The sequence below is a fragment of the Paraburkholderia caledonica NBRC 102488 genome, assembly GCF_000685095.1.
Lineage (GTDB): Bacteria > Pseudomonadota > Gammaproteobacteria > Burkholderiales > Burkholderiaceae > Paraburkholderia > Paraburkholderia caledonica.
On record NZ_BAYE01000024.1, the window covers coordinates 1 to 57671 of the forward strand.

The following is a 57671-nucleotide window of genomic DNA, read 5'->3' on the forward strand; positions in this document are numbered from 1 at the left end:
GAAGATGTTCCCCAACCTGGACTGGTTCAGCGCCGTGTCGTATCACATGATGGGCGTGCCCACGGCGATGTTCACGCCGCTATTCGTCATTGCACGCACGGCGGGCTGGAGCGCGCACATCATCGAGCAGCGGCTCGACAACAAGATCATTCGCCCGAGCGCGAATTACACCGGACCTGAGAATTTGAAGTACGTGCCGCTAAATAGGAGAAAATAGCGGTCGCTGTGCGCTTCCAAGGCGCGTGCAGTTCAACCCCGCGGCCGCCAGGACCGGTAGCCCGCGCAATGTTTAACTGAAATTAGATAGAAAGGTTTTCTCCATGAACAAGCTGTTGATCGCCGCCGTCGTCGGCGCCCTGTCCACCACAATGTTGACCGTCGCGACCGACGCCGCCGCAGAAACGGCGACTGCCGCAACGCCGGCTGCCAAGAAGGCCGTTGCAAAGCGCCCGCAACCGCGCCGCCTCATCAAGCGCAAGGAAAACCCTGCCAAGGAAGCCAAGGTCGATCCGGTACCGGAAGGCGCGGAAAAGTGGTCGTGCAAGGAAGGTCTGGCCTTCGAACTGAAGGGCGACATGAAGCGTGACCAGATCGTCACGGTTCACTGGGCGAACAAAAACTATAACCTGCCGCGCGAAGCGACCACCACGGGCGCAGACCGTTTCCACGACGCCGCAACCGGCATGGATCTGGTCGTGATCCCGACCAAGGCCATGCTGTTCCAGGACAAGGACAGCTCGCGTCTGGCCGACGAATGCCAAACGGCGGCAATGGCGCAAGGCGCACCGGCGCCGACGCAGTCGAACGCAATCAACAAGCTCGGCAACTAATCACGTCGTCAGGAAAGCTCCCCGATGTCCGCTCCGATTTCCAACGTGCGACCCGATCCGGACAAAGTCCTGGTCGATATCGTCGACTACGTTCTGGATTGTCAGATCGACGGCGCGCTCGCCCTGGAAACCGCGCGTCATTGTCTGATCGATACGCTCGGCTGCGGACTCGAGGCGCTTACCTACCCCGCCTGCACCAAGCTGTTGGGACCCATCGTGCCGGGCACAATCGTCCCCAACGGTGCAAAGGTGCCGGGCACGTCGTTTCAGCTCGATCCCGTTCAGGCCGCCTTCAACATCGGGGCCATGATCCGCTGGCTCGACTTCAACGACACCTGGCTCGCCGCCGAATGGGGTCATCCGTCGGATAATCTGGGCGGAATTCTCGCGACAGCCGACTGGCTCTCGCGCACTGCCATCGCAGCCGGCAAAACGCCGCTTACGATGAAAGACGTGTTGATCGCGATGATCAAGGCGCACGAAATTCAAGGCTGTATCGCGCTCGAAAACTCCTTCAACAAGGTCGGGCTCGATCATGTATTGCTGGTAAAGCTCGCGTCGACGGCGGTAGTCGGTCAAATGACCGGCCTCACGCGCGACGAGCTGATCAATGCGGTCTCGCAGGCGCTCGTCGACGGGCAAGCGCTGCGCACGTACCGCCACGCGCCGAACACTGGCTCGCGCAAATCGTGGGCCGCGGGCGACGCGACCTCGCGCGCAGTCCGTCTCGCGCTCATTTCGAAGACGGGCGAGATGGGCTATCCGTCGGTGTTGACCGCGAAAACGTGGGGCTTTTACGACGTGCTCTTCAAGGGCAACGAGTTCAAGTTCCAGCGCCAGTACGGTTCCTATGTGATGGAAAACGTGCTGTTCAAGATATCGTTTCCGGCCGAGTTCCACGCGCAAACCGCTGTGGAAGCGGCGATGTCGTTGCATGCGCAGCTTCAGCTGCACGGCAGGCGGGTCGAAGACATCCGCAAGGTCACGATCCGCACGCACGAAGCTGCGCTACGCATCATCGATAAAAAAGGTCCGCTCGACAATCCGGCCGACCGCGATCATTGCATTCAGTACATGATTGCTGTGCCGCTGATCTTCGGCCGACTGACGGCTGCGGATTACGAAGACTCGGTCGCGCAAGACCCGCGTATCGATGTGCTGCGCGCAAAGATGGCATGTGTGGAAGACCCGCAGTTCACAAATGATTACCACGATCCCGAAAAGCGTTCGATCGCCAATGCACTGACGATCGAATTCAACGACGGATCACAGTTCGACGAAGTCGTAGTCGAATACCCGATCGGTCACAAGCGTCGTCGCGAAGACGGAATTCCGTTGCTGGTGGAGAAGTTCAAGACCAACCTCTCGCGCCGCTTCCCGGTCAAGCAACAACTGGCGATTCTCGACGTGTCGCTGAATCAGGCACGGCTTGAAGCCATGCCGGTCAATGAGTACGTCGATTTGTACGTCATCTAGTCAAGTTAAGTACTGTAGTTCCGCGATCAAACCAAGGAAAACACCATGGCCCACAACCTCCACAAAACGCTCAAGGAATTCGACAGCGGTTCCGGCAAAGGCAAGTTCTACTCCCTGCCGCAACTCGGCAAGGCACTGAACATCAAGATCGACCGCCTGCCGGTCTCGATCCGAATCGTGCTGGAATCGGTGCTGCGAAACTACGACGGCAAGAAAATCGCCGAAGAACACATCACGCAACTGGCGAACTGGAAGCCGACCGCTCCGCGCGTCGACGAAATCCCGTTCGTCGTGTCGCGTGTCGTGCTGCAGGACTTCACCGGCGTGCCGCTGCTCGCCGACATCGCGGCCATGCGCGGCGTGGCGCAACGCGTGGGCAAGAATCCGAAGTCGATCGAACCGCTGGTCCCGGTCGATCTGGTGGTTGACCACTCGGTGCAGATCGATCACTTCCGCGAAAAGAATGCACTCGACCTGAACATGAAACTGGAATTCCAGCGCAACAACGAGCGCTACCAGTTCATGAAGTGGGGCATGCAGGCATTCGACACGTTCAAGGTCGTGCCGCCGGGCGTCGGCATCGTTCACCAGGTGAACCTCGAATACCTCGCACGCGGCGTGCACAAGAAGGCCGAAGGCGCGGACACCGTGTACTACCCGGATTCGCTGGTCGGCACCGACAGCCACACCACGATGATCAACGGTATCGGCGTGGTGGGCTGGGGCGTGGGCGGTATCGAAGCTGAAGCCGGCATGCTCGGCCAGCCGGTGTACTTCCTGACGCCGGACGTGGTTGGCGTGAACCTGAAGGGCAAGCTGCGCGAAGGCGTGACGGCGACCGACCTGGTGCTGACCATCACCGAACTGCTGCGCAAGGAAAAGGTTGTCGGCAAGTTCGTCGAGTTTTTCGGCGAAGGCACGCGCTCGCTGTCGCTGCCGGACCGCGCGACGATCGGCAACATGGCGCCGGAATACGGCGCGACCATGGGCTTCTTCCCGGTCGACGAAAAAACCATCGACTACTTCAAGGGCACGGGCCGCACGGACGCTGAAATCTCGGCGTTCGAGAACTACTTCAAGGCTCAGAACCTGTTCGGTATTCCGAAGGAAGGCGACATCGACTTCACGAAGGTCGTGACGCTGGATCTCGGCACCGTCGCGCCGTCGCTGGCTGGCCCGAAGCGCCCGCAAGACCGCATCGAAATCGGCAATGTGAAGTCGACCTTCAGCGACCTGTTTTCGAAGCCGGTGGCAGAAAACGGCTTTGCCAAGAAGGAAGCCGATCTGGACGCGCAGTACACCACGAGCAACGGCGTCAACGTGAAGAACGGCGACGTGCTGATCGCCGCGATCACGTCGTGCACGAACACGTCGAACCCAAGCGTGCTGCTGGCCGCCGGCCTGCTCGCGAAGAAAGCTGTCGAAGCCGGCCTCACGGTCGCTCCGCACATCAAGACGTCGCTGGCTCCGGGATCGCGTATCGTCACCGAGTACCTGACGAAAACCGGCCTGCTGCCGTATCTGGACAAACTGGGCTTCACGCTGGCTGCGTACGGCTGCACGACCTGTATCGGCAACGCGGGCGACCTGACGCCGGAATTGAACGAAGCCATCACGAAGAACGACATCGTCGCGGCAGCGGTTCTGTCGGGCAACCGTAACTTCGAAGCGCGTATTCACCCGAACATTCGCGCAAACTTCCTGGCCTCGCCGCCGCTGGTCGTGGCTTACGCTATCGCCGGCAACATCACGCGCGACCTGATGACCGAACCGGTCGGCAAGGGCAAGGGCGGGAAAGACGTGTACCTCGGCGACATCTGGCCGACCAGCGACGAAGTCAACGACCTGCTCAAGTTTGCGCTGGACGCGGACGCGTTCCGTAAGAACTACGCGTCGCTGACCAAGAAGGGCGATCTGTGGAGCAAGATCGAAGGCGAAGAAGGTCAGGTCTACGACTGGCCGAAGTCGACGTACATCGCCGAGCCGCCGTTCTTCGGCAAAGATTTCTCGATGACGCCGGCCGACAGCATCGCGGCAGTCAAAAACGCGCGCGCATTGGGCATTTTCGGTGACTCGGTCACGACCGACCACATCAGCCCGGCTGGCTCGATCAAGGAAGACTCGCCGGCAGGCAAGTGGCTGAAGGAGAACGGCGTGCAGAAGGCCGACTTCAACAGCTACGGCTCGCGCCGCGGCAACCACGACGTGATGATGCGCGGCACGTTCGCGAACGTCCGGATCAAGAACCTGATGATCCCGGCGAAGGCAGACGGCTCGCGCGTGGAAGGCGGCCTGACGATTCATCAGCCGAGCGGCGAACAACTGTCGATCTACGACGCAGCGATGAAGTACATCGACGCCGGCACGCCGACCATCGTGTTTGCAGGTGAAGAGTACGGCACCGGTTCGTCGCGTGACTGGGCTGCAAAGGGCACGCAATTGCTGGGCGTGAAGGCTGTGGTCGCACGCAGCTTCGAGCGGATCCACCGTTCGAACCTGGTCGGCATGGGCGTTCTGCCGCTGCAGTTCAAGGGCTCGGATAGCGTGCAGTCGCTCGGCATCACCGGCGAAGAAACGTATGACATCGAAGGCCTCGGCGCGGACTTCAAGCCGCAGCAGGAAGTGACGCTCGTGATTCGCGGCAAGGACGGCAGCGAGAAACGCGTTCCGGTGCTGCTGCGTATCGACACGCCGATCGAAGTGGACTACTACAAGCACGGCGGTATTCTGCCGTTCGTACTGCGTTCGCTGCTGGCCGCTTAAGCATCGCGGCAACGCAAACAGCTCGGCTGTTTTGCAGGGGCTGCGTCCTGTGGAGGGCGCAGCCGACTTTCAAAGCCCGACCTTGGTCGGGCTTTTTTTTCGTCGATTATTGCTGTGCGCGGCCGGTCTGGAAGGCGGCCGGGTTGTCGGTGATCCGGCGCTGCGTCATGTGCGCGTTCCAGTCGATGTCGCCCGGCGCAGGCACGCTTGCACGCACACTGACATTCGCGCGCCGCTGCTGCACAGCCCAATCGCGCAACGCGGCGCGCTCCACAAAATCGTTCGCAGACGATTGCGATGCAGCTGTTTCCGGTTGTCTCGACTGCGAAAGGCGCACCGGCGATTCGATAGGATGACTCAACCGTGCAGTCGATTGACGAGGCTTCGCGACACGGTCAGCCACGACGGTATGGCGGGAACTGTTCGTCGACCGTTGCGACTCCGCGCGCTGCGACAAGCTTGGCGCTTCGACAGGATGCGCTGCGGCCGGCAACGGAGCCTTTACCGACGACGACGCTTGCGTAATCGTTGACTGCGTTTCTACTGCCTTTGACGCGGTTTTGGCCAACTCAGGCCGAAGATTCGCTAACGGATTCACTATGACGGGGCCGGCTTGTATCGCCGCCGTAGACGGTCTCGCCACTGTTCCGAAGCTGCCGGCGAGTTCGTGCGTGGAACATGTCGCGAGTAGCCAGGCGAGCGCTATGCTGCAACTCACGAAAATGGCCGCGCCCAGAATATGGTCCGACCGTGACGAACTCGGCCGCGTGTGATCTGCCTGGAGGTAACGTTTCGCTTCAGCCAATTGTTCATCGAACCGATGCGGATCGTCTCGCCGCTGCGGCAGCTTGTAGAAGAACAAAATCTTTGCGTTCTGCGGAATTCGACCGCGACGGTTCGCAGAGACTGCATATCGCGGCACGCCTGGAACCGCCGGTTGAGGGGCGCGTTGCTGTGTGTGCGACGTCGACCGCCGCCACGAGCCGAAAGGCGGTGGCAGACCCGACAGCGGGCGTGCACTGGGAAGCGCCAGAGCGCCCTGTATCAACTCCAGCGGCCTATTCATGATGATGTGTTCCGGTGTGGATAAGACGCTGCTTCCAGTTGCGCGATCAAAATTTGTCCACGCGCGATGAGTGCGTCAATGGAGCCGGCATTGTGCTCAGACGGCGAGGTACTCGCGTGCCGCAGTGCGTGCATTAAGTGCTGTGCACCCACGAGACCCACTGCGCCGCTCACTCTATGCAACAAGGCCGGCAATTGCGCCGATTCGAGTTCGCAACGTAGGTCGCCGAGGCGGCCGAGATCGTCACGCATCGCTCGACACCAGCCGCTCAGAAACGCGTCGAGGTCGATGCCTTCCTTTACGAGCGCGTCGAGATAGAGGGGATCGAAAGGCTCGGAGGGCTCAGAAGGCTCGATGGGCTCGAAAGCACGGCTGAAATTCGTCTTATCCATACCGCAACATCTAGTCGACCAACTTGTGCAACGAAGCGAACTCGATCAATGCCGCCAGCGACGACAGCCCAAGCTTCTCCTGAATGCGGCCCTTGTAAGTGCTCACTGTCTTGTCGCTCATGAACAGCGCGTCGCCGATCGCCTTATTCGACATGCCCTTCGAAAGCATCTGCAAAATGACGAGCTCCTTATCGGAGAGCAACATGATTCTGCCCTCGTCACCGGTCGGCGACACTCCCGGCGTGATGGTCGCGCCGTCAGGCGCGACCGGAAATACGGTGTAGCCTGCGAGCACCGCTTCCACGCCGCGCATGATCTCCTTCATCTCCTGCGACTTGCCGACAAAACCATGGACGCCCAAGCGCATTGCACGCGGCGCGAAAGTGGCCGGGTCGTGCCCCGACAGCACCATCACGCGGATCGACGGATGCGCGAGTTTGAGTCGCGGAATGACGTCAAGTCCGCTGATACGCGGAATGTCGAGGTCCAGTATGACGAGGTCGGGCTTGTGCTGGCGGGCCATTTCGACGGCGGTCTGACCGTTGTCCGCCTCGATCACTTGTTCGACGCTCAGCAATTGCATTAGCTGCAACCTGACGACCATCCGAAACGCCGGGTGGTCGTCGATAATCAGAATAGTTAACATGTGTTGCGTTCCTCCTGAAAAACATCCATTGCCGGTTGCGGTCCATCACGGCCCTTGCAGCTCATTGCGGCCGTCTGCTGCTCATGCGCCACATGCGTGGTGGACTACGACGTCCGGCGGCGATACAAAGGCACGTTAGGGAGCGGCAACGACGAGCTCGATCTCCACGCGGCGATTCGGCGCGAGACATCGCACCAGATCATCACGCCTGGTTTGTCGGCACTCGACCAGTTGATTTGCGCTGGCCAGGCCGCGAGTCGCAATCGGCGAGGTAACACCGCGAGTGCGCAAATATCGCGCTACCGTTTCTGCACGTTGCAGCGACAAGCTCTGGTTACGCGCGTTGTCGCCAAGACGGTCGCTGTAGCCGGTGATTGTCAGACCGCCAGGCGTCGCATCCGTCTTCAACCCGCGTGCCACCGTGTCCAGCGCGCGCCTTCCGGCGGGCAGCATTGCGACGTCGTTGCCGCCGTTGAAACGGAACAAGGCATCGGCGCGTAACGTGACTGTTCTGGGCGACTTCGCATTCGGCGTCGTGGCGTTCGCGGCGACGTCCCGCTTGCATTGCAACACCCTTTCAGCCGACTTACGCAGATTGTCCTGAATATCTGACAGACGCTTTTCGGCATTGGAGAAGCTTCGCATCCATGCGTCGTGTCCAGCTTGCATGAGTTCTACTTCGGCGCACGCCAGCGGCGGTTGCGCCTCGTGACATGACGCGATGGCAGGATCCGACTTGATGGTATTGGCGATCTGCCAAAGATCGGGACGCACAGCGGATACGGTGCGCAGCGCAGGATTAGCAGCGGATACCAGTGTGCCGCTTTCCAGGCCCATGGTAATGACCGCCGCCTCGCCGATGGCTTCTTCCGCGAAACCCCAATGGTCGCCAGCCTGCCGCGTTTGTTGAGCGGCATTGATCCAGCATTGCGCCTTTGCGCGAAAGTAACCGTTTGGTTGCGGCGGCATGCGGTCGAGCCGCGCCTGCAACGAGGCCAGCGCCGCAGCGCCGTTATGGACAATTGCGTATGTTTGGACCCATTGCGGGTTGGCGGCGCCTGCGGCCTCGTCTTGCGAAGCGCCAACGCCGGATCTGAGCAGAGTGGAATCCTGGATACCGAGCCGTGCGCGCGCGGCGTGGTCCGCGCAAGCTGTCAGCGTCAACGCGCACACAAGCACGGTTAGCGGGGTTTTCATTAAATGTCTGCGTCTCGCGCATCTTCTTATCGAGGGATGAAAGTATGACGAGACGGGCAAGCCCGCGGAATGGGATGAATCTTAGAACAATGTCGAGAGTTGTCGAATGGCGTGCTGCCTCAATGAACCTGGCGATACACGCCGGCCCGCGCTTATGCCCTGATCGCCCGCGCCGCGTTGCGGCCACGAAGCCACTCCAGCGCCAGCAACAGGCAGGTCGAAAAGACAATCAGGATGGTGGCGAGCGCCGCAATAGTCGGGCTGATATTTTCGCGGATGCCGGTGAACATCTGTCGCGGCAGCGTCGTCTGATCGGCGCCGGCGAGAAATAGTGTGACGACGACTTCATCGAACGATGTCGCGAACGCGAACAGCGCGCCGGAGATCACACCCGGCGCGATCACAGGCAGCGTAATGCGGAAGAACGTCTTCACCGGATTCGCACCGAGCGACAGGCTCGCGCGCACGAGGTTGTAGTTGAAACCCTGCAGCGTCGCGGCCACCGTCGTCACTACGAACGGCACACCGAGCGACGCGTGCGCGAGAATCAGGCCGATATAGGTATTGGCGAGACCGAGCGGCGCAAAGAACAGATACATGCCCACGCCCACTACGACCACCGGCACGATCATCGGCGAAATGAGGATTGCCATGAGCAAACCCTTGCCGCGGAAATTCGCTTTGGTGAGCCCGATTGCTGCAAGCGTGCCCAGCACGGTCGCGACTACCGTCGCGGACGGCGCGACGATGAAGCTATTCTTAGCCGCCATGCGCCACTCATCGGACGCAATCAGATTCTGATACCATCGCAGCGACCAGCCCGGAATCGGATATACCAGAAACGTACTCGATGAAAACGACAGCGGCACAATCGCCAGCACGGGCAGAATCAGGTACAGCAGCGTGAGCACGGCGAGTGCGCGCAACGCGAAATACCATACGCGCTCAATCAGCGACGTATGTGGCGCAAAGAGGGGCTTGGCGAGTTTCATGGCGGTAGGCTCCGTTCAGCCAAGGCTCAGCGATGAGCGCGTGAAGCGTCCGTAGATCGCATACAGCACGAGCGTGGCGGCAAGCAGCAGCCCGCCGAGCGCACATGCCATGCCCCAGTTGATCGTCACGTTGGTGAAGTATGCGACGTAGTAGCTGACCATCTGGTCGTTCGGTCCACCAAGCAGCGCCGGTGTAATGTAGTAGCCAATTGCCAGAATGAAAACCAGCAACGCGCCCGCGCCGATGCCCGGATAAGTCTGCGGCACATACACACGCCAGAATGCGGCGAACGGATGACTGCCGAGCGAGACCGCCGCGCGTTGATAGGTGGGCGGAATGGACTTCATCACGCTATAAAGCGGCAGGATCATGAATGGCAGCAGGATGTGCGTCATCGAGATGTACACACCCGTGCGGTTAAACAGCAGCGCCAGCGGATCGTGCAGTAAGCCGCTACCGATCAGCGCCTTGTTCACGAGCCCTTCGCTCTGCAAGATCACGATCCATGCGGCGACGCGGACCAGGATCGATGTCCAGAACGGAATCAGCACGAGAATCATCACGAGGTTCGCGCGACGCTCGGGCAGCGTTGAAATCCAGTATGCAAGCGGGTAACCGAGCAGCAGCGCAAAAAGCGTGACGGCCGCGCCGATCACGAAAGTGCGGCTGAAAACGGCGAGATAGATCTGCTGGTCGGGATCGGTCGGGATGATGTGGCCGAACGCGTCCTGCTTGTGGTCGAGCGAAGCAAGCAGATAAAACGGCGAATACGGGCTGCCGTTCTTCGCGATGGCTTGCCAGTACGCGATGTTGCTCCAGCGTTCGTCCAGTTCGGCGAACTTCGCGTGGAACTGGGCGGGAGATAGTTGCAACGGCTTGTTGTTGTCGTCGACGAACGGCATGGCGCGTGCCGACTTGGCGACGAGCGACCGGTAACCGGGAATCTCCACGTTGAGCCGTCGCGCGAGCGCGCCCATGCCGTCGCTGTCGGCGATCGCGGTGAGGTCGGTCGCCAACGCGGCGTATGCGGCGTCGGGCGGCGGCGTCTTGCGGTCCCACGTGCTCAATGCGCTGAGCGTATGCGGCAACGCGGTCACGACTTCCGGATTCTGCGCAGCGCGTGTCAGCAATGCGCCGATCGGCACGACGAAGATCAGCAGCAGAAAAATCGCAAGCGGCGCAATGAGCAGCAACGCTGTAGCGCGCTTTTTCGCTTCCGCGGCCTTCAGTTCACGCTTGAACCGGCCGGTCGATTCCGGCGTCGAATCGGCGGCGATCGTCATCGTAGTCACACCCGTTCTCCTGTCGACGGCAGTTATCGCTTTAGCGCTTACTGCCGTCCCATGCAGAGCTGTCGACGGCAGTTAGCGCTTTAGCGCTTACTGCCGTCCCACGCATTGAAACCCACGCGCGCCGAACTCACCCCTGCGCGCGCTTCTTCACATGACCCGCTCCCTACTTCGAAGCCCACGACGAAAAACGCTGCTCCAACTCGTCGCCATGATCCGTCCAGAACGACAAATTCTGCAGAACCGCGTTCTTGCCGTTGGCCGGCGAGTTCGGCAGGTTCGCAAGCGTCTTCGCGTCGAGCGCCTTGATCGCCGCCACGTTCACCGGACCATAGGCGATGTGGTGCGCGTAGTCCTGCTGCGGCTTCGACGAAAGCGTATAGGCAATGTACTTCTCGGCAAGCGCCTTGTTCGGCGAGCCCTTCGGAATCGCCCAATAGTCGAGGTCGTAAATGCTGCCGTTCCACACGACCTTCAGGTTCTTGCCTTCTTTCTGCGCGGCATCGATCCGGCCGTTGTACGCCGTCGACATCACCACGTCGCCGGCCACGAGGAATTGCGGCGGCTGCGCGCCCGCTTCCCACCACTGGATGTTCGGCTTCAACTCGTCGAGCTTCTTGAATGCGCGGTCCTGGCCTTCCTTGGTCGCGAGCACCTTGTAGACGTCTTTCGGTGCAACGCCGTCGGCCATCAACGCAAATTCGAGGTTGTAACGCGCGCCCTTGCGCATCGCGCGCTTGCCGGGGATCTTCTTCACGTCCCAGAAGTCGGCCCAGCCCGACGGCGCGGTCTTCAATTTGTCGGCGTTATAGGCGAGCGCCGTCGACCACACGAAAAAGCCGACGCCACAAGCTTGCGGCGATTCCGGAATCAGATCCGATTTCTTGCCGATCTTCGACCAGTCGAGCTTCTCGTACAGACCTTCGTCACAACCCCGGCCGATGTCGCCCGATTCGACCTCCACCACGTCCCAGTTCACGTGCTTGGCCTCGACCATCGCCTTGACCTTGGCCTGCTCACCGTTGTATTCGACAGCGGTCACCTTGCTGCCGCTCTGCGACTCGAACGGCTGGTTGAAGGCCGCCTTTTGTGCGTCCCCGTTCGCGCCGCCGAAATTCACGACCGTCAGTTCGGCCGCATTGACCTGCGCCGCGCCGAGCGCGAGCGCCACAGCACCGACAGCGACGGCGCAGCGCGATTTCCCGATCTTGTTCATGGTGTGTTGCTCTCCTTTGGTGGTGGTTTCAAGCATCATTCATGCAACTTTTTTATGTGCTGCTGACCGCTCTTCTCATGCAATCATGCGCGCGTTTCACGCAATCACGCCCCCGCGAATACCCGCAGATGCTCGGGCGCAAACTCGAGCGCGACGGGCGAGCCAGGTGCGAAGGTATTGAGCGCATCGGTGCCGAGCGGCACCTTGACGAAGCACTCGTCCTGTTGCGGCAAGCCGCAACGCATGCGCACGTGGTCGCCAAAATAGATGAGTCCACGCGCTTCGCCGCTGAGCGCATTGGCGCCCGCCCGCGCCACGCCGTTGCCGTGACTCGCGAGCTTCATGCGTTCGGGACGGATGCACGCAACGGCCGGCGTGCCCGCCCGTGCGCCGCCGATGTTGCGGCCGGTCAGCCGCGTACCGTCGACGAGGTGAAACTCGCAATACTCGCCGTCCACGTTTGCGATCGTGCCGCGCAGCTTGTTGCTGTCGCCGATGAAGTTCGCGACGAACTCGTTGCACGGCGATTCGTACAGACGGTCCACAGTGTCGAGCTGCTGCACGATGCCTTTGTCGAACACGGCGACGCGATCGGACATGGTCAGCGCCTCGCCCTGATCGTGTGTGACATACACGAACGTCACGCCGAGCTTCTCGTGCAGCGACTTCAGTTCGTACTGCATGTGTTCGCGCAACTGCTTGTCGAGCGCGCCGAGCGGTTCATCCATCAGCACGAGCTTGGGCTCGAACACGAGCGCCCGCGCGAGCGCGATGCGCTGCTGTTGTCCGCCGGAAAGCTGCGCCGGATACCGCTTCGCGAAGCTCTCCATGCGCACCATCTTCAGCGCGTTGTTGGTGCGATGAGCACGCTCTTCGGCCGATAGCTTGCGCACCGTCAGCGGATACGCAACGTTCTGCTCGACTGTCAGATGCGGGAACAACGCATAGTTCTGAAACACCATGCCGATGTTGCGCTTGTGGGGCGGCACGGTGTTGAGCAACGTGCCGTCGAGCCAGATCTCGCCGCCGGTGGGAAATTCGAAACCCGCGAGCATCATCAGGCAGGTTGTTTTGCCGGAACCCGACGGCCCGAGCAGCGTCAGGAATTCACCCTGATAGATGTCCAGATCCAGTTGTTTGACGACCAGCGTTTCGCCGTCGTACGTCTTGCGCACGCCTCGAAAGCTGACGATCACCTCATCCGTTTTCATCGCCGTAGTCTCCTCTGCCTGTCCGGCCGGCTGCCTTCGATAAGCAGCGGGCTTGCATCGATTGCGTGGCCCACTATAGACCGTTACGGTTCTACAATATGGAACCATTTCATTATTCCGGATAGAACCACTTGGATACGATCATCTTGTCGGATTGGCTCGCCGCCAGGCTTGATCGCGCGGCCGCCGAGCCGATCTACCGGCAGACTTTGCGGTTGATGCAGCAGGCGATCCTCGCCGGCCAGTTACCGCCGGGCACCAAGCTGCCAAGCTCGCGCACGCTCGCCGAAGACCTCGGTATCGCGCGCAATACGGTGCTGCACGTGTACGACCAGCTGACCGCCGAAGGCTATGTGATCTCGACCACGGGCAGCGGGACGTATGTCGCCGACACGCAGCCGGACACAGCCGCGGTCAACGCGCGGCGCAAGCCAGCGGTCACGGCGGTGGACGCGGAAGGCAAGCCGGTCGCGGTTCCGGGCAAGACGGCAAAGCGCGATCTGAACGATCTGTCCAATCGCGGCCGGCGCCTGATCGGTCAGGCGGGCGTGTCTGCAAAACAGTGGGGCGCGTTCATGCCCGGCGTGCCCGACGTCGCCGAATTCCCGGCGCGAACCTGGAGCCGCCTGCAAGCGCGCTTGTGGAAAGAAGCCAATCCCGATCTGCTGACCTATGCGCCGGGCGGCGGCTACCGGCCGCTGCGCCGCGCGTTGTCCGACTATTTGCGGGTCGCGCGTTCGGTGAATTGCACGCCGGATCAGATCATCATCACTACGGGTATTCACCAATCCATCGATCTCGCGGTTCGATTGCTGACCGACGTCGGCGACCGCGCGTGGGTCGAGGAGCCGTGCTATTGGGGCGCGCGCAGCGTGCTGCAGTCGTCGGGGATCACACTCGTTCCAGTGCCGGTCGACGAAGAAGGCCTCAATCCGCGCGAGCAGGATTTGCAGCAACCGCCGCGTCTCGCGCTCGTCACGCCGTCGCATCAATATCCGCTTGGAATGGTGATGAGCCTCGCGCGCCGCCGCACGCTGCTCGAATACGCGCGCCAGCACAACGTGTGGATCATCGAAGACGACTATGACAGCGAGTTTCGCTACGGCAGCCGGCCGCTAGCGTCGCTGCAAGGTCTCGACGACGCAGGTCAGGTGATCTACGTCGGCAGTCTCGGCAAGATGCTGTTTCCCGGCTTGCGCATGGGCTACATGATCGCGCCGGAGCATCTCGTCGACACATTCCGTATGGGCATCGCCGAGCTTTATCGCGAAGGTCAGTTGATGCAGCAGGCGGTAATGACAGACTTCATCATGGACGGCCATCTCACTTCGCATGTCCGGCGAATGCGAGCGTTATACGGTGAGCGCCGGCAGATTCTGATCGATGCGATTACCGCGCGGTTTGGCACCGAACTGCCCGTCATGGGCGACGAGGCCGGTTTGCATCTCGTGTTGGGACTGCCCGATCATGCCGACGATCGCGCGGTCACGGCGGCAGCGTTCGACGCCGGCGTGATCGTGCGGCCGCTCGCGAGCTACTACAGCAGCGATCCGCCCGCCATGCGCGGACTGCTGCTCGGTTACGCGTGCGTGCCGAACGAAAAGATCGGACCGGCGTTCGACACGCTCGCGCGCGTGATCGAGCAGACGGCGCTGAAGAAGCCGACGCGCGCGGCCTGAGGGCGATGCAGGAGGAGCGCGCGAGGGCGTCGCTCACTTCAGCCCAAAATCGACTCGCGTAGTCGCACCTTTATCGTTGATGCCGTCTGCGTCCAGCTTCGGTGCGACGATAAACACCCGGCTGCTGTCGATCTTGCCGTCCAGATACTGCTGCACGCTCTGCGCCCGCTGTTGCGCGAGCTGTCGCAAGCTGGCCTCGTCGATGGGCGCGTTGGCCGCGAGCGCGCTTTTCATGTCGTCGTCGGGCATGCTCTTCGTCAGGCCGACGAAATTGCGCGGCTTCTTGAAGTCCGCGGATTTATACGCCTTGGTCAGGTACTTCTCGTATTCCTTCGGATCGACGGTGACGCTCGACAAGTCCACGCTCTGGCCGTTGCCCACTACGTCCTTGATTTTCTGCTGTTTGACGAGGCGGTCCACGTAGCGTGCGCGCAATGCGGGCTCGTCGAGTTTCGGATCCACGCGGCCGATCAGGTCCATTTTGATCGACGGTTTGGAGCCGAGCGCCTTCACAATCGTGTCGAGCTTCTTGTTGTCGTCTTCCGTGAGCTGCGCCGAGCCCGGTTCGAATTCCACATAGCCTAACTCTTCGCCACTTCCGCCAAACGCGTGGGCAATCAGTGAGAACGGCGCGGTGACCGCCTTTTGCAGCAGATTGAGCACCGCATGCCAGATCAGCCCGCCAATGCTGAACTCAGGATTCGACAACGAGCCTGACACGGGCAGATTCACGTCGATTTCGCCCCGCGAATTCTTCAGCAGCGAAATGGCGAGCCGCACCGGCAGTTTGGTCGCCGTGTCGTTTTCGACGTGATCGCCGAACGTCAGCTGATCAATGAACAGATGGTTGTCTGCATTCAGCTGATCGTTCTCGAGCTTGTAATGCAGGTCGACGTTCAACTTGCCCTTGGTGATCGGATATCCGGCATATTTCGCGGAATACGGCGTGAGATTGGTCAGTTCGATGTCGTGCGCGCTTGCGGTCAGATCGAGCGCCGGCTTCGCAATCAGCGGATTGACGGTGCCGCGAATGGACAGCGGGCCGTTGGCCGCCAGCTTCGCCGCGATCTCCACAGGCGCAGACGTGGTCGACTGCGTACCGAACGCGCCTACCGTGCCTTGAATGCCGACCAGGTTCGCCGTGTAGTTCGGCTTGATGAAGTTATCGGTGTACGTTACACGGCCTTGCTGCAAGACGAGTTGGCCGAAATGCAGCTTGACCGGGTTTTGCGGCGGTGTTGCGGCCGTCACTGTCGCGGGCGCGGCGGAAGACGCCGGCGCAGACGCGGAGGCCACCACGGGCGCCGACGAGTTGACGACCGCCGACGCCGTGGGCGGCGTCAACGGCACCGGTTCGGCACCGCCCTTGTTGTTCTTGTCGCGCGTGAGCGACTGCGCTGCGCCGCTTTCGTGCGCGACCACGTCGGTGAGATTCAGCTTGCCTTGTGCGTCGAGCAGCACGCGTCCATAGAACTTCGTGAAGGTGACGCGCTCCGCGTCCACTGACGTGCCGTGCTCGTCGTAATCCGCTTTCAGCTTTGACAGCGCGAGGGACCGCCATCCCGCGAACGGGTCCGACGTTGCCTTGTCAAGCATCCGAACGTCGACAAGCGCAACGTCACCGCGATAGCTCGCCTTCAACGACTTCGCCTGGCTCAACGCAAGATCGCCGCTGGCATTGAGCAGCGCGCTCGCGATCGCAGCATTCAACCTGCTGCCGAAATACGGTTCGAAAGCCGCGGCGTCGAGCCGGTTCGCGTTCACCTTGACGGCGACCTTCAGCGGCGTTGCCGTAACGTCGCCCTTGAGGTCGAGCGTGCCTTTCCCGTTCAGCGTGGCTTGCAGTTCGACCGGCAACGGACGGCCGAGGTCGTTGCTGATCTGCTTCACTTTCAACTGCAGCGGCGTGATGCCCAGTTTCACCGGCTGCGGCGTGGTGTTGTCGGTGAAATTGGCTGTGGCGTCTTTGACATTCAGTTCGCCGATCTTGTAGCGCCACGCCGGTCCTTCGGCTTGTGCCTTCTTCGCCGCATGAATCGCCGTGCGCGTCGGTTCAGCTTCGTGAGCCGCCCCGAGCGACGCAAGGTTGATGCTGCCGTCTTTCAGGCGTTGCACGTCGACTGCGAGGCCTGTGGTGTCAACGCTCGTGACGTCGGCCGTGCGGGCATTCAGGTCCACCTGCTTGACCTTCACGCTGCCTTGGGCGAGCGCGATGAGCGGCTCCCTACCGCCGCGCGCCGCCACTTTCAACGAACGCATGTCAAGTTGCGTATCCGCGATCATTACGGCAGCCGGCGACTTTGACCAGTTCGCGCCGATATTCGCCGTCGTGGAAAGCACGCCGTCCGTCACCTGCGCAGTGGTCGCGGCGTCGAGATACGGTTGCAGCAGCGGCAAATTCAGTGACTTGACGTCGAGCTTCGCGCTCGCGGTCTTAGCGGCGAGGCTCAATGCCCCGGCCAGGCCGAGCGAACCACCGCTGCGCTTCAAGTCGGTATTCAGCGTGTAATGCGCGGGTGCGGTGGCCAGCGTGGAAAAATCGGTCAGCGTGACAGCGAGTTTTTCCAGACCGACGTCGACGGGGCGCGACGCGGCTTCGTCTTGCACGTTCACCGTACCGTCATTGAGCACAAAACGTTTGATCGAAAGATCGAGCGGCGGCACAGGCTTCGCGGCGTCTTTTGCGGCGTCGGTCTTTGCAGCACTTTTCGTATCACTTGTGCTCGATGCCGCCGCCGGCGCGCTCGCCGATCCAGCTACCGCCTTTGCAGTGGCCGGCGCGGGCGCGAACATCCGCTCCACGCTCAGCACGCCGCTTCTGTCACGCGCGAGATTCGCGCTTGGCGCGTCGATACGAATATCGTCGAAATGGTAGAGGCTTTTCAGTGGCTCGAGCGTGCGCGCGGCGACATGCACGGCGCGCGCAGCAAAAAACGGCGCCTTGCCCAGGTCCTGCACGTTCAGGTCGTTCAGATCGACGGTGCCGGCAACGCGCAGCGTCGGCGCGTCGTTCGACATGATGAAGTTCAGTTTCAGGTCGGTAGACAGCTTGCCCGACTGCACGATCACAGGCAGCTTTGTCGGCACATACGAGATCAGGCGCGGCACGTCTAGCCCGTCGAAGCGCAACGACACTTCCGACTCACGCGACGCAGCGAACGGCTTCGTTTTGCCGTCGATGGCAAGCGGACTGCCGTCGATCCGCGCGCGCAGCAACGGCTCGACGAAGATATCGGTTTTGGAAGGCAACGTGGCGATAAACGGAATGCCGAGCTTCCATTGGTCGATTACGTGAGTGGCGCCGAGCAGTTTGTCGTCGAATGTGATCTGGCCGTTCTCGAGTCGAATATTCGATACGGAAAAGGGCGTCGGCTTGGTATCTGGCGTGCTCGGCTGCTTGGAAAATTTTTCGATCAGATCGGTGAAATTAAAGCGCTGCGCGTCATAGCGAACCACATGGAAGCGCGGCGAGTCGAGCTGAACTTCGTCGATAATCGGCGCTGCACGAAACAGCGAACTCCACGACGGCTGCACGATGAGCCGCTCGATATCCACGAAATTGCCAGCACCGCCGCGTTCGCCAATATGTACGCGGTCGGCTTCCAGTTTGAGCGTGTAGGGATTAAGCGCAATGCGGCCGATAGTTGCGGGCCGGTCGAGCTGCTTGCTGAGTTGCTGTTCGGCGATGTGGCGAATCAGCGGCGGCGCCGCGAAAAAGCCCAGCAGACCGAAAAATACGATGAAGATGAGCAGACCTGTAATGACGCGCCTTGTGCGCCGCGATTGCGCGACGTCGCGCACGGTCCGCATGGAAGAGGCGAATGATGCTTTATTAATGCTTGCCATGCTCGGTTTTGGGTAATGCGGCGGCAAGCCCGCCGCTGAACGAAAATCCCGCAAGCGGCAGTATAAGTCGTGAATCTTTCGTGGGATATAAATGTAAGCTGAGCTTACACAATTGCTCGCGCGATAAAGCCGCGCGTCCGTCACTCATATGCTGCCGTGACGGACGCGCTGATCGGCCTTCGAATCTCCCGGGCCAGTGTGCAGCAGACTCGTGCGAATTACTGACGCACGACGGCCGGCGGTTGCCAGGTGCCGTCGGTGGCTTGAGGCTTCGGCGCGTACAAACGCAGCACCAGTTGCAGATCCGCGCGCGGCGCCGGCAGCCAGTTACCGCCCTTGCCGCGCGTGGACGACACGGTCACGTCGAGCGATCCATCGCGATTGCGGCGCGCGCCGTTGCGATCGCCCACCGCAATACGCGCCGGCGCACTTTCGCCGAGCGCGCCGTCTTTCGTGTAAGCGGTGATCGACCAGAAGCCGCGCACCGGGGGCAACTGATTCGGCGCAAAGTGAATCACATAGCGATTCGCGCCGTTGAGTGCGTGACCGTCGCTGTCCTGAGTGACGACCGCTCGCACTTCGTCGTCTTTCGTGCCGATGCCGGGCTGCGCGTACGCGGCGTATGCGCGCAGTGCGTAGTCGGGGCCGTAGTTGCCCACGCCATCGCCGAACCAGCTCCAGCCATTGCCGGTCAGCAAGTTCGACGGTGGCGTCACCACACGTTCGTGACCATCGGCGAGCCCGGCTGCAATCGCCTCCGATGCGCCAGGCAGCTTGACGGGCTGGTCCGGCTCCACACCAAGGTCAGCGAGGATTTTCAGCGCATGCGGATCGGCGGGCTCCGGCGGGTTGTCGGCCAGCGCCTGCGCGAGTCGGTTGAAGAAGCCGTTCGCGTCGAGCGCTGCGACTTGCGCGGCAGGCGTGCCCGATGCGTTCGCGGAAGCGGCGGCATCGGCACTGCTGCGCGGCGGCACAATCGACGCCGAACGCGCGTCGCCCACATAGACGGAAAGCGGTGCGACGCGGATCGCCCGTTGCAGCTTGCGAACCGCGGTCAGATCACGCGTGCCGTTCGACTGAATGCGCACGCTCACCCACGCGTTGCGGGTCGGCACATCGACGCGCTTCACGTTTTTCGGCAGATCGCCCTGCCAACCCGGTCCGACGAAGGCGATGGCTTGAGCCTTGATGCCAGCCGCGCGGGTGGCGAGCTGATCGCTCGTCGACCAGACCACGTTGGTCCACATGTCGAGCACGCGAGCGTCGACGTAACGGCCATGCGAATCCGGCAGCGCAATGATCACGGGTTCCGCGCCGACGTCCAGCCAGCCGGTCGAATCCAGCGTGTCGAGGCTCGGCTGCATTGGATTGGCCGCGCCGATGGGCGGCAGCGCCTGCGCATGGCGCAGCGTGTTGAGCGGCGCGCGGCCGGGGTCGGTGCCGACTGCCGCGTCGCGCGCGACGCGCATCAGTACCAACGGATAGCCGAACACGTATGAATCGGCGACTTCGTCCTTGATCCAGCCAGTGGATTTTTGCGTCGTGGAAGGCGTCGACGCACAACCGGTGAGGAATGCGAGGCCCGCGACGGATGCGCAGGTCCAGTAATTCGAAAACAGTGCTCGGCGATTTTTTATCATTCGTTCAGTGGGCGGAACATGCTGTCCAAAGGGAGACGCCGGCGCGAGCGCAACGGTGCTCGCGCGGTCTCCCAAAACCCAGCGCAGCCAGTCCGCGTCGCATCGCCGACAACATCGCGTTGTATCGTATCCGCGCTTCTCAGGCAAGCGCAAAGGCGTGAATAGCATTCTGTTTCCGAAGCGCGGCGCGATTTCCGGTAACGGCGGCTCGCCGCCTGTTCCGGAACGTCTCACAGTCGCGTTGCACGCATGAGCTTGACCTTCCCATCATGGGAAGGTCAATACTAGACTTCATCATGCCGCTCAATGCCGTCGCCAGCCTGACCCACCATGACCGAACTTGCCACTGCTTCACACGACACCGACGCCACCCCGACTCGTACCGCCGAACTCGAAATCGGCGGGATGACCTGCGCCTCTTGCGCGATGCGCGTTGAGAAGGCGCTGGCGAAGGTGCCGGGCGTCGCCTCCGCGTCCGTGAATCTGGCCACCGAGACCGCGAGCGTCAATCTGACTGCAGCCGCAGCAGCCGCCGCGTCGGACGCGCTGATCGCCGCCGTCAAGAAAGCAGGCTATGAAGCGGCGCTGCTCGCGCCGCCGGATGCAGCGCCGGAGTTGGCCGATGCCGACGTTGCCAGCGCTCCCGAAACGGCCTCTGGCGCCGCCGTCCCTACCGCCGCCGAGCGCAAACGCAGCCAGACGCGTCGCGAACTGATAGCCGTGCTCGTCTGCGCGTTGCTGACGTTGCCGCTCATCGTGCCGATGCTGGGCGAATGGTTCGGCGTGCACGCGATGCTTCCGCCGTGGCTGCAATTCGGCCTGGCGTCGATCGTGCAGTTCGTGTTCGGCGCGCGCTTCTATCGCGCGGCTTACCGCGCCGTGCGCGCCGGCGCCGGCAATATGGACTTGCTGGTGGCGCTCGGCACGTCGGCGGCCTATGGCATCAGCGTGTATCAATTGGCCACTCATCCGGACGACGCGATGCATCTTTACTTCGAAGCCTCGGCTGTCGTCATCACGCTGGTGCGCTTCGGCAAATGGCTCGAAGCGCGCGCCAAGCGCCAAACCACCGACGCAATCCGCGCGCTGCAGGCGCTGCGTCCCGACCGGGCCCGCATTCGCGTCGGCGCGGACGAGCGCGACGTGCCGCTCGCGCAAGTCAAGGTGGGGACCGTCGTGATCGTGCGGCCGGGCGAACGGGTTCCGGTAGATGGCGCGGTGCTGGAAGGCCGCACTCACATCGACGAATCGCTGATTACCGGCGAAAGCATGCCCGTGGCCAAACAGACGGGCGACGCGGTGACCGCCGGCTCCATCAACGGCGAAGGTGCCATTGCCGTCACGACCACCGCGATCGGCGCCGAAACGACACTCGCGCGGATCATTCGCCTCGTCGAGAGTGCGCAGGCGGAGAAGGCGCCGATCCAGCGGCTCGTCGACCGCGTCAGCGAAATCTTCGTGCCGGCGATCCTGGGCATTGCCGCGCTCACTCTGATCGGCTGGCTGCTGGCCGGCGCCGGTGGCGAAACAGCGATCCTGAACGCGGTCGCCGTGCTGGTGATCGCCTGCCCCTGTGCGCTCGGACTCGCGACGCCCGCGGCGATCATGGCCGGAACCGGCGTCGCGGCGCGGCACGGCGTGCTCATCAAGGACGCCGAGGCGCTGGAAACCGCGCATCGCGTGAATATTGTTGCGTTCGACAAAACCGGCACGCTGACGATCGGCCAACCGTCGGTGACAGCGTTCGAACCGGTCGGCAGCATGGGCCGCGACGAAGCGCTGGCCCTCGCCGCCGCCGTGCAGCGCCAAAGCGATCATCCGTTGGCGCGAGCCGTCGTCAGGGCGCATGAAGCGGCGGGGTCCAGTGCGCGCGTGCTTAATGCGAGCGCCGCAAAGGCCGTTGCCGGTCGTGGCGTCGAAGCGGACGTCGAAGGCCGCGCGCTCGCGCTCGGCAGCGCGCGCTGGCTTCGCGAACTTGGCATCGGCCTGTCGCCGGAAGCCGACGCGCGCGCCCGCGAACTCGAAGCCGCGGGCAATACCGTGTCCTGGCTCATGCAGCGCGATTCACAATCCGGTGTCGCGCTCGCGCTGATCGCATTCGGCGACACGGTGAAGCCGACGGCGCGCGCCGCTATCGACAGGCTCCGGGCAATGGGCGTCAAAAGCGTACTCGTCACCGGCGACAACCGGGGCAGTGCGGCGAGCGTTGCAGAAGCGCTCGGCATCGACGAATTTCATGCGGAAGTGCTGCCGGACGACAAGGCCCGCGTGATCCGCGACCTGAAAATGCGCAGCGCGGGCATCGTCGCGATGGCCGGCGACGGCATCAACGACGCGCCCGCACTGGCCGCCGCCGACATCGGCATCGCCATGGCAACCGGAACCGACGTCGCCATGCACGCAGCGGGCATCACACTGATGCGTGGCGACCCGGCGCTCGTCGCCGACGCGATCGATATTTCTCGCAAAACCTGGCGCAAGATCCAGCAGAATCTGTTCTGGGCGTTCGTGTACAACCTGATCGGCATTCCACTCGCCGCTTTCGGCTTGTTGAACCCGATGCTGGCCGGCGCGGCGATGGCGTTCTCCAGTGTCAGCGTCGTCACAAATGCGCTGTTGTTGCGCACGTGGCGAGCAAAGGTGTGACGCCATGGCGCTCGCAACGAGCGCCTCACTATTACAGAAGGCTTCCACTTTCCTAAAGAAAGCGTCGATTGCGGCCGTAAACAAGTCACGTTGCCGGAGAGTGCCTCCGCACTAGCCGTGCCTCGTTTGTCCCTTTTACTCCGCATACGCCCATGGAATTTCTCTCTTTGCGCCGCGCCAGCGTCGGCGCCCGGCTCGCCGCTCTGTCATGCGTGCTGGTGGCGTTGATTTTCGCCTCCTTCACGTGGGCGCTCACGCGCAGCGCCGGCACGCAGGTCAGCGACCAGGTGCTCGAGCGCATCGCCGAAAAGGACCGCTCGATCGCCGCGATGATCACCTTGTTCGACAAGGCGTTGTCCACCGAAGTCGACCGCTCGACATCGATGTTCGCGAGCTTCCTGCCCACTACCTACACGCTCGACGAAACGCAGAAGATCGACGTAAACGGCGTGGCCACGCCCACGTTCAAGGCCGGCGACAAAGTCCTGAACATGGATTTCAGCATTCCCGACCAGTTTCTCGAACGCAGCGGCGCAGTGGCGACCATCTTCGCGCGCACCGGCGACGACTTCGTGCGCGTGACTACATCGTTGAAGAAGCAGGACGGCTCGCGCGCAATCGGCACGCTGCTCGACCGCAAAGGGCCGGCCTACGCGCTCCTCGTCGCGAACAAGCCTTATACGGGGCTCGCGGCGCTATTCGGCAAGCGCTGGATCACGCAATACCGGCCGGTTACCGATGCAAGCGGCCGCGTCATCGGCGCGCTCTTTGTCGGTGTGAACGTCGACCAGGAAATCCAGCAGGTCGAAGACGGCATTCGCAAGCTGAAGATCGGCGACAGCGGGTATTACTTCGTGCTCAACGCGTCGAAGGGCCCGGATCAGGGCAAGCTGATCGTGCATCCGGCCGCCGCCGGCCAGGCCGCGGACAATGCGAACGCGCCGTATCAGCAGATGCTCGACATGAAGGAAGGCCGGCTGGAATACAGTTCCGCCGACGCCACGCTCGGCGAGAAAGGCACGCGCAGCAAGTTCGTTTCGTTCATCACGGTGCCGGAATGGCAATGGCTGGTGGGCGGCATCGCGCCGCGCGACGAAGTAATGGCCGATATCACCGCCACGCGCAATCGCTTCCTGGTACTCGGCTTTGTGCTGGTCGGCGTGTTCGCGGTCGTGTTCCTGTTTGCGGTGCGGCGCCTCGTCAGCCGGCCGCTCGATGAAGCCGCGAAGGCATCTGAGCGCTTCGCCTCGGGCGATCTGAGCGTGCGCGTCGCGAAAAGCGCGAGTAGCCGCGCCGACGAGATTGGCCGCCTGATGCGCTCGATCGACGGCATCGGCGAAGGGCTTGCACGCATTGTTTCGCAAGTGCGCAGCGCGTCCACCGATATGTCGCATGGCACCGAGAAGATCGCCACGGGTAGCGGCAACATTGCGTCGCGCATCGCCACGCAAGCAAGCAGCCTTGAAGAAACGGCAGCGAGCATGGAGCAGATCACATCGACGGTGCAGCAGAACGCCGACCACGCGGCACAAGCGAACAACCTCGTCACGCGCGCAGCGGACGCAGCGCTCGAAGGTGGCCGTGCAGTGGAACGCGTTGTGTCGACAATGGGCGAGATCAGCCGCTCGTCGCAAAAGATTGCGGAGATCACGAGCGTGATCGAAGGCATTGCGTTCCAGACCAATATCCTTGCGCTGAACGCAGCCGTTGAAGCGGCCCGCGCGGGCGAGCACGGCAAAGGCTTTGCGGTGGTCGCCTCGGAAGTACGCGCGCTCGCTCAGCGCAGCGCGGCTTCGGTCAAGGAGATCGAAGGTCTGATCGCCGAATCGACGGCGACCGTGCAAAGCGGCTTCCAGATTGCCGAGCAGGCCAGCACGACGATGCAAGGCATTGTTCAGCAGGTCGGCCAGGTCCGCGCGATCATGGGCGAGATCAGCGTTGCGTCGCGCGAACAATCGGGCGGAATCGAGCAGGTAAACCTCGCAGTCACGCAGATCGGCGAAGCCACACAGCAGAACGCGACGATTGTCGGCGAAGCGGAAGACGCGGCCGCCGAACTGCGCGATCACGCCGCGCGTCTTGCGCAAGTGGTCAGCGTCTTCAAACTGGAAAGCGGGCGGGACTGAGCGCCGCGGGATCGCGGCCAGGTTGCAGAAGCGTCGGCCGTCAGAATTCGACATCCAGTTCGTCGATCTCGTCGGCTTCCTGCTGCGCGTCCGCAAGCCATTGCTGCATGTCGGGCAGAGCCATGATGCGCTGCCCGTATTCCGCGATATGCGGTTCGAGCTTCACGTCGTATGTCACAAAACGCGTCACGACCGGTGCATACATGGCATCCGCCGCAGTGCGCTCGCCGAACAGGAACGGACCGCCGTACTGTTCCAGACACTCGTTCCAGATTGTCACGATCCGGTCGATATCCGACTGCGCGCGCGCCCAGACCTTGAAGTCGGGGAAGTGCGCCTTGAGGTTCATCGGCAGCGCGGAACGCAGCGAAGCAAAACCCGAATGCATCTCGCCGCAAATCGAGCGGCAATGCGCACGCGCGCGAATGTCTTCCGGCAGCAATGCTGCTTTAGGCCTGACTTCGTTCAGATATTCGGCAATGGCGAGCGTGTCCCAGATCTTGATGCCGTCGTGAGACAGACAAGGCACGAGAATCGACGGCGACAGAAGTAGCAGTTCGGCGCGCGCCGCCGGATCGTCGATGGGCATCACGATTTCTTCGAACGGCAAGCCGCTAAACCGCGTCAGCAGCCAGCCGCGTAGCGACCACGACGAATAATTCTTGCTGCTGATGGTGAGCGTGGTATTCGCCATACGTATCCCCTCCTGATGAGGCGTTAGGCCGACGCCCGACGGCACACATGCACGTTGCCGTGCGCCGTTGCACCAAAGCGCGGCAAATCCGGACCGCTTTCACGACGCGCGCAAATGCTATGCCAATGTGCCGACGCGGCTGTTGCGTGCAAACGCAATGGCATGTGACTTGCCTTCTATTCGGGCTCCTTCATTTCAACGCTTGCGCGCGGATGCATGAACCTGTTCGCCTATCCAACCTATCAAGCGTTCGCGGACTTGATGCTCCCCATGCGTCACGGCGCGACGCTGACGAACCGTTCGCTCGACACGTGGCGCGCGTTCGGCGCGACTTCGCATGGACGGTCGCTTCGCGCGGCTTGCGATCTGCTGACGCTCGCGGGCCTCACGCCCGTGCGGCCGCCGTTCGAAATCGACAACGTGATGATGGACGGCAAGCCTGTTCCGGTCGTCGAGGAAGTCGCGGCACGTACCGCGTTCTGCTCACTGCTGCACTTTCGCAAACAGACGACGGTGCCAGCGCCACAGCCGCGCGTGCTCGTGATCGCGCCGATGTCCGGCCATTTCGCCACGCTGCTGCGCGGCACCGTGCGCACCATGCTCGCCGAGCACGACGTCTACATCACCGACTGGCATAACCCGCGCGACGTGCCGCTAAGTCAGGGCCGCTTCGGGTTCGACGAATTCGTGCAGCACGTGATCGACTTCACCGAGACGATTGGACCCGGCGCGCATCTGCTCGCCGTTTGTCAACCGACCGTTGCGGCATTAGCCGCCGTCGCGCTAATGGCCGCTGACGACAATCCCGCACAACCCGCCAGCATGACGTTGATGGCAGGTCCGATCGACACGCGCATCAATCCGACGCGGGTCAACGAACTGGCAAAAAGCAAACCGATCGAGTGGTTCGAGAAGAACCTGATTAGCGCCGTACCGTTCGGCTTTGCAGGCGCGCATCGGCGCGTCTATCCGGGATTCGTGCAGCTGAGCGCGTTCATGTCGATGAATCTGAGCCGACATCTCGACTCGTTCGAAACCCTGTATTACGAACGGGCCAAAGGAGATCCGGCGAAAGCCGACACGATCTTCTCGTTCTACGAAGAATACTTCGCGACAATGGACCTGACCGCCGATTTTTATCTGGAAACTGTCGATACGGTTTTTCAGCGGCACGCGCTGCCGTTAGGCGAACTCACAGTCATGGGCCGGCTGGTCGATCCGTCAGCAATACGCCGTACTGCGTTGCTTACCGTTGAAGGCGAAAAGGACGACATTTGCGCGGTTGGGCAGACGCTCGCCGCACAGGACATGTGCGACAAGTTGCGCCCTTACCTGAAGACACATCATGTGCAGACCGGTGTCGGGCATTACGGCGTGTTCAACGGACAGCGATGGGCGCGACAGATTTATCCGCGAGTGCGGGCCGTGATTTACGACAATGAACCTCGCGCCGTGCTGGTGAGTTCGCATGCGCGTACGATCCGGCCGGTGCCCGCCGCCGCGGCCGTTGCCGCCGAACTCATGGCCGCGGCGCCAGTTGCGTCCGCGGTGGATTCCGTGGAACAGTTGGATGCGAAAGCGGTGGTTGTATCGAATGCGCAAGATTCGGGGGAAAGCAGCGCTGCCGATTCGGATGCGAAGCCGCGGGCATCGCGCCCATCGCGTCGACGGCCGCCAGCAACGGGGTGAAAGCCCGCTCGCGCGCGCTGTCTGGACGCGGCGCCGTTTATGCGGTCGGGCGGAACATCTGAAACATGTTGCCTATTTCGGCGTAGTCCCCGCGATAGCCGGCGCGCATGATCGGCTGCGCGGCGTGCGTATCGAACAGACCGTCTTTCAGATACGCCTCGTTGATGTGCACGCCGACCACCTGGCCGAGCGACAGGTAGTTGTCCATCGGCTTGCCGTCGAGACTATGCAGCCGCACCACCTGCAGCAATTTGCATTCGAGCGCGGCCGGCGATTCGGCGACATGCGGCACCTCCACGTTGCGCCCAGGCGCAGGCGTGAGCCCGGCGAGTTCGAATTCGTCGACGTGCGGCGGAACGGGCGCTGACGAACGATTCATCTGCTCGGCGAGCGGTTTCGTTGCCAGGTTCCAGACGAACTCGCCGGTCGCTTCGATATTGGCGACGCTGTCTTTGCGACCCTCGCTGCAAAAACCGATGATCGGGGGGAAGCTCGCGAACGCGCCGAAGAAGCTGTAAGGCGCGAGGTTCAGCATGCCTTCAGTGTCGCGTGAGGAGATCCAGCCAATCAGCCGTGGCGCGACGATGGCTTTGAACGGGTCATGCGCAAGATTGTGGCCGGCGGCGGGGTCGTAAAAGTAATGGGACATGGAGCGGAGCGTGAAGAAGGCGACGGGTATTTATACAGCAGACTGACGGGCGGCACATTGGGCCGGCCCGAAAACTCGCGATGACTGCCTTACGACGCCACGGCAGCTACCCGCCTCCTCGCGGAGTTTGCTCAAGTGCCGAGCCCGGGTTTGCTACCCTTGAGCAATGACGCGCTTGCGCCCTGCCTTGACTTGCGCAAGGTGTGCGTCGTCCCAGTCATAGAAGCCCGCGCCGCTGCGCACGCCGACACGCCCCGCCTGCACCTGTTGACGCAACAGGTCGAGCACGTTTTCGTCCTTCGCCAGTTCGGGCATCAGATGCGTGGAGATGTCGAGGAAAGTATCCAGCCCGCCCATGTCCGCGGCTTCCAGCGGCCCGACGATTCCCCACCGGCGGCCCAGCGACGCTTTCATGACGCGATCCACCACGTCCGGCGTTGCGGCGCCCGAGCGCACGATATTGAGCGCCTCGCGCAACACCGCGAACTGCAAGCGGTTGCCGACGAATCCAGGAATCGCTTTCGTGAGAATCACCGGCTCCATGCCGATTGCGCTCATCAATTCTGCGGTCCTGGCCGTGACGTCGGGTGCGGTCGCGCTTCCGGGCACCACTTCGACGAGCGGAATCATGTGCGGCGGATTCCAGAAATGCGCGATCACGAAACGCTCTTTTGCAACCAGCGGAGCGACGAGCTGATCGGGCGGGAAGCCGCTCGTATTGCTGGCAAGAATAGCGTTTGGGGCGAGAATCGCAGTCAGCTTTTCATACAGACGGTGCTTCAACTCGAGCACCTCAGGGATCGCTTCGATGACGAAATCCGCCGACCGCATTACGTCCAGTTCCGCGTGAGTCTCGATGAGGGCGAGCGCGGCCTCTTTCGCCTTCGAGTCGATGCGGCCGGCGTCGATCAGTTCGTCGAGCACCGCTTCCGCCTTCGGCGCGACGCTCGCAAGACGCCCCGCGTCCACGTCGTGCACGACAGTCCGATATCCGTGCAATGCACTTTGCGTGGCGATGCCGACGCCCATCAACCCCGTCCCGACGACCCCTATTACTGCCTTCGCTGCCTTGCTCACGACCGCTCCCTTTGCTGACATCGACGAAAGCGTTAGAGGATAGCGCAGTACGCAAGTGGACAATGCCGAATGCGACAAAGCCGGCCTTCCGCGAGGAAGAGCCGGCTTTGCCGGGTCACGCCGCAAGAAGCGGCGCGGTCATGTGCGAATTAGTAGCGCGGAGGCGGACGGTGTTCGTCGCGACCGTGGTGACGCGGATCATAGTCGCGCGGATGGTGGCGCATCCAGTCGTCGTGATCCCAATAGCGGTGACCGTCGTAATAGCGGTCGCCATGCCAGCCGATGTTGATCGACACGCCCACCGGCATCATGTGCGGCTCGCCATACACGACCGGTCCCGGACCGCGTTCCACGATCACGCGTTCTTGCGCAGACGCGCTGCCGGCTGCCAGCAAGGCGCCGCCCGCGAGCAAAGCCGCAATGATCGAACGCGATGTTTTGTTGAAGGCTTTCATAGTTCTCTCCCGTCAAGGTTGAATCGAGCCAGCGCCTTGCAGATCGGGCTTCGAAGTTCTGGCCCGTCAAGGACGCCCTGCGCTTGAAACCAACTTTAGCGACACAACTGGCATGAAGACGTGAGCACTTGTAAGCGCACATTTCAAAGAAAGGGACGGATTGGGGAACCGTTATTTCCGCTCCGACGTCCGTCCGCATAAGACTTTCGCGGCGATTTGTCCGGCTTGCGGGTTGACGCTACGTGAGGCGCCGTTACATTCATTTCGGTCGGGAAATATTTGACGACGAAAAAAGCGTCGACGAAGAACGAACGATGCCGGAACGAATGCTGAGATGAAACAAAGCCACGGCGCGCTTTCGCAGACCGCGGCTTGAATGACGCACGCGCATTGACATGCGCACCCGGCGCGACGACCGCGCCCGGGCTTACAGACTGGCTATTAGTCGGACAGCTTGATGCCGAACAGCGTAGCTTGCGCCTTGCGCTGACGCTCAGCTTCCCGCGAACGCGCTGCGTACGAATAGTCTGAGTCAAGCGGCAAGTGGGGCGACGCAAAGAGGTCGCTGACCTTTTGGAACAATGCAAAGATGAAGCTCATGGCGACTCCCGGTTGATTACTGCATTTGCTAGGGTTTTCCCTTAAAAAGAATTATAGGGTTTTCCCTAGTCAAAAGCTAGTGCAACGCAGCATTAATTCGATGCGACGCGCTGTCGCGGCCCATGGGCCGTGATATTGCGTTGCAGCATTACAACGTCCCTGTTTTCGATTGACCGCTTCGGTGCGCGGCGATGGACATGGAAGCGCATCGGCTTGGGCTTCGTAATGGCTACGTGGCGCCTGGTTGGCGCGCTCTTGCACCGACTACCGAGGCGCTCGGACGCCTTGCACTGCAGAACGCGTGGGGCGAGGGATGGAGGCTGCCGTGGCGCCAGGCGTTTTCGCCGGCGCGGCAGGCAGCCGTTCGCAGGCTGTCAGTGCGAATTCGCCGTTTTCGGCTTTCTGATGTGCCGCGCGTGCACGGCGCGCTGGCCGTTCGCGGATTCCGGAACCATGAGCGCCTGCTGCGGTGCGGGCGCCGGTGCGACCGTGGCCGGGGCGGCATGGGCGGCTGCATTGGCCATTGCTATTTGTGTGTCGAGCACGCTGGCCATCGCGGTCTGCTGGCTTTGCAACATCTGTTCGATCCGATGCTGTTGCGCGGTGGTTTCGCGGGTGAGGCGCATAAGCAGCATGGTCTGCGTAAGGCCGATCGCCACCGTCATGAGCAGCGCGCCGACCACGATCGACAGCATCCATTTCATGCGGCGCGAATGGTCCGTCGCTGCACGGCGCTGGTCGGCGATCACGCCGTACAGCGCGTCGACGGTGTCGGCAAAGGCCGTTGCCCGCGCACGGTCGAGTTCCGGGGCTGCGCGCTGCACGGCAGCGGCAGCCGCAGCGGCTTCCGCTGGTCGCGCTTCTTGCCAGGGCGCGGCGAACGCTGCGCCCGTGCCGGCGGATGGGGCTGTGGCCGCCGTCTCACGCGTTGACCGGTCGGCCTCGGCCGGTTGGTTCGCGTTGCGCGCCGATGCCGATGCCGCATGCCTCGCACCAGTTCCGCCCTGTGGGCTAGCGGCGAACCCTTCAGCGAAGTCCGCCTGATCTGCAACCGTCACTCCGATCTGCCTGCCCGAAGCCGAACGTTGCGAAGATTTGCCGCCTGCCTCCGACCGGTTGCCCACCGCGGATTCCACCGTCTCGACATCGCGCTCGGCTGCCTGACGCAGCGCGGTGACACTGCGCGCCACCGTCGCGGCGGCCATGGCGGGGGACAGCGGAGGAGTCGCTTCCCGCGGCGATACTACCGCCTCATTCTGGTCAGCCAGATCCGCAGCCGACATCGGATGCGCGGCGTCTGACCCGGTCACCGTCGAGAGCTCGACTTCGAGACCGCTCAATTGCAGGTCTACTCGGGCGGGCTCATCGTCCTTGGCTGCTCGAGGTGCACGGCGCGCCGCTTTTGCGTCGGCTGACATGCTGTCGCTCGGCGTATCGAGCGCGCCCACGGCGGCCAGCACGACATCGGGCAGTTCGAAACCGTGCAGCGTGCCCTGGCGAACGTCGATGTTCATCGCTTCCAGCGTGGCACGCGTCGGATCGTCGGGGAACAGGTCGAGCGTGCTGTCGTCGCGCGAGACGTCGCTCAGTTGTGCAAGGCGTTGTGCCGAGCGCGCGGCGCGCGCCAGCTTTTTTTCGGTTTCGGTCGAGACCGTGGCTTCGCGCCGCTTCTTCGTGGAAGCGTCGCGCCGAGGCCGGGATTGCGTGGATACTGCGGAATCTGCCATAGAGAAAAGAGCGGTCGTCGCGGGGAGCGGGCGCCGGCACCGCTCGTCAATGCCATTGGAATTTTTCGAGACCGCATTGTCGCATGGCGCCCACCGCCATCGAAGCCATTCGCCGACGTTTTTCCGGTTTCAAGACGACGCGTCGTCATGCCTGAACTCGCTGACACCGCGCAGTTGGCGCAAGCGCGTGCAGATCGCCTCGTACTCCACGTTCGACACGCGATTCAGCGTAATCATGACCTCGTCGCATTCGGGAGTTTCGTCGCTTTGCTGCATGACGAACGGTTTGACGCGCGGGCTCACTGCGCCAAGCTCGTCATGCAGCAGTGAAACGTCATGGTGCCGCGCTCGACAAGCATGGTCACCTGACGGCGCTGTTTGACCGTGATGAACCGCCGCTCAAGGGCCTTGATGCCCGCGAGGATGATCACAAAGATGATGGTCGCCGCGAAGCAGGATCGAACCTGCGCCGAGAAAGCCAATGCCCGAAACAACCTGAGCCGCCATCCGCGAGGGATCCAGCACGACATGCTCGCCTGTGAGCACTTCGGCAAAACCATACGCCGACACGATCATGATCAGCGCCGAACCCACGCATACCAGCATATGCGTGCGCAATCCCGCCGCCCACGAAAGACGTTCGCGCTCGAAGCCGATGACGCTGCCGAGGGCCGCGGCCAACACCAGCCGGGAGATGAGTTCGAGGTTACCCAGCATCGCGTTCCCTCCTTCTTGAAATTATTTGAGTGTTTTCCTCGTCGATTTTGGGCGCCGGCTGCGTTCGGTTTCCATTATGCTAAGCCGCAGGCCGCCGCTGCCCCACGCTTGCCGCATGCTCGCTGACACGGGCGCTTTGAAACACCGCGTTTGAAACACCGCGTTTGAAACATGACTATGCCCAGCAAGAACCCTGACGCCGCCCCGACCATCGCGCTCGCCGCGGGACTGCGTGAACACTTCGACAATGTGATCCTGCCGATGTGGCGCGGGCCCGGTTTCAACGGAGCGCTCAAACTGCCGTACGAAGCGCTCAGCGCGGAACATCACCTTCCGGAGCCCGCGCAACGTTATCGGGCAATGGCCTGCGCGCGCCAACTCTTTGTGTTCTCCGAAGCCGGCGACGCAGCCCACGCGCAAGTTCTGTTCGATTCCCTTACGCACACTTTTCAGGATACGGAACACGGCGGTTGGTTCTATAGCGTCGATGCGCAAGGCGCTCCGCTCGACACCGCGAAAGACCTGTACACACATGCGTTCGTCGTCTTCGCCTGTGCGGAATATGGCCGCCGCTCCGGCAATCGCGACGCGCTGGAAATCGTGCATCGCACGTCCGCGCTGATTCAGTCGAAGTTTGCCGCTGAAGACAATCTCTTCAATGCCGCGCTCACGGCCGACTTCACCGCAGTAACCGGCACACCGGTTCAGAATCCTTTGATGCATTTAACGGAGGCTTGGCTCGCAGCCCGCGAAGCTACGCGCGACAACGCTTTCGACGCCGCACTAAGCCGCCTGGCCGGCGCGGTCGCTCGTCACTTCGTGCATGCGCCGTCGGGCTGCATCGCGGAATTGCCGATTGGCACCCACGACAATCGCCTCGAGCCGGGGCATCAGTTCGAATGGTTCTGGCTTGCCAAGCGGGCAGGCGCCCTATTCGAGGGAACAGATCTTATGGAAGCACTGACGCGCGCGTTCGATTTCGCGCAACGCAATGGTGTAGATCAGGAAACGGGCGGCGTCTGTGCGTCACTCGATGAAAACGGGCGGATCAAAGATCCGACTCAGCGCATCTGGGCACAAACGGAATATCTGCGAGCACTCGCGAGCCACGACGAAGCCGTCGTGCGGGCCGATCTGCCGCGGCAAATCGAACTGTTCCAGCAACGTTTCTTGCGGCCGCAAGGCTGGTTCGAATGCAAAACTTCAACAGGTGAAGTAGCGCGCGCCGACATGCCGTCGACCACGCCTTATCACCTCGCAACGGCGTTTAATGCGTTGCCGGCCTGACACCGCAGGCCGACGTACAAGCGAGGCGAACACTCTTTTGCAGCGGCCTCGCCCTCTGGCGAGATCCGCCAAACATTCGCCGCGGCGCGACTCGCTCACGCCGCCCGGTCGCTCAATACTCTTCGCGCTGCCAAGGGCCCCAATCGCTGCCGTCCGATCTGGTTCGCATATACGTTGCGCTTTGGCCAGTAGGCGTGTCGGACGTGCCGCCTTGCGGCTTACGGTCGGTGGTGTGGAGGGCAAAAGCCTGGCGGTCGTCGGCGTCCACGGTGATTCGGCCGACGGGGTCCGGTGCGTCGTCTTGAGGTGATTTAGACTCCAATACCGCGAGATAGGGGGTCAAACGGCTCCAGAACGACGTAAGTTCTTCTTGCAAATAATGTGTCAATGTTTTTCCTGGAAGAGTAATACAAGCAGTTTACCCTACCCGGAGGCACGTCCTTTTTTGTGCCCTCGACGCCTCGAAAAGGCCGAAGCCGGGGAATACCCGAATACTGGTTGATTGGCGTCCGTCATAAAGACGTGATACAACTCGTACTTCGCGCTCGATCTCGATTTGAGAAATAGCGGTCGCGAATGCAATACACAACATTTACTGGATCAAAAATGGCAACAGGTACTGTGAAGTGGTTTAACGATGCAAAGGGCTTTGGTTTCATCACGCCGGACGACGGTGGCGAAGACCTGTTTGCACACTTTTCGGAAGTTCAAGGCAGCGGCTTTAAGTCCCTGCAGGAAAACCAGAAAGTGTCGTTCGAAGTGAAGCAGGGCCCGAAGGGCAAGCAAGCTGCGAACATCACGCCGGCCTAAGTACCAACGGTACGTTGAGGCACGCGTAGGCGCTTGCGCCTAATACAAGAATGGCCCGCTTCCGCGGGCCATTTTTCTTTTCTGGCTGCCCGATTTTTGAGCGCGAACCGTTTAAATCGCGCGCATTCCCGACACCGAAAATTGCCCGAATTCCGCCGGCGTTTCGTCGATCTGTTGTGTGCGCAACACAGCCGCCGAAATTTCGAACACGGAAACAGCCTGCTTCAATTGCTGAGTCTGTTGATGCAACGAAGCCGCCGCTGCCGCAGCCTGCTCGACGAGCGCCGCGTTTTGCTGCGTCATCTCGTCCATTTGCACAACCGCCTGGTTCACCTGCTCGATGCCCGTGCTTTGCTCGAGCGACGACGCACTGATTTCAGCCATCATCTGCGTCACGCGCGAGATCGAGGCGGACACGTTGCTCATCGCTTCGCCGGCATGCTCGACGAGTGCCGATCCGCCCTGAATCTCGGCGACCGATTCGCTGATCAACGTCTTGATTTCCTTGGCCGACTGCGCGCTGCGCTGGGCCAGTCCGCGAACCTCGCCTGCCACGACCGCAAAGCCGCGGCCCTGTTCGCCTGCGCGCGCCGCCTCGACGGCCGCATTCAGCGCGAGAATATTGGTCTGGAACGCAATGCCGTCGATCACCGAAATAATCTCGGCGATCTTGTCCGAGCTTTGCGCAATGCCCCGCATCTTGTCCACCACCTTGTCGACTACTTCGCTGCCGCGCGAGGTCGCCTCGAGGGCCGTTTCGGCGAGCGCGTTTGCTTCGCGCGCATGATCGGCGTTCTGACGCACTGTGGCGGTCAATTCTTCCATGCTCGACGCCGTTTCTTCGAGCGAGGCGGCCTGATTTTCAGTGCGTGCGGAAAGATCGGCGTTGCCGGTCGCGATTTCATCGGCGCCGAGATGAATGGAGTCGGCCGACTCGCGCACGGTCTGCACGGTGCGCGCGACGCTCGCCTGCATCTTCGCAAGGCCTGAGAACAGCCGGCCGATTTCGTTGGTGCCCCGGGCGGCGATCGGCTGATCGAGACGCCCTTGTGCGATCCGGTCGAAGTGACGGCCCGCTTCCTCCAGCGGTGCGACTACGCCACGGCGCAACGCCATATGCACCGCAAACGTCCCCCCGACCAGCGCCAGCAGAATCACAATGCTGACGACCCGGAATGCGGCCATACGCGCGTCGATGGAATCGAGCGACGCGCGGCTCGCCGCATTGCCGAACTGCGTGAAGTTATGCAACTCGGTCAGATAGCCGTCCTGGAACGATTGCGTCGGCTGGTCGAGAAACGCCTGAATGTTGTTTGCGTCCAGAAACTGCGCCAGTTCCGTGAGCGCGCCGTGCAGCTTCTTGTAGCGCTCGGCGAGGGCTGCGGCACGGGCGCCGTTTTCGTCGCTCGTTTTCGGGGCGCTCATGAAGGCGTTGAACGATTGCTCGGCGGCCGTCAGCTGCTCGCGCGCATGCTGAACGATATCGGTCGGCTCCGCGCCGCCGCGCACCATGCGCGTACCGGCACGCGACAGGTTGATGCGGGCGTCCATCAGATGCTGCGTGGTTTCGTTGACGGCATCCACCTGCTTGAGCGCGATGTTTGAAAGGTCGCCAACGTCGTCATGGGTTCGCGTGAGCGACCAGAAACCGAGACCTACCGTGACAAGCTGGAAAACGCAGAACGCGGCCAGGACACACAACAGGCCGGATGCGACCTTGATCTTGCTGAACATCGGGAACACCTGAAGGCAGAGAATGACTGGGAACTACCTCAGGGTTAACGGCAGCACCGTTCTTTGCTTAAGGTCAAAAACTTCAAAGATCGTCTTACGTCGTGTTTACGTCGGCCAACGTCTGAATTCCTACCGTCGCAAGCAACAATGCCGGGCAGATATTTCCGATTCATCTTGACGGCGCGCGTTGGCGCTTCCTAGAGTGGGTAGGGACTGACGCGCGTACGCCAGTGCGCACTGCCACCGCAGGCCTTCCTCGAAGGAATCACAATGACCGACCTACTCGACCGGGCGCGCGGCGCATTGCACGCCCAGCCGTTCAGCATGCTGCTAGGCGCAGAGCTGATGCACACGGGCACCGACGAACTGACGTTGAGCCTGCCGATCCGCGACGAGTTGCGGCAGCAGCACGGCTTCGTGCATGGCGGCGTAATCAGCTATCTCGCCGACAACGCGATGACCTTTGCCGGCGCACTATCGCTCGGACCCAAGGTCGTGACGGGGGAATACAAGATCAATTACTTGCGCCCTGCGATGAACGGCACGCTGATCGCGCGGGCGAAGGTGGTGTATGCGGGCCGCCATCAGGCGACCTGCCAATGCAACATCTTTGTGATGGACGGCAACCGCGAAAGACTCGTCGCGGTTGCGCAAGGCACGGTCAACCGGATCGGCGAGAACGGCGATCACGAACCGGCGAATTAACGCTCAGGCTTCAAACGCTCGCCGCCGGCTCCTAGTGGCTTACTCCGCTGCGTAAGTCTTCTGCGTTTGTTCGCCGAGACCTTCAATGCCGAGACGAATCGTCTGACCGGGCTTCAGATACACCGGATTCGGCTTGACGCCCATGCCGACGCCCGGCGGCGTTCCCGTGGAAATAACGTCGCCCGGTTGCAGGCTCATGCACTGCGACACATACGAGACCAGCTTGGCAACACCGAACACCATCGTCTTCGTGCTGCCGTTCTGATAGCGGTGTCCGTCCACTTCGAGCCACAGGCTGAGGTTCTGTGGATCGGCGACTTCGTCGCGCGTGACCATCCACGGGCCGATCGGGCCGAACGTGTCGAAGCCCTTGCCCTTGTCCCAGGTGCCACCGCGTTCGATCTGCCATTCGCGTTCCGACACGTCGTTGATCACGCAATAGCCTGCGACGTAATCGAGCGCGTTCGCTTCGTCCACATATTTGGCCGGTTTGCCGATCACCACGCCGAGTTCCACTTCCCAATCGGTCTTCTTCGAGCCGCGCGGAATTTCGACGTCGTCATTCGGACCGGAGATCGCGCTAGTCCACTTGTTGAAGATGACCGGCTCAGCGGGCACGGGCAAGTTCGACTCGGCCGCGTGATCCGCGTAATTCAAACCGATGCAGATGAACTTGCCGATCTTGCCGACGCACGGGCCCATGCGCGGATTGCCCTCCACGACCGGCAGCGAAGCCGGGTCCAGCGCGCGCAGCCGGGCGAGGCCCTCGTCGGTCAGCGCCGCGCCGTCGATGTCGGCAACTACGCCGGACAGATCGCGGATCTTGCCTTGCGCGTCGAGCAAGCCCGGCTTTTCCTGGCCTTTCGGCCCATAACGAAGCAGTTTCATCGTTGCACTTTCCTCTGGGTTCAGTGGTGTTCGGTTGTTACGTCAGTGCGCCGGCTTGCGACGCCCTGTGTCTATGCGTCAGTTCGACCAGCCGCCGTCGATCACATGTGCGTGGCCCGTGGTGAACGCCGATTCGTCCGACGCGAGATAGAGCGCCAGCGCAGCAATCTCTTCGGCCTTGCCGATGCGGCCCATGGGCTGGCGCGCGACGAACGCCGCCTGCACGGCTTCGAGCGTTGCACCTTGCGCCGCGGCCTGCGCCGCGATCCGCTGTTCGAGCGACGGCGATGACACTGTGCCCGGGCAGATCGCGTTACAGCGTACACCACGCGTGACGAAATCAGCGGCAACCGACTTGGTCAGCCCGATCACCGCCGCCTTCGACGCGCTGTACGCGAAGCGATTCGGCACGCCCTTCACGCTCGACGCCGCCGACGACATATTGATGATCGAGCCGCCGCCGCGCTCCAGCATGGCGGGCAGGAATGCGCGGATCATCCGGTACATTGCCTTCGCGTTCAGGTCGAACGCAAAGTCCCAGTCTTCCTCGCTGCATTCCAGGATCGAGCCCGCGTGCACGAAGCCTGCGCAATTGAACAGCACGTCGATCGGACCGACTTCTGCGGCCAACGCCTTGATGGCCTCGCCATCGAGCACGTCCAGCTTGCGCGCTTCGACGGGCTTCCCCGCGAGCCCGTCAATGCGGATGTCGGTGGCGATCACGCGCGCGCCTTCGCGCGCGAACATTTCGGCGGTCGCGAGGCCGATGCCCTGTCCCGCCGCGGTGATCAATGCTGTCTTTCCGGCCAGTCTTTGTGTCATCTACGACTCCAGTTGAATGGGCTAAACGTGTTCGTCACGTCACAGTCGATAAAACGCGGCGGCGTTGCCGCCGAAAACCGCTTCGCGCTCGCCGTCGTCAAGCGACGCAAGCAGCGTGTTGGCCACCGAATGCCACAGCAGATAATCGCCGTTCAGTTCGAGCACCGGCCAGTCGCTGCCCCACATCAGCCGCGCGGCGCCAAACGTAGCGAGCAGGTGCTCGACGTATGGCCGTAGTGTCTCTTCGGTCCAGCCCGGCGACGCCTCGGTTGCGAGCCCCGACAGCTTGCAGTGCACGCCCGGCAGCTTCGCGAGCCGCGCGATCGCATCGGCCCATGTTTGCCAGCCGGCCTGACCGTAGCGGATGGGCGGCTTAGCGCCGTGATCGACCACGATGCGCAGCGACGGAAAACGCCGCGCGAAAGTTTCCACATGGTCGACATGCCGTGCATAAATCAGCGCGTCGAAGGCGAGGTCATGCGCGATCAGCGCTTCGATTGCAGGCGCGAGATCGGGATTCGCAATCCACGTATCGTCGGGCAGGTCTTGCAGCATGGGCCGCACGCCTTTGAACTTGGGCTCTTGCGCGAGCGCTCCGATCAAAGCCGGAGCCGTAGGCAGCAGGAGCGGCACCCAGCCGACCACGCCGGCAATGGACGGCTCCTCGCGCGCAATGTCGAGCAGATAACGCGTTTCGTCGATGGTCGGCGCCGCCTGAACCACGACCGTTCTTTCGATGCCCGCCCTCTCTCGCAACGGTTTCAGATCCGCCGGGCCGAAAGGGCGGTACAGAATTTCGAGCTCCGGCGTAAGCCATTCATAGTCGCCGCGAGCGGGGTCCCAATAGTGCTGGTGAGCGTCGATATGCATCTTCACGTTCAGTTCTGTGGCGCGGGCGCGCGAGGGTCGAGCAAGCCTTCCTCGCGCAACGCGGACCACAAGGCCCCGGGAATCGGCAACTCGAACGACGCAGCGTTCTCACGCAATTCGTCGGCACTGCGCGCGCCGGTCAGCACGGTGGCGACCGCCGGATGCGCATACGGAAACTGCAAGGCTGCGGCGGCGAGCGGCACGCCGTGGTTGCGGCAGACTGTCTCCAGTTGCGCGACTCGCTCGATGACTTCGCGCGGCGCCTCGCCGTAATTGAATTTCAGATCGCCTTCGATGCCGCGCGCCAGGATGCCCGAGTTGAACGCGCCGCCTAACAGGATGCTAACGCCGCGCTGTTCGCACGCCGGCAAGAGGTCGTCGAGAGTCGCCTGTTCGAGAAGCGTATAACGGCCCGCAAGCAACGCGCAATCGATATCGAACTCGGCCATCGCGTCGAGTATTACAGCGCCTTCATTGACGCCGAGTCCCACGGCCTTAACCGCGCCGGCCGAGCGCAGTTCGTCGAGCGCGCGAAAACCACCGCCTTCGGTCAGTTGCCGCCAGTAGTGAGGATTGTTCTCGCCGTGCGTGACCCGCCCAATGTCGTGGACCAGCAGAATGTCTATATCGACGATGCCGAGGCGCTGCTGGCTGTCTTCGAACGAACGCAGAATACCGTCGTGCGTGTAGTCGTAGATCGCTTCGAAGGGCAGCGGATCCTGCCAGCCTTCGCTGCCGTCGTAGGGGTTGGTACGCGGTACGAAACGGCGGCCCACTTTCGTTGACAACACATATTCGCTGCGTGGATAGCGGCGCAAAGCGTCGCCAAGACGATGCTCCGCTTTGGTGTGGCCGTAATGCGGCGCGGTGTCGAAATAGCGCACGCCGGCGTTCCAGGCGGCCGCGACGGTGGCGTGTGCTTCTTCTTCGGACAGATCGCGGTAGAGGCCGCCGAGGGGCGCGGTGCCGAGACTCAATCCGGTTACTTGCAATGCGCTGCGGCCAACACGGCGGCGCTGCTCGATTTTCGAACCGTTCGTTGCAGTCATTGAGCGTGTCTCCTTCTTGCTCCGGTCGCATGCAAGCGGTTGCTGTTGCATGCCCTTTTTATCACACGGCAAGGCAACGCTCAGTGCGACGCCACAGTAACCACGCGTCGAGGCGCGGCGGTGCTCGACGGCAAGCATGCCGGCCCGACCGGCTCGAACGTCTTGTACGTAAGAATGAATTCCTGATGACCCAGCTTTTCCGACTTGGAAGGCGCGCCCTGCGAAACCGCCACCGTCTGCTCGAACACTTCGCGTCCCACTTCGTCGAGCGTGCCGCGGCCTTCAAGGATACGGCCCGCGTCCACGTCCATGTCGCCAGCCAGGTTGCGATACGTGGCGGGATTCGCGCATATCTTGATGACCGGCGAGATTGCCGAGCCGACCACCGAACCGCGTCCGGTCGTGAACAGAATGACATGCGCACCGCACGCGATCAGTTCGCCGATTTCCGCGTTGTCGCTAATGTTCGGAAAGCCGAAACGCGGCTCGCCGTCCGGCACCACATCGAGCAGGTAAAGGCCGCCGGTCGGCGGAATATCGCCCGGCTTCACGATGCCCGCAATCGGCGACGCGCCGCTCTTCGCATAGGCGCCTAGCGATTTCTCTTCCTGCGTGGTGAGGCCGCCGTCCGCGTTGCCGACCGCAAAACTACCGTGGCCGAGAATCGAGTAATAGCGCGCTGCTTTCGCGACGCACGCGACAATCGCGTCGCCCAGTTCCGGTCGCGCCGCGCGGGTCTTCATATGAAATTCGCAGCCTACCAACTCGCCGGTTTCTTCGAAGATGCAAGTCGCGCCCGCGTCGATCAGATGATCGAACGCGCGGCCAACCGCCGGATTCGCGGTGATGCCGCTCGTGCCGTCCGAGCCTCCGCAGATCGTACCGATCATCAGTTCGCTGAGCGCCATCGGCACTTTCTCTTGCGCGGCGAGTTGCTTGCGCGCGCCGCGAATCCAGTCGACGCCATATTGGATCGTGCTGCGCGTGCCGCCCTTTTCCTGAATCGTCAGCACTTCGACGGGCCGGCCGCTCGCGCGCACCACGTCGACGAGATAGTGCTTGTTCATGCTCTCGCATCCCAGCGAGACGAACAGCACCGCGCCGACGTTCGGATGGGTTGTGAGCCGCTCGAGCATTTTCTCCGCGTACTCATTCGGATAGCAGCCGGGAAAGCCGATCAGATGAACCGGCGGCTCGCGCCCGGCAGATCCGTCGGCAAGCGTGTCGCCGAACGCGTCGAGCGGCTCGCGAAACTCTGTAACGATCTCGCGCGCCACATGATGCGCGCACTCGACCAGATACGCGACCGCGACGACATTGCGAATGCCTTTGCGGCCGTCGCTGCGCGGATAGCCTTGCAGCGTGGGCTGCTGCGCGTAGGCAGTTGCTACGGAAGTGTCAGTCATGGTCGTTCCACCGCAGCGCGAGGCCGCGTCGTTGTGCGCGAATCAGTGATGTACGAATTGATGACCCGCGTCGTGCGTATAGGTCGGCAGGTAGTCGCTTTCGAGGTTGTGCGTGTGCAGATGCGCCCCGCGCCGCACCGCTTCCGTCACATGGCCGATCACTGCGCCGTAGCGCAGCACCTTGTCATCCTTCGCCAGATCGCGGCGCGCTACCTTGTGCCCGAGTTCGATGGTTTGCGTGAGAGTCATGCCCTCCCCTTCGATCTCCAGGTGGGTGCCGGCGTCGAGTCGCGCCGCCGCGATCAGGCAGTTGTCCTCGGGACTGAGCAGGATCAGACGCGGATCCGTTTGGGGGCGGCTGGTCAAATGAGTTCTCCGTTAGACCATGGCGAGGCATGCTGCGGGGGCGGCACGCCAAATTCACCAATGAACGCATTATTCATATATGCACTTTTCGAAGTCAAGGGAAGTGCACTGCACCAATGGTCCGTGTTTTCCCTGGACGCATCCGCTCGCAGGAATTGGCCGCCGCACTTACACTCAAGCGCCAGGTACGAACAGCCCACGGAATTCCCTCACGATGGACGCAGAAGACAAAGATGATGCCGACCGTTATCGCGCTCCTGCGCTCGACAAAGGTCTCGACATCCTGGAGTTGCTTGCAGAGCAGAAGCAAGGCCTCACGCGCGCCGAGATCACCAAGCTGCTTGGACGCAACGCGAGCGAGATGTACCGGATGCTCGAACGTCTGGTCGCCCGGCAATACGTGGTGCGCTCCGCGAGCGGCGATCGTTACTCGCTGAGCCTCAAGCTGTATGCGCTTGCCCATCGTCATCCGCCGATGAACCGGCTCATCTCCGAGGCGTTGCCGCTCATGCAACGTTTCGCGGATGCCGCCGAACAGTCGTGTCATCTTGCCGTGTACGATCGCGGCAATCTGCTTGTCATCGCGCAAGTGGACGGACCGGGCACCTGGGGCATGTCGGTGCGGCTCGGATCGCGAGTCGGCTTGATCGACACTGGCTCGGGCCGCGTGATGCTCGCGTTCCAGACTGTCGAACAGCGTGCGCAGATGCTCGCCGAGCACACCAAGGTGAAGGGCGAAGTGACGATAGACCGCGACGCACTCGAAGCAGCGTGCGAACGGATTCGCGCGGCGGGTTTCTCGCAGAAGGACAGCCAGCAGACGTTCGGCGTGACCGACGTGACGTTTCCGATTCTGGGCCCATCCGGCCAGGCAATCGCGGCGCTCACATGCCCTTATCTGAAGCGTATCGACGAATACGTCGCGCCCACGCTCGCCGCCGCCACGACCCTGCTGCGCGAAACGGTGCAGGCGCTGTCCATGTTCAGCGAGAAGGGTGTCTGACGCGTGGCTGACTGACGCTATGCAGACCGCTCGCGCGCATGGTTTAGAATGGCGACCCTCTCAAAAATGTCGCCGCATGAATCCGTTCATGCGCGCCCTTCGATAAGCAATGGCGAAACTTCTGACCGATTCCGAATTCCAGCGTTTTTCCGAACTCCAGCAGAAGCAATCGAGCTTCACGATCACGCCTGCAGAAGCCGACGAACTCCGCGACATCGTCGCTCATGCGCAAAAGCGGCGTGACGACCGTGCGGCAGCGATGAAGAGCATCGAGACTTTCATCCAGCAATTCGACATCAGCCCCGACGAACTGTTTTCACCTGAGCAGATTGGTGAAGCCGCGCGCACGTACGGCCTGATTCCCGCAGCCAAGAAAGAACGTGTGCTGCCGCCCTCGTTCACGTTCAACGGCAAGCCGTATCAATGGACGACGCGTCAGTTGCCGGACGATATCCGCGTGCCGCTGTTCGATGCATTCAAGGCGGGCCAGTCGGTGAAGTCGTTTATCGCGACGCCGAAGGATTCGAGCCGCTGCGCGGCAACCATCGCGCGGCTGGAACGCGAAACCGGTGCGGTGTATGCGGATGCGTGGCTGGAAGAGTTGGCCGTCACGCGAGCGCAGGTCGAGGAAGCGGCTGCGAAGCTGCCGGCCTGATCGCCCGCTGTTGCGGAGGTGCTCGCACCTTCGAATCAACGCGCGCCGCGCATCGTCGCGGCGCTCTTTTCCTCATCCGGTTCTTTCTCCAGCGCCATCCGGAAGCCCACCACAGTCGGGTCTTCCGTCGGCGCGATCGTGAAGCCGCTCGATCTCGCGAGCGCGATCATTGCAGTGTTCTCCCGCAACGCCTCGCCGACAAGCCAATGTATACCGCGCGCACGCGCATACCGGATGATTCGGTCGGTCAGCAACCGGCCAAGCCGTCGCCCTTTCTGATCCGAGCGAATGGCAACTGCGAATTCCGCCGTTTCGTTATCCGGGTCCGCCACCGCGCGCACCACGCCGAGCGTGCGCGCCAGGCCCTCGTCGCTTTGCACCGTCGCGATCAGCGCCATTTCACGGTCGTAGTCGATCTGCGTCATGCGTGCGAGCTGCGAATGATCGAAGCTGCCTACTGCACCGAAAAACCGCAGCCGCAAATCCTCGGGCGTCATCGCTTCGACGAAGTCGTGATGCGCGGCCTCGTCTTCGGGGCGAATCGGCCGCACCGTAATACGCAGACCTTGCCAGTCGAGTGTCTCCTCGAAGCGGCGCGGATACGGCATGATCGCGAGGCGGCTGCGCGTCGGCGCGATACGGAGCGTGGGTGCGACAACCGTCACATGATCGCGGTACACGCGCAGCGTGAGCGTAAGACCAACGATTTCCCTGACGTCGCAGACGGCTTGCGAGAGCGCCGTCAAGGCGGCTAGCGCAGGCTCCGGCGCGATCAGCCGCGCATACGGCGACCGCGTGACGATGTCGCGGGCGAGCGTCGGATTGAGCGGCGGCAGACCATAGAGTCGCAGCGGCTCGGAAACACCATCGGCGGACGGCGCCGTGAAGCGGAACACAGGACCGAAGTTGTCGTCGTCATGAAGCTCCACGGCGATGTCGACTACCGGCTTGCGCTCAGACGCAGCGTCAGTTCCCGCGCAGTCCGATTCGCGCGAACCTTGCGCCGCGTCGGGACGCTCGCCCGCGCCCGCTGTATTCGCTGTCGGCACTGTTTCTATGTCGAGCCCGAAACGCTTCAACAAGTCCGCTGCCGCTTCACCCGTTAATTCGCGCTCCCCCGCAGCAAGCGCGGCGCGAGCCTGCGCCTGCGCCGCGTCGATCGCCTCAGGGACTTCGGCGGGCAAACCCTCGGGCGTCTGCATGAGCAATTCGCGCCCCATCCGATAATCGACGAGACGCGCGAACGCGCGGGCGAGCCGCTGCGGCGTCGTGTGAACCGGAATTCCTTGCGCATGCAACGCGTCGCGCGTAGCAGCGTCGAGTCCGCCAAAGAAGCATGCGAGCAGTCCGCGATACGCGAACCGCTGATTCGTGATCAACGCCTGCGCCACCTCGTCGACCGGCGCGCTATGCGTTGACGCATGCACGACGAACGCCGTGCCGGTGCCGCGATGCTCGGCGAGCAGCTTGAGCGCCGTGCCGAAATACTCGGGACGCGCGTCGTCGCCGAGTTGCAGCGGGTTGCCGCCCACCACGTTCGGCAACGCCTGCTGTAGCGCCTGCGATGCTTCCTCCGGCCACGGCGCGAGCGTGTCGCCGGCGGCGGCGAAGGCGTCGCAGGCCAGTGTTGCAAGGCCGCGGTCGCTGGTAATCAGCGTCGCCGTCGCGCCCGCCGCGACGCGGCCCACGCCGAGCGTCTCGATTTCGTCGAGCAGATCGTCGAGCGCATCGACGCGGACCATGCCGGCGCGGCGGAAGGCAGCCGTGTAGAGCGCGTCGGCGGGATCGGCGCGGCCCGAGCGCAGAGCAAGCACGGGCTTGTTGCGCGCCGCCGCGCGAGCCGCCGACATGAACTTGCGCGCCGCCCGCACGCTGTCGAGTTCGAGCAGGATCGCGCGCGTGCCTGGGTCGCTCGCCAGATAGTCGAGGACGTCGCCCGCGTCGACATCCGCCTCGCCGCCGAGCGCGACCGCGTGCGAAAAACCGAGGCCGCGTGCATGCGCCCAGCCGAGCACCGCGTTGGTCAGCGCGTTCGACTGCGAGACCCACGCCACGCCGCCGGCCTTCACAGTGCACGACGGCGCGCCGAAATGCGCGCGCAGCGCCGGCGTCACGACGCCCAGACTGCCCGGTCCAACGATTCGCAACAGATGAGGCCGCGCCGCCGCGAGCGCACGCTGCAGCGCGAGCCTGTCGTCGTCGCAACGGGTCTCGCCGACAATGATCGCCGCGCGCGTCCCGAGACCCCCGAGCTTATGAATGATCGAAGGCCAGGTCGCTGCCGGCGTGCAGATCAGTGCCACGGTGGGCGCTTGCGGCAAGTCGCCGACATCGCCGATTACCGGGTGCCCGCTGAGCGTTTCGTATCTCGGATTGACCGGCCACAGCGGACCTTCGAAGCCGCCTTCCAGCAAGCGCGCCCAGACCATCGCGCCAGTGCTGCCCGGCCGCTCGGAGGCGCCGATCACCGCGACAGATCTGGGTCGGAACAACGCGTCGAGATTGCGAACGGTCACAGGCGCTCCGCAGATGAAAATGGCGCGCCGCTCGGACGTCGACGCGCGCGTGTTCCTCAGCATAGGCGAAGAGCAGCCATCGCGCGGCGCTTCTCGCGCACGAGCCACAGCCCTGGCAATCGAAGGTTCATCGGCGCAACCGCGCATTGGGTTTTTTTTAGCGCGCGCAGGCAAAATACAGTGCTTCAATGCGACAATTGCAGGCGATCCGCGCGCCTTCACATCGGCCGCACTGCCCCGCACGATCCAAGAGACAGAAGGTGATGTATGCGACGCTTGCCATCGCTCATCGCGTTGCGCTTTTTCGAGGAAACAGCGCGTCACATGAGCTTTAACCGCGCGGCGAGCGCACTATGCGTGACGCAAGGCGCCGTCAGCCGGCAAATCAAACTGCTCGAGGAATCGCTCGGCGCGAAGCTGTTCGAGCGCGATCACAAAGGCATTCGCCTGACGCCCGTGGGACTGCAATTCCTTCCTTGCCTGTCGGACGCGTTCGACACCATCGAGCGCGGTTTCCGGCAAATCACTGCGGCAAAGGGCCGGCGCCGTCTGGTGGTGGCCGTACCGCCTACCTTCGCGACGCAATGGTTCTCGCCACGGCTAGGTTCGCTCGCTGATGAGATGCCCGACGTCGAATTGTCGATTCGCACGGAGCCGACCGCCGACTGCCACTGCACGATCCGCTTCGGCCGTCATGCATTGCCCGACGCACACTCCGAATTGCTGATGACCGAGCGCCATGCACTGGTGGGCGCGCCGATGCTGCTTGGCGAGCCGCTCGACAGGCTGCTTGAACACATGCCAGCACTACACGTGCTGCACAACGACGCGAGGCTGGACCTGTGGCCGAACTGGCTCGCCACGGCGGGGCTGCCCGCGCGTTACGCGGATAACGGCATTGAATTCTCGACGCTGGAACAGGCGATCCGCGCTGCGCGCAAGGGCGCGGGCCTCGCTATCGTCGACAGAAATATGATCGTCGAGGAACTGGCGGACGGCAGCCTCGCGCAGTTCTCGGATGTCGAAGTGGCCGGCCCGTTCGGCTACTGGCTCGACGTCGCGCCGCAGCACGCCGCCCTCGAATACGTGCAGGCGTTCGCGGGTTGGCTGCGCGAACAAGTACTGAACATGGGCTAGCGGCTATTCCGTCCAATGGCGAGCCGGGAGCGAGCCTCGAAATAAAAAAAGCCGCATGCATGACACGCGGCTTTCTCTAATTTCAGCAGGCTCAGCCAGCCACATGCGCTGGCGGACGGGCTCAACTCGTCACATTGCCTTCTTGAACGGCGCGCCCGAATGCTCGCGCAACTCGTTGAACACGATTTTCGGCCATGCCTTCTGCGCAACTTCGATCTCCGACACATGCGAGGCCAGATACGTGGGCGCGTCGGATGCATCGAGCGCGATGCGTGCGGCGTATGAATCGGTGAAGCGGCGCAGTTCCGCAGGGTCGTCGCATGTCACCCAGCGGGACATGCGGTAACGCGCGGGCGCCATGCGCACGTCGACCTTGTATTCGGTCGACAGACGGTGCGACACGACTTCGAACTGCAGTTGGCCAACCGCCCCCAGAATCATCAAACCGCCCACTTCGGGACGGAAAACCTGAATCGCGCCTTCCTCGCCAAGCTGCTTGAGCGCCTCGCCCAGTTGCTTTGCGCGCATTGGGTCGACCACCTCGACGGTCTGGAAAATTTCCGGCGCGAAGAACGGTAGTCCGACGAACTGCAGCGCCTCGCCTTCCGTCAGCGTATCGCCGAGGCTCAGCGTGCCGTGATTCGGAATACCGATGATGTCGCCCGGATAAGCCTCACTCACCGTCTCGCGCCGCTGCGACAGGAACGTCACAACGTTATTCGCGCGAAAAGTCTTGTTCGAACGCGTCACCTTCACGGCCATGCCGCGCTCGAAACGTCCCGAACACACACGAATGAACGCCACGCGGTCGCGGTGCGCCAGATCCATGTTCGCCTGCACCTTGAAAACGACGCCGGTGAACTTCGGCTCGTCCGGCATCACCGGACGCTGCACCGTCATGCGCATCGACGGCGGCGGTGCCAGGTCGACCAGCGCGTCGAGAATTTCTTTCACGCCGAAGTTGTTGATCGCCGAGCCGAACAGCACCGGCGATTGCTGACCGGCAAGAAACTGCTCGCGGTCGAAATCGGGCGTTGCGCCGGTGATCAGATCGATCTCTTCCTTTGCCTTGGTCCAGCTATGGCCGAAACGGCGCTCGCCTTCTTCATCGCTCAACGCTTGTAGCGTTTCAACCGCGCCGCCGGCCGTGTCCTGGCCGGCCCGGAACACACGAACCTGATCGCGCTGGATGTCGTAGACGCCCTGGAATTCCTTGCCCATGCCGATCGGCCACGTGAACGGCACCGCCGCGACGCCGAGATGCTGCTCGATCTCGTCGAGCAGTTCGAGCGGCTCGCGCACTTCACGGTCGAGCTTGTTGATGAAGGTGACGATCGGCGTCTTGCGGCTGCGGCAAACTTCGAGCAGCTTCAGCGTCTGCGCTTCGACACCGTTCGCGCCGTCGATCACCATCACAGCGGCATCGACCGCGGTCAGCACGCGATACGTGTCTTCGGAGAAGTCTTCGTGGCCCGGCGTGTCGAGCAGATTAATAACCGCATCGCCGTACTCGAACTGCATCACCGAACTCGCGACAGAAATGCCGCGCTGCTTTTCGATTTCCATCCAGTCGGAAGTCGCGTAGCGATTGCTCTTGCGGCCCTTCACGGTGCCCGCGATCTGAATCGCGCCCGAAAACAGCAGGAGCTTTTCGGTCAGCGTGGTTTTGCCCGCGTCCGGGTGGGAAATGACCGCAAAGGTGCGGCGGCGTTTGAGTTCGGAGACTGACATCGGGTCTGGCGGTCACAGATAGGGGTTCGGCGGTCTTCGGAAGCTTGTGGCCTCCGGGCTGCCACGCGTGGCGCGGCGGCGTCGAACTGCGGGAGTCGGGTCGGGAACCCGCATCACTATGGCAACCGGGCCGCGTCGGAAAACAGGTCGGGAACGAACGTTCGACAATACGGATAATCGCCAGCGCAGAACAGCGCAGGGAACGAATGATACACGCCGGGACGGCGGACGTGGGAAAGCCGCCCGCGAGGGGCGGCCGGCCGGCGCAACTGTCATAAACGTTCGCCGGGCGGTGAAGCGGCTACCCCTGCCCCGAAACCGCGCCGCCGCCCGGCTACACACTTCGTGTCCTAGCCGCCGCTCGCTTCGGTCAACGTCAAATGTTTAGTCTCCGGCGCCCAGGCAATCGAAACGATCATGCCGACCAGCAGCACGGCCGCGAGCACGAACATTGTGATGTGAAAGCCGAGCGTGGCGATGCCGAGCGGCAACAGAAACGTACCCACTGCGGAGCCGAGACGGCTGCAAGCAATAGCTAGTCCGACGCCGCAGGCGCGTACTTCGGTGGGAAAACACTCAGGCGGGAACACGCCGACCAGGTTTGAGAATGCCGACATGGTCAGCGTGAAAATGCCGAACGCGACAATCAGGGCGAGCGTCGCCGATTCCGGCAGCAAGCTGAGTGCGATCAGCGACACGCAGGTCACCGCGAATGAGCCGATCAGAAAAACGCGCCGCGGCAGTTTGATCGTGAGCCAGATACCGATCAGCGCGCCAAGCACGAGAAAGCCGTTCAGCAGCAAATCCGCGCCTGAATCGTTGTTCAGATGAATCGCCTTCAGGATAGTCGGCAAGAACGTGTAGACCGCGAAATACGGAATCACGAGGCACACAAAAAACGCGCAGTTGAATATAGTCCGGCGAATCAGGTCTTTCTCGAAGAGACGCATGAAGCCGCCAGCCGATTGCGCGTGCTGGTCTTGAGCGCCGTCGAGCGTGACGTTCTCGCCGAAGTGCTTGAGCACGACTGACCTCGCCTCCGCAATCCTGCCTTTGCCGAGCAGCCAGCGCGGCGACTCGGGCGTGCCCATACGCAACACCAGCACGGTCAGCGCCGGAACGCCCGCAGACGCGAGCAGCCAGCGCCAGGCATCGGGCGAGGCGTCGGCGTAATGCATGCCGAGCACGTTCGCCACCACGTAACCAATCGTCCATACGACGCTAAACGACCCGAGCAACGTTCCGCGATGCTTACGCGGCGAGAATTCCGCGAGAATCGCGTGTCCCACCGCAAAATCGCCGCCCATGCCGAAGCCGATCAATACGCGCAGCAAACAGAGTTCGAAAGGCGAGTGCACATAGAACTGCGCAAACGCGGCCACGGTGATGATGACAAAGCTCAACAGAAAGATCTTTTGCCGCCCGAGCCGATCCGACAGCCAACCGAACACGAGGCTTCCAAAGAAAATGCCCATCAGCGCCGAACTGCCGATCATGCCCATCCAGAATGCGTCGAGCGGCATTTGACGATTCATCGCGGCGAGCGCGTAGCCGATCGTGCCGAGCGCGAAACCTTCGGTGAAGTGCGCGCCGAACGTGAGGCCGGCGATCTTCACGTGGAACGCGTTCAGCGGCACGTCGTCGATGGAAATGGGGCGGTTCGCGGGCGGCGCCGCAGCCGGGAAAGTGGGGGCGAGGCCGAGACGGCTCGCCTGGACATCCTGATTACTCACGCTGTCTCCTTGATTTATTGGCTTTTTCGAGCGGAGAACGCCATGCGCTCCCGCCCATATGAGGTCCGACGATCAGCGTCCGAGGCCGCCCATCATCATGTATTTGAGTTCGGTGTATTCATCGAGCCCATACTTCGATCCTTCGCGGCCGAGGCCCGATTGCTTGACGCCGCCAAACGGCGCGACTTCGGTGGACAGAATCCCTTCGTTGATGCCGACCATGCCGCTTTCGAGCGCCTCGCCCACCCGCCACGCACGCGCCAGATCGCGCGTATAGAAGTACGCGGACAGCCCGAACGGCGTCGCGTTGGCCGCGGCCACGACTTCGTCTTCGGTCTTGAAGCGAAAACACGCGGCGACCGGTCCAAAGGTCTCTTCGTGCGCAATCAGCATCGAACTGGTTGCATCGACCAGAACCGTCGGCTCATAAAAGGTGCCGCCAAGCGCATGCGGCTTTGCGCCGGCCAGCACCTTCGCGCCCTTTTGCAACGCGTCGGCCACATGCGCCTCGACCTTCGTCAGCGCGGCCTGATTGATCAGCGGCCCTTGTTCGACGTCGCCTTGCAACGCGTTGCCCACGCGCATCGTGCGCGCCGCCTGCGCGAGCGCCAGCGTGAACGCATCGTAAATGCCGTCCTGCACGTAGAAGCGATTGACGCACACGCAGGTTTGTCCCGTGTTGCGGAACTTGGACGCCATTGCGCCCTGCACGGCGGCGTCGAGATCCGCGTCGTCGAACACGATGAACGGCGCGTTGCCGCCCAACTCCAGCGAAAGCTTCTTCAACGTATCCGCCGACTGCTTCGCGAGCAGCTTGCCCACGCGCGTGGAGCCCGTGAACGAGAGCTTGCGCACTACGCCGGACTCGGTGAGCGCGCCGCCAATTGCGACGGCATCGCCGGAGACCACGTTGAACACCCCCGGCGGAATGCCCGCCTTCTCTGCGAGCACGGCCAGCGCCAACGCGGACAGCGGCGTTTCCTCGGAGGGCTTGAGCACCATCGTGCAACCCGCCGCCAGCGCGGGACCCGCCTTGCGCGTGATCATCGCGAGTGGAAAATTCCACGGCGTGATGGCCGCGACCACGCCGACCGGTTCGCGCGTCACGATGATTTTCGCGTTCGGATTCGGACTCGGAATCACGTCGCCATATGCGCGCTTCGCTTCTTCGGCGAACCATTCGAAGAAGCTCGCCGCATAGCCGACTTCGCCACGCGCTTCGGCGAGCGGCTTGCCTTGTTCGCGGGTCAATAGCGCAGCAAGCGCATCGCGATGCTCGAGCATCAACTCGCCCCAACGCTTGACGCGCGCGCTGCGCTCTTTAGCCGTCAACGAGCGCCACGCGGGAAACGCCCGTTCCGCGGCGGCAATGGCTTGCGTCGCCTCCGCCGCGCCGCCCTTAGCCACTTGCGCGATCACTTCGCCTGTCGCGGGATTGAGCACGGGATAAGTGCTTGCGCCTTCGTACCACTCGCCGCCGATGTAATGCCCTGTCCGGAGAAATTCGTTCATGCCGCTTTCTCCAGCTTCTCGGCGAACGCGTCTTGCGCAAGCCTCGGCTCGCGCGCGATGCGCTTGCCAGCGGTGTAGTCGTTGATCAGATCGCACGGCGTGTAATTGCGTTCGAGCTCGAAGACCTCTTCGTCGGACAGCGCCGTGCCGAGCGCGGCGATCGCGCTGTCGAACTGCGCCGGCGTGTCCGCGCCGACGAGCATGCTCGCCACGCCTTCGTGCCTGAGCACCCACGCCTGGGCGATCTGCGCCGCGGACACGCCGCGCCGGGCGGCCACGCGCGCCACCGACGCCGCAATCTGCCGCGACACATCATCGCCATACATTTGCGCGGTGAAAAAGTCGGTCTGATTGCGCGTCGAGTTGGCGTCGCTTGTTAGCAACCCGCGCGCAAGCGGGCTGAACACGGAGACACCGACGCCCTGATCCTTGCAATACGGGATCATCTCGCGCTCTTCCTCGCGATATGCGAGGTTCAGCTGTAACTGCATGTTGATCGGCTTATGCCAGCCGTTGCGCTCGCAAACCTGCATGATCTTCGCGAACTGCCACGTGTACATGGTGGAGACGCCGATATAGCGTGCCTTGCCCGCACGCACGATGTCGTTGAGCGCGCCCATGGTTTCCTCGACCGGCGTGTTCACGTCGAAGAAATGCAGCATGTAGATGTCGACGTAATCCATCCCAAGGCGAGCAAGCGACCCGTCGATGCCGTCCATGATGTGCTTGCGCGAATGACCACCCGCGTTCTGGTATGTGCCCATGTCGTAGCCGACTTTGGTCGTCACGACAATCTCCTCGCGGCGCGCAAGGCGCTTCAGAATGCGGCCGACGACTTCTTCGCCGACGCCCGTCGAATAGAAATCGGCGAGGTCGATGAAATTGACGCCGGCTTCCAGCGCATGGCGAACGATCGGCTCGCTGCGCGCCTCGTCGAAAATCCAGGGCTTCCATTGGGGCGTGCCCATGTTCATCGTGCCTAGGCACAGACGCGAAACCTTCAGGCCGGATTGGCCGAGGCGAATGTATTCCATGAAAGGTGTCTCCTTGCAGATCGGGTACGGCTGCTTTCGATCGAGGCCGCGATCAGCGTTGTTTGGGGGTGTAGAACGGGTTCGAGACGTCGCGCGCGGCGGCGAACACTTCGTCGCGATGCGGCAAGCCTTTCATCGCGGCAAGGATCGCGTTTCTGCATGCGCGGTAGTTGTTTTCGAAGACGGCGTCGAGATCGTCTGTCCCTGGATTGACCCAGTTCGCGGACACGACAACCCAATCGTTCTCCGCTTCCGGAGGCAGCGTGCCGTTCTCCAACGACTCGGCCACCGCCTTCGCGATACCGGCTTGCGACGCGCCCCAGGTTGCGTTGCCATGGAAGTCGCTGCCGATCTGCGCCTTGTTCACGTAGAGCGTCAAAGGCTTGGTCGGCACGCCCGGACGCGCGATCACGACAAACGGCGCGTGACCAGCGGAAGGCGTCGCCAACGCAGTGGCGAACGCCTGGCCCGCCGGGCCGTTACGCGGGCCGACCAGCACGTTGATATGCGCGAGGTTGACGCCCGGTCCTTCGAATCCTTCGCCAATAAAAAGCTGTTTGTCCGTCGATACGCTCATGGTCTTTCCGTCAAGTTGAGTGGATGACCGATTGTGGCGTTCGGCATCCGCGACCATGTATCGATGAGTTTTGATCCGGGGTATGAGGCGAACTCAACTCCGGGTTTGTCCGGACCGCATAAAGAGAGCGGCGTGTTCGAGCAAAGCGGAACACGCGCAAAGGTGAGGGTTTTCGGGAGTTGCGACGTCGCGCCGCGCACGACGGCGAAAGGTGAGCACGCGCGAAGAGGTTCCTGCACCAACGACGCGGCGTTGCTCGCGCGTCGGCGTGTACGAAGCGAACGCAGAGCCGCGTTGGCATCGCCGCAAACGATTCTTCGTACAGCCTGGGAACGCCCGCCAGCAAAGGCTGGCGCGCGTTTCGGACATGTCGGTGAGGCGCGATCCCTTGTGCGCACTCACCTCGGTTCGGGTGCGCGCGGTGAAGAAGCCAGGCTCACCGAAGTATGTGGACCAAGGGCAGCCGGTCCAGTGCGTGGACTCCAGGTTTGACCTAAAGGTGAGCGTTTTCGGGGAATGGTAGCGGTGCAGAAAAGTCGAAGCGCAACATCACTTTAGCAATGCGGACGACCCGGCGCCTGTGAAGCGCACCCTACACTTCGATCAGAAAACGCTCGCGATTCTTGCCCGCGAGCCACGCAGGCGAGCGCCCGCGGCCGCTCCAGGTCTCGCCGGTTTTCGGGTTGCGATACTTGGCGACCGAAGCGGCTTTGCGCGCAACGGTGCGTGTGTTCGCGAAACCGAGCTCTTCGGCGGTCAGGTCGTACTCGGCGATCTTCTGTTTGATGTCGGCGATCGCTTGCGCGATCTCCTTGTCACGAGCCGCCGCAACTTCCTTGTGAAGCTTTTCGAGCTGAGCGGTCAACTGCTTGTATGAGGCCATCGCGAATGCTCCCGTTGATTGTGGCGAACCGAAGTGCGGACGCTATCAGACAAATAAATTGCCGGATAGAGAGCCCTTCATTGTCCAGCGCTAAAAGTGCGGCCGGTCATCGCCGAAGCATGCGCACTCAATCGTCTATTGCATCGTACACGCGGCGCTCGAAGTCGACTGCCATCGGAAACGGCTCGATCGAACGGCGCTGGATCAGCATGATGCCGATCAGGTCCTCGACCGGATCGGCGAACCAGCTTGTGCCGAAAGCACCCGGCCAACCGAAGGAGCCGGTTGAGCGATAGCCTTGGGGGAGTTGCTGCGCCGGATCGTCGACGATCGACAAACCGAGGCCGAAGCCCTGGCCCGCCCACATCACATGACCGAACGCCGGGAGGCGGCGTTGATCGCGAGTCAGAAAATTCGAGCGCATCAGATCGACCGAACGATGCGACAGCAAGCGCACATCGCCGACACGTCCACGCCGCAAAAGCAACTGCGCGAACTGCAGATAGTCCTGAGCAGTGGAGACGAGCCCCCCGCCACCGCTCTGAAACCGCGCCGGATTGGCCCAGCGGCTCGCGGACGCATGATCCTCGACCACACGCTGCCGCGTTTCCGGATCGACGCCATACGCGGTAGCCAGACGGGCGAGCTGCGGCTCGGGCACCCAGAACGCGGTGTCGCGCATGCCCAGCGGCTCGAAGATGCGCGTGCGGAAAAACTCCCCCAGCGGCATGCCGCTCACTCTCGCGATCAGCGCGCCGAGCACATCGGTGGCGATGCCGTAGTGCCAGCGCGAGCCCGGCTGAAACATCAGCGGCAATTGGGCGATGCGCTCGAGCCACGCGTTCACATCGCCGTGCCCATCGACGCCGTTGAAAGCCGTCGCGTACGCCTGTGCCAGCGGGCCGGTCGCGGTGAAGTGGTATGCGAAGCCCGCGCGATGCGTCAACAGATCGAGCACGGTCAGCGGCGTCCGCACAGGATCGGTCGCATCGAGCGGACCGCCGGGATCACGCAACACGCGCGGCGACGACAGTTCGGGCAACCACTGCGCGATGGGCGAGTCGAGCGCCAGCCGATCCTCTTCGATCAGCATGAGAATGGCGGCGCTCGTCACCGGCTTGGTCATCGACGCGATGCGAAACAGCGTGTCGCGCTCCATCGGCAACTGCGCGGCTTCGTCGCGCAGACCGAGTGCCTCGAAGTAGCCGGTTTCGCCGCGGCGCCAGACGAGCGCCACCGCGCCGGCCACATCGCCCCGGTCCACGAAACCCTGCAAGGTGCGCGTCAGGGCTGTCAGCCGAGCTGACGAAAATCCAGCTACTTGCATGTCGATGGTGTGTCCTGGCTTAAGCGTCGTCTATAGACGATAACGAGATGGCAGCGAGTTTGCAGCGCGCAGTGCCGGTCAGGCTTTCTGACGCTCTTCCAATGCCGCGAGTGCGGCATTAAGACGTTTGATGCGACTGGCCTGTGTCGGCATGCGAACCGAGCCGGAAACCGAATCGATGCGATTACGCCAATACGACAGCGGTATGCGGTCTTCGGCGGAAATGTGCGAAATGACGTGTTCGAGATGTTGGATGTCTTTTTCGAGTTGGTGATGATTCATTCTTTTCCCCGGAATACTCGTTGACTCAATCGAAACGCAATGAAAAGCGCAACTGTGCCGTGTCTAACGTCCACTCCCGTTAGTCGGCAACTTCTTCCTCGCTTTTGCCGTGCGGTCTATTTATTCGGCAAAAGCTGCTGGTCGCATGCGCTGGCGAACCTGTTAAAACAGAATACTGCCGCGGGATTTCATGTTCCGTTACCTGCCGCACCGACTTCGCTTCAGTGCGAAAAAATACCGTGACTTTTTATGGATGTCGATCCATTAGGAATAAAAACCAACGTCGCTGATTAATATGCGAGTGGCATAGACACAATTTTGTCTCCCACGCATTAGACGCATATATTTATGACGTTCGTGCACTTTTGAAAGAACGCCCTCAGCGCAATAGTTCGCCGCTAAAGGCCGTAAGCATTTTGAGCAGCGAGTTATGCGTGACCGGCGTACAAATTGGGCTACGCAGCCCGGGCAAGACTTTTGGACCAAAGGCAGTCGAACACTGCCTCCGGTCCGCACCCGTAATGGCGCGGCCGCAGCACTATTACTTTGCGCGGCAGGCGTAGATGAGGCTGAGCGTGCCATTGTTCGTCGACTGGCGAACCGTGTCGAACGCGCCGCCGCAGCCTGCGACCGCCTGCTGCGAGCAGGAGTCGGAGCCGGCTGGACATTCAACGAGTGTGGTGGCGCGACCGTCGGGCAAAAACAGCGGCGCGCTGCTGC

The 57671-nt window shown here is 62.3% G+C and carries 47 protein-coding genes and 1 pseudogene (1 of these 48 running past the window's edge); 14 read left to right on the forward strand and 34 right to left on the reverse strand.

Annotation, left to right across the window (positions count from 1 at the left end):
- From BCA01S_RS35505 to acnA, 4 genes are all read left to right on the forward strand, one after another.
- On the forward strand, positions 1-217 hold a 217-nt coding region (locus tag BCA01S_RS35505; RefSeq protein WP_042319814.1), incomplete at its 5' end, for a citrate/2-methylcitrate synthase.
- A 103-nt stretch (positions 218-320) separates the two neighbouring features.
- On the forward strand, positions 321-830 hold the full coding sequence (locus BCA01S_RS29220; RefSeq protein ID WP_027779942.1) for a hypothetical protein: 510 nt from the start codon (positions 321-323) through the stop codon (positions 828-830).
- A gap of 24 nt (positions 831-854) precedes the next feature.
- Entirely contained in the window at positions 855-2306 is a 1452-nt protein-coding gene (locus BCA01S_RS29225) for a bifunctional 2-methylcitrate dehydratase/aconitate hydratase (RefSeq protein ID WP_027779943.1), read from the forward strand.
- A gap of 45 nt (positions 2307-2351) precedes the next feature.
- Entirely contained in the window at positions 2352-5069 is a 2718-nt protein-coding gene (acnA, locus tag BCA01S_RS29230; RefSeq protein WP_027779944.1) for an aconitate hydratase AcnA, read from the forward strand.
- 106 nt (positions 5070-5175) lie between these two features.
- Here acnA and BCA01S_RS39235 read toward each other — a convergent pair whose 3' ends face one another.
- The 8 genes from BCA01S_RS39235 to BCA01S_RS29270 form a co-directional block, all read right to left on the reverse strand.
- Entirely contained in the window at positions 5176-5430 is a 255-nt protein-coding gene (locus BCA01S_RS39235; protein WP_244146050.1) for a hypothetical protein, read from the reverse strand.
- 701 nt (positions 5431-6131) lie between these two features.
- Entirely contained in the window at positions 6132-6527 is a 396-nt protein-coding gene (locus BCA01S_RS29240) for a hypothetical protein (RefSeq protein WP_027779946.1), read from the reverse strand.
- 10 nt (positions 6528-6537) lie between these two features.
- Complete coding sequence (locus BCA01S_RS29245; protein WP_027779947.1) at positions 6538-7173, reverse strand: response regulator transcription factor; 636 nt, start codon at positions 7171-7173, stop codon at positions 6538-6540.
- A 135-nt stretch (positions 7174-7308) separates the two neighbouring features.
- Positions 7309-8370, reverse strand: coding sequence for an OmpA family protein (locus BCA01S_RS29250; protein ID WP_027779948.1), 1062 nt, complete (start codon positions 8368-8370; stop codon positions 7309-7311).
- 152 nt (positions 8371-8522) lie between these two features.
- Positions 8523-9362, reverse strand: a complete 840-nt coding sequence (locus tag BCA01S_RS29255) for an ABC transporter permease (protein ID WP_027779949.1) — start codon at positions 9360-9362, stop codon at positions 8523-8525.
- A gap of 15 nt (positions 9363-9377) precedes the next feature.
- Complete coding sequence (locus BCA01S_RS29260; RefSeq protein WP_042319817.1) at positions 9378-10655, reverse strand: ABC transporter permease; 1278 nt, start codon at positions 10653-10655, stop codon at positions 9378-9380.
- Positions 10656-10818: 163 nt separating this feature from the next.
- Positions 10819-11868: an ABC transporter substrate-binding protein gene (locus BCA01S_RS29265; RefSeq protein ID WP_027779951.1), complete on the reverse strand. Its 1050-nt coding sequence runs from the start codon at positions 11866-11868 to the stop codon at positions 10819-10821.
- Between the two features lie 104 nt (positions 11869-11972).
- Positions 11973-13079, reverse strand: a complete 1107-nt coding sequence (locus BCA01S_RS29270; protein WP_027779952.1) for an ABC transporter ATP-binding protein — start codon at positions 13077-13079, stop codon at positions 11973-11975.
- Positions 13080-13210: 131 nt separating this feature from the next.
- Between BCA01S_RS29270 and pdxR the strand changes: the two genes are divergently transcribed.
- Complete coding sequence (gene pdxR, locus BCA01S_RS29275; protein ID WP_027779953.1) at positions 13211-14758, forward strand: MocR-like pyridoxine biosynthesis transcription factor PdxR; 1548 nt, start codon at positions 13211-13213, stop codon at positions 14756-14758.
- A 33-nt stretch (positions 14759-14791) separates the two neighbouring features.
- Here the strand turns inward: pdxR and BCA01S_RS29280 are convergent, their stop codons facing one another.
- Positions 14792-18604, reverse strand: a complete 3813-nt coding sequence (locus tag BCA01S_RS29280; protein WP_027779954.1) for a DUF748 domain-containing protein — start codon at positions 18602-18604, stop codon at positions 14792-14794.
- A 218-nt stretch (positions 18605-18822) separates the two neighbouring features.
- Positions 18823-20244 (reverse strand): DUF1254 domain-containing protein, encoded by a 1422-nt coding sequence (locus tag BCA01S_RS29285; protein ID WP_027779955.1) that lies wholly within the window; start codon positions 20242-20244, stop codon positions 18823-18825.
- A 330-nt stretch (positions 20245-20574) separates the two neighbouring features.
- Between BCA01S_RS29285 and BCA01S_RS29295 the strand changes: the two genes are divergently transcribed.
- Both BCA01S_RS29295 and BCA01S_RS29300 read left to right on the forward strand, forming a co-directional pair.
- On the forward strand, positions 20575-22890 hold the full coding sequence (locus BCA01S_RS29295; protein WP_027779957.1) for a heavy metal translocating P-type ATPase: 2316 nt from the start codon (positions 20575-20577) through the stop codon (positions 22888-22890).
- 152 nt (positions 22891-23042) lie between these two features.
- Positions 23043-25016, forward strand: a complete 1974-nt coding sequence (locus BCA01S_RS29300; protein WP_027779958.1) for a methyl-accepting chemotaxis protein — start codon at positions 23043-23045, stop codon at positions 25014-25016.
- A 40-nt stretch (positions 25017-25056) separates the two neighbouring features.
- Here BCA01S_RS29300 and BCA01S_RS29305 read toward each other — a convergent pair whose 3' ends face one another.
- Entirely contained in the window at positions 25057-25710 is a 654-nt protein-coding gene (locus BCA01S_RS29305; protein ID WP_027779959.1) for a glutathione S-transferase family protein, read from the reverse strand.
- Between the two features lie 216 nt (positions 25711-25926).
- On the opposite strand from BCA01S_RS29305, the gene BCA01S_RS29315 reads away from it, so the two are divergent.
- The gene (locus BCA01S_RS29315) at positions 25927-27399 is read left to right on the forward strand and encodes a polyhydroxyalkanoate depolymerase (RefSeq protein WP_042319824.1); all 1473 of its coding nucleotides are present in this window, start codon (positions 25927-25929) and stop codon (positions 27397-27399) included.
- A 37-nt stretch (positions 27400-27436) separates the two neighbouring features.
- Here BCA01S_RS29315 and BCA01S_RS29320 read toward each other — a convergent pair whose 3' ends face one another.
- From BCA01S_RS29320 to BCA01S_RS35510, 6 genes and pseudogenes are all read right to left on the reverse strand, one after another.
- Positions 27437-28048, reverse strand: coding sequence for a flavin reductase family protein (locus BCA01S_RS29320; protein WP_027779961.1), 612 nt, complete (start codon positions 28046-28048; stop codon positions 27437-27439).
- Positions 28049-28201: 153 nt separating this feature from the next.
- Positions 28202-29146, reverse strand: coding sequence for a 3-hydroxyacyl-CoA dehydrogenase family protein (locus BCA01S_RS29325; RefSeq protein ID WP_084166991.1), 945 nt, complete (start codon positions 29144-29146; stop codon positions 28202-28204).
- Between the two features lie 128 nt (positions 29147-29274).
- Positions 29275-29580 carry a hypothetical protein gene (locus tag BCA01S_RS29330; RefSeq protein WP_020068568.1) on the reverse strand — a complete coding sequence of 102 codons (306 nt, stop codon included), beginning with the start codon at positions 29578-29580 and terminating at the stop codon, positions 29275-29277.
- A 441-nt stretch (positions 29581-30021) separates the two neighbouring features.
- Positions 30022-30180 carry a hypothetical protein gene (locus tag BCA01S_RS38630; RefSeq protein ID WP_020068569.1) on the reverse strand — a complete coding sequence of 53 codons (159 nt, stop codon included), beginning with the start codon at positions 30178-30180 and terminating at the stop codon, positions 30022-30024.
- Positions 30181-30554: 374 nt separating this feature from the next.
- The gene (locus BCA01S_RS29340; protein ID WP_027779963.1) at positions 30555-31907 is read right to left on the reverse strand and encodes a hypothetical protein; all 1353 of its coding nucleotides are present in this window, start codon (positions 31905-31907) and stop codon (positions 30555-30557) included.
- A 129-nt stretch (positions 31908-32036) separates the two neighbouring features.
- A pseudogene (locus BCA01S_RS35510) lies at positions 32037-32624 on the reverse strand (MgtC/SapB family protein).
- A gap of 177 nt (positions 32625-32801) precedes the next feature.
- Between BCA01S_RS35510 and BCA01S_RS29350 the strand changes: the two are divergent.
- Complete coding sequence (locus BCA01S_RS29350; protein ID WP_027779964.1) at positions 32802-33911, forward strand: AGE family epimerase/isomerase; 1110 nt, start codon at positions 32802-32804, stop codon at positions 33909-33911.
- 606 nt (positions 33912-34517) lie between these two features.
- Positions 34518-34721 (forward strand): cold-shock protein, encoded by a 204-nt coding sequence (locus tag BCA01S_RS29355; RefSeq protein WP_006047528.1) that lies wholly within the window; start codon positions 34518-34520, stop codon positions 34719-34721.
- Positions 34722-34832: 111 nt separating this feature from the next.
- Here the strand turns inward: BCA01S_RS29355 and BCA01S_RS29360 are convergent, their stop codons facing one another.
- On the reverse strand, positions 34833-36455 hold the full coding sequence (locus BCA01S_RS29360) for a methyl-accepting chemotaxis protein (RefSeq protein ID WP_027779965.1): 1623 nt from the start codon (positions 36453-36455) through the stop codon (positions 34833-34835).
- Between the two features lie 270 nt (positions 36456-36725).
- On the opposite strand from BCA01S_RS29360, the gene BCA01S_RS29365 reads away from it, so the two are divergent.
- Positions 36726-37160, forward strand: a complete 435-nt coding sequence (locus BCA01S_RS29365) for a PaaI family thioesterase (protein ID WP_027779966.1) — start codon at positions 36726-36728, stop codon at positions 37158-37160.
- 39 nt (positions 37161-37199) lie between these two features.
- Here the strand turns inward: BCA01S_RS29365 and BCA01S_RS29370 are convergent, their stop codons facing one another.
- The 6 genes from BCA01S_RS29370 to BCA01S_RS29395 all read right to left on the reverse strand — a co-directional run bounded on the left by BCA01S_RS29370 (position 37200) and on the right by BCA01S_RS29395 (position 42561).
- Positions 37200-38048 carry an ureidoglycolate lyase gene (locus BCA01S_RS29370; protein ID WP_027779967.1) on the reverse strand — a complete coding sequence of 283 codons (849 nt, stop codon included), beginning with the start codon at positions 38046-38048 and terminating at the stop codon, positions 37200-37202.
- Positions 38049-38126: 78 nt separating this feature from the next.
- Positions 38127-38870 carry an SDR family oxidoreductase gene (locus BCA01S_RS29375; protein ID WP_020068577.1) on the reverse strand — a complete coding sequence of 248 codons (744 nt, stop codon included), beginning with the start codon at positions 38868-38870 and terminating at the stop codon, positions 38127-38129.
- Between the two features lie 39 nt (positions 38871-38909).
- A complete protein-coding gene (locus BCA01S_RS29380; RefSeq protein WP_027779968.1) occupies positions 38910-39740 on the reverse strand; it encodes an amidohydrolase family protein in 831 nt (276 codons plus the stop codon).
- Between the two features lie 8 nt (positions 39741-39748).
- Positions 39749-40789: an aldo/keto reductase gene (locus BCA01S_RS29385; protein WP_027779969.1), complete on the reverse strand. Its 1041-nt coding sequence runs from the start codon at positions 40787-40789 to the stop codon at positions 39749-39751.
- Between the two features lie 80 nt (positions 40790-40869).
- Positions 40870-42195, reverse strand: a complete 1326-nt coding sequence (locus tag BCA01S_RS29390) for a UxaA family hydrolase (RefSeq protein WP_027779970.1) — start codon at positions 42193-42195, stop codon at positions 40870-40872.
- A 42-nt stretch (positions 42196-42237) separates the two neighbouring features.
- Positions 42238-42561 (reverse strand): UxaA family hydrolase, encoded by a 324-nt coding sequence (locus tag BCA01S_RS29395; RefSeq protein WP_027779971.1) that lies wholly within the window; start codon positions 42559-42561, stop codon positions 42238-42240.
- 214 nt (positions 42562-42775) lie between these two features.
- Here BCA01S_RS29395 and BCA01S_RS29400 point away from each other — a divergent pair, with 214 nt between their 5' ends.
- Positions 42776-43564 (forward strand): IclR family transcriptional regulator, encoded by a 789-nt coding sequence (locus tag BCA01S_RS29400; RefSeq protein WP_027779972.1) that lies wholly within the window; start codon positions 42776-42778, stop codon positions 43562-43564.
- Between the two features lie 109 nt (positions 43565-43673).
- Positions 43674-44219, forward strand: a complete 546-nt coding sequence (locus BCA01S_RS29405) for a hypothetical protein (RefSeq protein WP_027779973.1) — start codon at positions 43674-43676, stop codon at positions 44217-44219.
- Between the two features lie 35 nt (positions 44220-44254).
- Here the strand turns inward: BCA01S_RS29405 and BCA01S_RS35520 are convergent, their stop codons facing one another.
- Positions 44255-46735, reverse strand: a complete 2481-nt coding sequence (locus tag BCA01S_RS35520; RefSeq protein WP_042319850.1) for a bifunctional acetate--CoA ligase family protein/GNAT family N-acetyltransferase — start codon at positions 46733-46735, stop codon at positions 44255-44257.
- A 267-nt stretch (positions 46736-47002) separates the two neighbouring features.
- Between BCA01S_RS35520 and BCA01S_RS29415 the strand changes: the two genes are divergently transcribed.
- Positions 47003-47872, forward strand: a complete 870-nt coding sequence (locus BCA01S_RS29415) for a LysR substrate-binding domain-containing protein (RefSeq protein ID WP_027779974.1) — start codon at positions 47003-47005, stop codon at positions 47870-47872.
- Between the two features lie 129 nt (positions 47873-48001).
- Here BCA01S_RS29415 and BCA01S_RS29420 read toward each other — a convergent pair whose 3' ends face one another.
- The 9 genes from BCA01S_RS29420 to BCA01S_RS35525 form a co-directional block, all read right to left on the reverse strand.
- Positions 48002-49603, reverse strand: a complete 1602-nt coding sequence (locus tag BCA01S_RS29420; protein WP_020068586.1) for a peptide chain release factor 3 — start codon at positions 49601-49603, stop codon at positions 48002-48004.
- 350 nt (positions 49604-49953) lie between these two features.
- The gene (locus tag BCA01S_RS29425; RefSeq protein ID WP_027779975.1) at positions 49954-51336 is read right to left on the reverse strand and encodes an MFS transporter; all 1383 of its coding nucleotides are present in this window, start codon (positions 51334-51336) and stop codon (positions 49954-49956) included.
- Between the two features lie 72 nt (positions 51337-51408).
- Positions 51409-52848: an NAD-dependent succinate-semialdehyde dehydrogenase gene (locus BCA01S_RS29430; protein ID WP_027779976.1), complete on the reverse strand. Its 1440-nt coding sequence runs from the start codon at positions 52846-52848 to the stop codon at positions 51409-51411.
- A complete protein-coding gene (locus BCA01S_RS29435) occupies positions 52845-53882 on the reverse strand; it encodes an aldo/keto reductase (RefSeq protein ID WP_027779977.1) in 1038 nt (345 codons plus the stop codon). Before BCA01S_RS29435 ends, BCA01S_RS29430 begins: the two co-directional genes overlap by 4 nt.
- Positions 53883-53934: 52 nt before the next feature.
- Positions 53935-54459, reverse strand: a complete 525-nt coding sequence (fae, locus tag BCA01S_RS29440) for a formaldehyde-activating enzyme (protein WP_027779978.1) — start codon at positions 54457-54459, stop codon at positions 53935-53937.
- A 592-nt stretch (positions 54460-55051) separates the two neighbouring features.
- Positions 55052-55342 (reverse strand): H-NS histone family protein, encoded by a 291-nt coding sequence (locus tag BCA01S_RS29445; RefSeq protein ID WP_027779979.1) that lies wholly within the window; start codon positions 55340-55342, stop codon positions 55052-55054.
- A gap of 127 nt (positions 55343-55469) precedes the next feature.
- Complete coding sequence (locus BCA01S_RS29450; RefSeq protein WP_027779980.1) at positions 55470-56669, reverse strand: serine hydrolase domain-containing protein; 1200 nt, start codon at positions 56667-56669, stop codon at positions 55470-55472.
- A gap of 78 nt (positions 56670-56747) precedes the next feature.
- On the reverse strand, positions 56748-56951 hold the full coding sequence (locus BCA01S_RS29455) for a hypothetical protein (protein ID WP_020068593.1): 204 nt from the start codon (positions 56949-56951) through the stop codon (positions 56748-56750).
- A 541-nt stretch (positions 56952-57492) separates the two neighbouring features.
- Positions 57493-57671 carry the 3' portion of a hypothetical protein gene (locus BCA01S_RS35525; RefSeq protein ID WP_042319837.1) on the reverse strand. It continues 82 nt past the right edge of the window, so 179 of the gene's 261 nt are visible here — the last part of the coding sequence; the start codon falls outside the window, past its right edge; its stop codon occupies positions 57493-57495.

Excerpts from the sequence above, each read along its gene's own strand:
- BCA01S_RS29255 (WP_027779949.1), bottom strand. The coding sequence starts at position 9,362 with ATGAAACTCGCCAAGCCCCTCTTTGCGCCACATACGTCGCTGATTGAG.
- BCA01S_RS29365 (WP_027779966.1), top strand. The coding sequence starts at position 36,726 with ATGACCGACCTACTCGACCGGGCGCGCGGCGCATTGCACGCCCAGCCG.
- BCA01S_RS29225 (WP_027779943.1), top strand. The coding sequence starts at position 855 with ATGTCCGCTCCGATTTCCAACGTGCGACCCGATCCGGACAAAGTCCTG.
- BCA01S_RS29350 (WP_027779964.1), top strand. The coding sequence starts at position 32,802 with ATGCCCAGCAAGAACCCTGACGCCGCCCCGACCATCGCGCTCGCCGCG.
- BCA01S_RS29340 (WP_027779963.1), bottom strand. The coding sequence starts at position 31,907 with ATGGCAGATTCCGCAGTATCCACGCAATCCCGGCCTCGGCGCGACGCT.
- BCA01S_RS29385 (WP_027779969.1), bottom strand. The coding sequence starts at position 40,789 with ATGACTGCAACGAACGGTTCGAAAATCGAGCAGCGCCGCCGTGTTGGC.
- BCA01S_RS29430 (WP_027779976.1), bottom strand. The coding sequence starts at position 52,848 with ATGAACGAATTTCTCCGGACAGGGCATTACATCGGCGGCGAGTGGTAC.
- BCA01S_RS29220 (WP_027779942.1), top strand. The coding sequence starts at position 321 with ATGAACAAGCTGTTGATCGCCGCCGTCGTCGGCGCCCTGTCCACCACA.
- BCA01S_RS29450 (WP_027779980.1), bottom strand. The coding sequence starts at position 56,669 with ATGCAAGTAGCTGGATTTTCGTCAGCTCGGCTGACAGCCCTGACGCGC.
- BCA01S_RS29375 (WP_020068577.1), bottom strand. The coding sequence starts at position 38,870 with ATGACACAAAGACTGGCCGGAAAGACAGCATTGATCACCGCGGCGGGA.
- BCA01S_RS29270 (WP_027779952.1), bottom strand. The coding sequence starts at position 13,079 with ATGAAAACGGATGAGGTGATCGTCAGCTTTCGAGGCGTGCGCAAGACG.
- BCA01S_RS29330 (WP_020068568.1), bottom strand. The coding sequence starts at position 29,580 with ATGAAAGCCTTCAACAAAACATCGCGTTCGATCATTGCGGCTTTGCTC.
- BCA01S_RS29400 (WP_027779972.1), top strand. The coding sequence starts at position 42,776 with ATGGACGCAGAAGACAAAGATGATGCCGACCGTTATCGCGCTCCTGCG.
- fae (WP_027779978.1), bottom strand. The coding sequence starts at position 54,459 with ATGAGCGTATCGACGGACAAACAGCTTTTTATTGGCGAAGGATTCGAA.
- BCA01S_RS29415 (WP_027779974.1), top strand. The coding sequence starts at position 47,003 with ATGCGACGCTTGCCATCGCTCATCGCGTTGCGCTTTTTCGAGGAAACA.
- BCA01S_RS29405 (WP_027779973.1), top strand. The coding sequence starts at position 43,674 with ATGGCGAAACTTCTGACCGATTCCGAATTCCAGCGTTTTTCCGAACTC.
- BCA01S_RS29455 (WP_020068593.1), bottom strand. The coding sequence starts at position 56,951 with ATGAATCATCACCAACTCGAAAAAGACATCCAACATCTCGAACACGTC.
- BCA01S_RS29320 (WP_027779961.1), bottom strand. The coding sequence starts at position 28,048 with ATGTCCCATTACTTTTACGACCCCGCCGCCGGCCACAATCTTGCGCAT.
- BCA01S_RS29380 (WP_027779968.1), bottom strand. The coding sequence starts at position 39,740 with ATGCATATCGACGCTCACCAGCACTATTGGGACCCCGCTCGCGGCGAC.
- BCA01S_RS29300 (WP_027779958.1), top strand. The coding sequence starts at position 23,043 with ATGGAATTTCTCTCTTTGCGCCGCGCCAGCGTCGGCGCCCGGCTCGCC.
- BCA01S_RS29325 (WP_084166991.1), bottom strand. The coding sequence starts at position 29,146 with ATGTCAGCAAAGGGAGCGGTCGTGAGCAAGGCAGCGAAGGCAGTAATA.
- BCA01S_RS29240 (WP_027779946.1), bottom strand. The coding sequence starts at position 6,527 with ATGGATAAGACGAATTTCAGCCGTGCTTTCGAGCCCATCGAGCCTTCT.
- acnA (WP_027779944.1), top strand. The coding sequence starts at position 2,352 with ATGGCCCACAACCTCCACAAAACGCTCAAGGAATTCGACAGCGGTTCC.
- BCA01S_RS29390 (WP_027779970.1), bottom strand. The coding sequence starts at position 42,195 with ATGACTGACACTTCCGTAGCAACTGCCTACGCGCAGCAGCCCACGCTG.
- BCA01S_RS29285 (WP_027779955.1), bottom strand. The coding sequence starts at position 20,244 with ATGATAAAAAATCGCCGAGCACTGTTTTCGAATTACTGGACCTGCGCA.
- BCA01S_RS38630 (WP_020068569.1), bottom strand. The coding sequence starts at position 30,180 with ATGAGCTTCATCTTTGCATTGTTCCAAAAGGTCAGCGACCTCTTTGCG.
- BCA01S_RS29355 (WP_006047528.1), top strand. The coding sequence starts at position 34,518 with ATGGCAACAGGTACTGTGAAGTGGTTTAACGATGCAAAGGGCTTTGGT.
- BCA01S_RS29295 (WP_027779957.1), top strand. The coding sequence starts at position 20,575 with ATGACCGAACTTGCCACTGCTTCACACGACACCGACGCCACCCCGACT.
- BCA01S_RS29250 (WP_027779948.1), bottom strand. The coding sequence starts at position 8,370 with ATGAAAACCCCGCTAACCGTGCTTGTGTGCGCGTTGACGCTGACAGCT.
- BCA01S_RS29445 (WP_027779979.1), bottom strand. The coding sequence starts at position 55,342 with ATGGCCTCATACAAGCAGTTGACCGCTCAGCTCGAAAAGCTTCACAAG.
- BCA01S_RS29305 (WP_027779959.1), bottom strand. The coding sequence starts at position 25,710 with ATGGCGAATACCACGCTCACCATCAGCAGCAAGAATTATTCGTCGTGG.
- BCA01S_RS29370 (WP_027779967.1), bottom strand. The coding sequence starts at position 38,048 with ATGAAACTGCTTCGTTATGGGCCGAAAGGCCAGGAAAAGCCGGGCTTG.
- BCA01S_RS29435 (WP_027779977.1), bottom strand. The coding sequence starts at position 53,882 with ATGGAATACATTCGCCTCGGCCAATCCGGCCTGAAGGTTTCGCGTCTG.
- BCA01S_RS29420 (WP_020068586.1), bottom strand. The coding sequence starts at position 49,603 with ATGTCAGTCTCCGAACTCAAACGCCGCCGCACCTTTGCGGTCATTTCC.
- BCA01S_RS29245 (WP_027779947.1), bottom strand. The coding sequence starts at position 7,173 with ATGTTAACTATTCTGATTATCGACGACCACCCGGCGTTTCGGATGGTC.
- BCA01S_RS29360 (WP_027779965.1), bottom strand. The coding sequence starts at position 36,455 with ATGTTCAGCAAGATCAAGGTCGCATCCGGCCTGTTGTGTGTCCTGGCC.
- BCA01S_RS29315 (WP_042319824.1), top strand. The coding sequence starts at position 25,927 with ATGAACCTGTTCGCCTATCCAACCTATCAAGCGTTCGCGGACTTGATG.
- BCA01S_RS29265 (WP_027779951.1), bottom strand. The coding sequence starts at position 11,868 with ATGAACAAGATCGGGAAATCGCGCTGCGCCGTCGCTGTCGGTGCTGTG.
- BCA01S_RS29280 (WP_027779954.1), bottom strand. The coding sequence starts at position 18,604 with ATGGCAAGCATTAATAAAGCATCATTCGCCTCTTCCATGCGGACCGTG.